The sequence below is a fragment of the Thalassospira sp. genome, assembly GCF_048059015.1.
Taxonomy (GTDB): domain Bacteria; phylum Pseudomonadota; class Alphaproteobacteria; order Rhodospirillales; family Thalassospiraceae; genus Thalassospira.
In genome coordinates this window covers 173,014-228,881 of the sequence record NZ_JBLLNT010000005.1, presented here as the reverse complement: position 1 = coordinate 228,881, position 55,868 = coordinate 173,014, and the positions used below count along the sequence as shown (strand labels likewise).

The 55,868-nt window shown below is 53.3% G+C and carries 58 protein-coding genes, 2 tRNA genes and 1 riboswitch (2 of these 61 only partly in view); of the genes, 25 read left to right on the top strand and 35 right to left on the bottom strand.

From position 1 onward, the window contains the following. The 3 genes from ACMZ66_RS09200 to ACMZ66_RS09190 all read right to left on the bottom strand — a co-directional run. Positions 1-480 carry the 5' portion of a sensor histidine kinase gene (locus ACMZ66_RS09200; protein ID WP_416936612.1) on the bottom strand. It extends 897 nt beyond the left edge of the window, so the window shows 480 of its 1,377 coding nt (coding positions 1-480); its start codon is at positions 478-480; the stop codon falls past the left edge of the window. A 145-nt stretch (positions 481-625) separates the two neighbouring features. Then, positions 626-1,993 (bottom strand): DNA polymerase IV, encoded by a 1,368-nt coding sequence (locus ACMZ66_RS09195; RefSeq protein ID WP_416936610.1) that lies wholly within the window; start codon positions 1,991-1,993, stop codon positions 626-628. A gap of 162 nt (positions 1,994-2,155) precedes the next feature. Further along, positions 2,156-3,409 carry an EAL domain-containing protein gene (locus tag ACMZ66_RS09190; RefSeq protein WP_416936608.1) on the bottom strand — a complete coding sequence of 418 codons (1,254 nt, stop codon included), beginning with the start codon at positions 3,407-3,409 and terminating at the stop codon, positions 2,156-2,158. A gap of 317 nt (positions 3,410-3,726) precedes the next feature. On the opposite strand from ACMZ66_RS09190, the gene ACMZ66_RS09185 reads away from it, so the two are divergent. The 3 genes from ACMZ66_RS09185 (at position 3,727) to ACMZ66_RS09175 (ending at position 6,898) form a co-directional block, all read left to right on the top strand. Further along, positions 3,727-5,139 carry a tetratricopeptide repeat protein gene (locus ACMZ66_RS09185; protein ID WP_416936606.1) on the top strand — a complete coding sequence of 471 codons (1,413 nt, stop codon included), beginning with the start codon at positions 3,727-3,729 and terminating at the stop codon, positions 5,137-5,139. 99 nt (positions 5,140-5,238) lie between these two features. Then, positions 5,239-5,964: an SAM hydrolase/SAM-dependent halogenase family protein gene (locus ACMZ66_RS09180; RefSeq protein WP_416936604.1), complete on the top strand. Its 726-nt coding sequence runs from the start codon at positions 5,239-5,241 to the stop codon at positions 5,962-5,964. A 109-nt stretch (positions 5,965-6,073) separates the two neighbouring features. After that, positions 6,074-6,898, top strand: coding sequence for an MBL fold metallo-hydrolase (locus ACMZ66_RS09175; RefSeq protein WP_416936602.1), 825 nt, complete (start codon positions 6,074-6,076; stop codon positions 6,896-6,898). Positions 6,899-6,956: 58 nt separating this feature from the next. Here ACMZ66_RS09175 and ACMZ66_RS09170 read toward each other — a convergent pair whose 3' ends face one another. The 5 genes from ACMZ66_RS09170 to ACMZ66_RS09150 all read right to left on the bottom strand — a co-directional run bounded on the left by ACMZ66_RS09170 (position 6,957) and on the right by ACMZ66_RS09150 (position 12,152). Then, positions 6,957-7,652: an OmpA/MotB family protein gene (locus tag ACMZ66_RS09170; RefSeq protein ID WP_416936600.1), complete on the bottom strand. Its 696-nt coding sequence runs from the start codon at positions 7,650-7,652 to the stop codon at positions 6,957-6,959. 11 nt (positions 7,653-7,663) lie between these two features. Continuing rightward, the gene (locus ACMZ66_RS09165; RefSeq protein ID WP_416936598.1) at positions 7,664-8,458 is read right to left on the bottom strand and encodes a motility protein A; all 795 of its coding nucleotides are present in this window, start codon (positions 8,456-8,458) and stop codon (positions 7,664-7,666) included. Positions 8,459-8,587: 129 nt separating this feature from the next. Beyond that, a complete protein-coding gene (locus ACMZ66_RS09160; RefSeq protein ID WP_416936596.1) occupies positions 8,588-9,394 on the bottom strand; it encodes a substrate-binding periplasmic protein in 807 nt (268 codons plus the stop codon). A gap of 112 nt (positions 9,395-9,506) precedes the next feature. Next, positions 9,507-10,337 carry a substrate-binding periplasmic protein gene (locus tag ACMZ66_RS09155; protein WP_416936594.1) on the bottom strand — a complete coding sequence of 277 codons (831 nt, stop codon included), beginning with the start codon at positions 10,335-10,337 and terminating at the stop codon, positions 9,507-9,509. Positions 10,338-10,439: 102 nt separating this feature from the next. Further along, a complete protein-coding gene (locus ACMZ66_RS09150; RefSeq protein ID WP_416936592.1) occupies positions 10,440-12,152 on the bottom strand; it encodes a methyl-accepting chemotaxis protein in 1,713 nt (570 codons plus the stop codon). Positions 12,153-12,389: 237 nt separating this feature from the next. On the opposite strand from ACMZ66_RS09150, the gene ACMZ66_RS09145 reads away from it, so the two are divergent. The 5 genes from ACMZ66_RS09145 to ACMZ66_RS09125 all read left to right on the top strand — a co-directional run bounded on the left by ACMZ66_RS09145 (position 12,390) and on the right by ACMZ66_RS09125 (position 15,125). Then, on the top strand, positions 12,390-12,656 hold the full coding sequence (locus tag ACMZ66_RS09145) for a hypothetical protein (protein WP_416936590.1): 267 nt from the start codon (positions 12,390-12,392) through the stop codon (positions 12,654-12,656). 342 nt (positions 12,657-12,998) lie between these two features. Further along, on the top strand, positions 12,999-13,232 hold the full coding sequence (locus ACMZ66_RS09140) for a hypothetical protein (protein WP_416936588.1): 234 nt from the start codon (positions 12,999-13,001) through the stop codon (positions 13,230-13,232). Positions 13,233-13,390: 158 nt separating this feature from the next. Beyond that, on the top strand, positions 13,391-13,918 hold the full coding sequence (locus ACMZ66_RS09135; RefSeq protein ID WP_416936586.1) for an adenine phosphoribosyltransferase: 528 nt from the start codon (positions 13,391-13,393) through the stop codon (positions 13,916-13,918). Between the two features lie 115 nt (positions 13,919-14,033). Further along, positions 14,034-14,480, top strand: a complete 447-nt coding sequence (locus tag ACMZ66_RS09130; RefSeq protein WP_416936584.1) for a hypothetical protein — start codon at positions 14,034-14,036, stop codon at positions 14,478-14,480. A 102-nt stretch (positions 14,481-14,582) separates the two neighbouring features. After that, the gene (locus ACMZ66_RS09125) at positions 14,583-15,125 is read left to right on the top strand and encodes a Panacea domain-containing protein (RefSeq protein WP_416936582.1); all 543 of its coding nucleotides are present in this window, start codon (positions 14,583-14,585) and stop codon (positions 15,123-15,125) included. 33 nt (positions 15,126-15,158) lie between these two features. Here the strand turns inward: ACMZ66_RS09125 and ACMZ66_RS09120 are convergent, their stop codons facing one another. Further along, positions 15,159-16,100: a ChaN family lipoprotein gene (locus ACMZ66_RS09120; protein ID WP_416936580.1), complete on the bottom strand. Its 942-nt coding sequence runs from the start codon at positions 16,098-16,100 to the stop codon at positions 15,159-15,161. 134 nt (positions 16,101-16,234) lie between these two features. Then, positions 16,235-17,389: a trans-sulfuration enzyme family protein gene (locus ACMZ66_RS09115; protein WP_416936578.1), complete on the bottom strand. Its 1,155-nt coding sequence runs from the start codon at positions 17,387-17,389 to the stop codon at positions 16,235-16,237. A 114-nt stretch (positions 17,390-17,503) separates the two neighbouring features. Between ACMZ66_RS09115 and ACMZ66_RS09110 the strand changes: the two genes are divergently transcribed. Next, complete coding sequence (locus ACMZ66_RS09110) at positions 17,504-18,817, top strand: NAD(P)/FAD-dependent oxidoreductase (RefSeq protein ID WP_416936576.1); 1,314 nt, start codon at positions 17,504-17,506, stop codon at positions 18,815-18,817. 250 nt (positions 18,818-19,067) lie between these two features. Here ACMZ66_RS09110 and ACMZ66_RS09105 read toward each other — a convergent pair whose 3' ends face one another. The 6 genes from ACMZ66_RS09105 to ACMZ66_RS09080 form a co-directional block, all read right to left on the bottom strand. Then, entirely contained in the window at positions 19,068-19,919 is an 852-nt protein-coding gene (locus ACMZ66_RS09105) for an EamA family transporter (RefSeq protein WP_416936574.1), read from the bottom strand. Positions 19,920-20,010: 91 nt separating this feature from the next. Further along, positions 20,011-21,063, bottom strand: a complete 1,053-nt coding sequence (locus tag ACMZ66_RS09100) for an MBL fold metallo-hydrolase (protein ID WP_416936572.1) — start codon at positions 21,061-21,063, stop codon at positions 20,011-20,013. A 211-nt stretch (positions 21,064-21,274) separates the two neighbouring features. After that, the gene (locus tag ACMZ66_RS09095) at positions 21,275-22,228 is read right to left on the bottom strand and encodes an ABC transporter substrate-binding protein (protein ID WP_416936570.1); all 954 of its coding nucleotides are present in this window, start codon (positions 22,226-22,228) and stop codon (positions 21,275-21,277) included. 80 nt (positions 22,229-22,308) lie between these two features. Next, positions 22,309-23,121, bottom strand: a complete 813-nt coding sequence (locus ACMZ66_RS09090) for an ABC transporter permease (RefSeq protein WP_416936568.1) — start codon at positions 23,119-23,121, stop codon at positions 22,309-22,311. Next, positions 23,118-23,900, bottom strand: coding sequence for an ABC transporter ATP-binding protein (locus ACMZ66_RS09085; RefSeq protein WP_416936566.1), 783 nt, complete (start codon positions 23,898-23,900; stop codon positions 23,118-23,120). The genes ACMZ66_RS09090 and ACMZ66_RS09085 overlap by 4 nt, the downstream gene beginning before the upstream one ends. Continuing rightward, a riboswitch (TPP riboswitch) is annotated at positions 23,891-24,002 on the bottom strand. It overlaps the preceding gene by 10 nt. Positions 24,003-24,071: 69 nt before the next feature. Further along, positions 24,072-25,427 (bottom strand): CoA transferase, encoded by a 1,356-nt coding sequence (locus ACMZ66_RS09080; RefSeq protein WP_416936564.1) that lies wholly within the window; start codon positions 25,425-25,427, stop codon positions 24,072-24,074. A 92-nt stretch (positions 25,428-25,519) separates the two neighbouring features. Between ACMZ66_RS09080 and ACMZ66_RS09075 the strand changes: the two genes are divergently transcribed. Beyond that, complete coding sequence (locus tag ACMZ66_RS09075) at positions 25,520-26,650, top strand: citrate/2-methylcitrate synthase (protein WP_416936562.1); 1,131 nt, start codon at positions 25,520-25,522, stop codon at positions 26,648-26,650. 89 nt (positions 26,651-26,739) lie between these two features. Next, positions 26,740-27,348 carry a GNAT family N-acetyltransferase gene (locus ACMZ66_RS09070; protein WP_416936560.1) on the top strand — a complete coding sequence of 203 codons (609 nt, stop codon included), beginning with the start codon at positions 26,740-26,742 and terminating at the stop codon, positions 27,346-27,348. Here the strand turns inward: ACMZ66_RS09070 and ACMZ66_RS09065 are convergent. The 5 genes from ACMZ66_RS09065 to ACMZ66_RS09045 form a co-directional block, all read right to left on the bottom strand. Beyond that, on the bottom strand, positions 27,330-30,293 hold the full coding sequence (locus ACMZ66_RS09065) for a PAS domain S-box protein (protein WP_416936558.1): 2,964 nt from the start codon (positions 30,291-30,293) through the stop codon (positions 27,330-27,332). The genes ACMZ66_RS09070 and ACMZ66_RS09065 overlap by 19 nt on opposite strands. 46 nt (positions 30,294-30,339) lie before the next feature. Next, on the bottom strand, positions 30,340-31,518 hold the full coding sequence (locus ACMZ66_RS09060; protein WP_416936557.1) for an EAL domain-containing protein: 1,179 nt from the start codon (positions 31,516-31,518) through the stop codon (positions 30,340-30,342). Between the two features lie 168 nt (positions 31,519-31,686). Beyond that, on the bottom strand, positions 31,687-32,754 hold the full coding sequence (locus tag ACMZ66_RS09055; RefSeq protein ID WP_416936555.1) for an alpha/beta hydrolase family protein: 1,068 nt from the start codon (positions 32,752-32,754) through the stop codon (positions 31,687-31,689). Positions 32,755-32,836: 82 nt separating this feature from the next. Continuing rightward, positions 32,837-32,971, bottom strand: coding sequence for a DUF6506 family protein (locus tag ACMZ66_RS09050; RefSeq protein WP_416936678.1), 135 nt, complete (start codon positions 32,969-32,971; stop codon positions 32,837-32,839). 3 nt (positions 32,972-32,974) lie between these two features. Beyond that, complete coding sequence (locus ACMZ66_RS09045; RefSeq protein ID WP_416936553.1) at positions 32,975-33,139, bottom strand: hypothetical protein; 165 nt, start codon at positions 33,137-33,139, stop codon at positions 32,975-32,977. A gap of 101 nt (positions 33,140-33,240) precedes the next feature. On the opposite strand from ACMZ66_RS09045, the gene ACMZ66_RS09040 reads away from it, so the two are divergent. The 5 genes from ACMZ66_RS09040 to ACMZ66_RS09020 all read left to right on the top strand — a co-directional run bounded on the left by ACMZ66_RS09040 (position 33,241) and on the right by ACMZ66_RS09020 (position 35,729). Beyond that, the gene (locus tag ACMZ66_RS09040) at positions 33,241-34,389 is read left to right on the top strand and encodes an acetoin utilization protein AcuC (protein WP_416936551.1); all 1,149 of its coding nucleotides are present in this window, start codon (positions 33,241-33,243) and stop codon (positions 34,387-34,389) included. Further along, the gene (locus ACMZ66_RS09035) at positions 34,386-34,832 is read left to right on the top strand and encodes a DUF192 domain-containing protein (RefSeq protein WP_416936549.1); all 447 of its coding nucleotides are present in this window, start codon (positions 34,386-34,388) and stop codon (positions 34,830-34,832) included. Before ACMZ66_RS09040 ends, ACMZ66_RS09035 begins: the two co-directional genes overlap by 4 nt. A 159-nt stretch (positions 34,833-34,991) precedes the next feature. Further along, a tRNA-Pro gene (locus ACMZ66_RS09030) sits at positions 34,992-35,068 on the top strand. A gap of 145 nt (positions 35,069-35,213) precedes the next feature. Further along, on the top strand, positions 35,214-35,507 hold the full coding sequence (locus ACMZ66_RS09025; RefSeq protein ID WP_416936547.1) for an ETC complex I subunit: 294 nt from the start codon (positions 35,214-35,216) through the stop codon (positions 35,505-35,507). Positions 35,508-35,652: 145 nt separating this feature from the next. After that, positions 35,653-35,729: transfer RNA gene (locus tag ACMZ66_RS09020), tRNA-Arg, on the top strand. 70 nt (positions 35,730-35,799) lie between these two features. On the opposite strand, the gene ACMZ66_RS09015 is transcribed toward ACMZ66_RS09020, so the two are convergent. The 5 genes from ACMZ66_RS09015 to hisI all read right to left on the bottom strand — a co-directional run bounded on the left by ACMZ66_RS09015 (position 35,800) and on the right by hisI (position 40,207). Beyond that, positions 35,800-36,558, bottom strand: a complete 759-nt coding sequence (locus ACMZ66_RS09015) for a hypothetical protein (RefSeq protein WP_416936545.1) — start codon at positions 36,556-36,558, stop codon at positions 35,800-35,802. Positions 36,559-36,620: 62 nt separating this feature from the next. After that, positions 36,621-37,277, bottom strand: a complete 657-nt coding sequence (locus ACMZ66_RS09010; RefSeq protein WP_416936543.1) for a YitT family protein — start codon at positions 37,275-37,277, stop codon at positions 36,621-36,623. 194 nt (positions 37,278-37,471) lie between these two features. Beyond that, the gene (locus tag ACMZ66_RS09005; protein WP_416936541.1) at positions 37,472-38,302 is read right to left on the bottom strand and encodes an aldo/keto reductase; all 831 of its coding nucleotides are present in this window, start codon (positions 38,300-38,302) and stop codon (positions 37,472-37,474) included. A gap of 335 nt (positions 38,303-38,637) precedes the next feature. Then, a complete protein-coding gene (locus tag ACMZ66_RS09000) occupies positions 38,638-39,777 on the bottom strand; it encodes a CobW family GTP-binding protein (protein ID WP_416936539.1) in 1,140 nt (379 codons plus the stop codon). 19 nt (positions 39,778-39,796) lie between these two features. After that, a complete protein-coding gene (gene hisI, locus ACMZ66_RS08995) occupies positions 39,797-40,207 on the bottom strand; it encodes a phosphoribosyl-AMP cyclohydrolase (RefSeq protein WP_416936537.1) in 411 nt (136 codons plus the stop codon). 152 nt (positions 40,208-40,359) lie between these two features. Here hisI and ACMZ66_RS08990 point away from each other — a divergent pair, with 152 nt between their 5' ends. Genes ACMZ66_RS08990 through ACMZ66_RS08980 form a run of 3 tightly spaced genes read left to right on the top strand, consistent with a single transcriptional unit; the run spans position 40,360 to position 42,477 of the window. Beyond that, positions 40,360-40,836 carry a Fur family transcriptional regulator gene (locus ACMZ66_RS08990; protein ID WP_416936535.1) on the top strand — a complete coding sequence of 159 codons (477 nt, stop codon included), beginning with the start codon at positions 40,360-40,362 and terminating at the stop codon, positions 40,834-40,836. After that, entirely contained in the window at positions 40,817-41,680 is an 864-nt protein-coding gene (gene znuC, locus ACMZ66_RS08985) for a zinc ABC transporter ATP-binding protein ZnuC (protein ID WP_416936533.1), read from the top strand. Before ACMZ66_RS08990 ends, znuC begins: the two co-directional genes overlap by 20 nt. Then, a complete protein-coding gene (locus tag ACMZ66_RS08980) occupies positions 41,677-42,477 on the top strand; it encodes a metal ABC transporter permease (protein WP_416936531.1) in 801 nt (266 codons plus the stop codon). The genes znuC and ACMZ66_RS08980 overlap by 4 nt, the downstream gene beginning before the upstream one ends. 15 nt (positions 42,478-42,492) lie before the next feature. Here ACMZ66_RS08980 and ACMZ66_RS08975 read toward each other — a convergent pair whose 3' ends face one another. Continuing rightward, the gene (locus ACMZ66_RS08975; protein ID WP_416936529.1) at positions 42,493-43,434 is read right to left on the bottom strand and encodes a LysR family transcriptional regulator; all 942 of its coding nucleotides are present in this window, start codon (positions 43,432-43,434) and stop codon (positions 42,493-42,495) included. A gap of 246 nt (positions 43,435-43,680) precedes the next feature. Here ACMZ66_RS08975 and ACMZ66_RS08970 point away from each other — a divergent pair, with 246 nt between their 5' ends. Both ACMZ66_RS08970 and ACMZ66_RS08965 read left to right on the top strand, forming a co-directional pair. Beyond that, positions 43,681-44,781, top strand: coding sequence for an alkene reductase (locus ACMZ66_RS08970; protein ID WP_416936527.1), 1,101 nt, complete (start codon positions 43,681-43,683; stop codon positions 44,779-44,781). Continuing rightward, the gene (locus tag ACMZ66_RS08965; RefSeq protein ID WP_416936525.1) at positions 44,759-45,151 is read left to right on the top strand and encodes a cupin domain-containing protein; all 393 of its coding nucleotides are present in this window, start codon (positions 44,759-44,761) and stop codon (positions 45,149-45,151) included. The genes ACMZ66_RS08970 and ACMZ66_RS08965 overlap by 23 nt, the downstream gene beginning before the upstream one ends. 49 nt (positions 45,152-45,200) lie before the next feature. On the opposite strand, the gene metC is transcribed toward ACMZ66_RS08965, so the two are convergent. Next, positions 45,201-46,385, bottom strand: a complete 1,185-nt coding sequence (metC, locus tag ACMZ66_RS08960) for a cystathionine beta-lyase (RefSeq protein WP_416936523.1) — start codon at positions 46,383-46,385, stop codon at positions 45,201-45,203. Positions 46,386-46,602: 217 nt separating this feature from the next. Here metC and ACMZ66_RS08955 point away from each other — a divergent pair, with 217 nt between their 5' ends. Beyond that, a complete protein-coding gene (locus ACMZ66_RS08955; protein ID WP_416936521.1) occupies positions 46,603-47,559 on the top strand; it encodes a threonine ammonia-lyase in 957 nt (318 codons plus the stop codon). Positions 47,560-47,785: 226 nt separating this feature from the next. Here ACMZ66_RS08955 and rpmF read toward each other — a convergent pair whose 3' ends face one another. The 5 genes from rpmF to ACMZ66_RS08930 all read right to left on the bottom strand — a co-directional run bounded on the left by rpmF (position 47,786) and on the right by ACMZ66_RS08930 (position 51,068). Further along, complete coding sequence (gene rpmF / locus ACMZ66_RS08950; RefSeq protein WP_007090029.1) at positions 47,786-47,965, bottom strand: 50S ribosomal protein L32; 180 nt, start codon at positions 47,963-47,965, stop codon at positions 47,786-47,788. A gap of 41 nt (positions 47,966-48,006) precedes the next feature. Next, the gene (locus ACMZ66_RS08945; RefSeq protein WP_416936518.1) at positions 48,007-48,693 is read right to left on the bottom strand and encodes a GNAT family N-acetyltransferase; all 687 of its coding nucleotides are present in this window, start codon (positions 48,691-48,693) and stop codon (positions 48,007-48,009) included. Continuing rightward, positions 48,690-49,220: a GNAT family N-acetyltransferase gene (locus ACMZ66_RS08940; RefSeq protein ID WP_416936516.1), complete on the bottom strand. Its 531-nt coding sequence runs from the start codon at positions 49,218-49,220 to the stop codon at positions 48,690-48,692. The genes ACMZ66_RS08945 and ACMZ66_RS08940 overlap by 4 nt, the downstream gene beginning before the upstream one ends. A gap of 30 nt (positions 49,221-49,250) precedes the next feature. After that, positions 49,251-50,108, bottom strand: a complete 858-nt coding sequence (locus ACMZ66_RS08935) for a sulfurtransferase (protein WP_416936514.1) — start codon at positions 50,106-50,108, stop codon at positions 49,251-49,253. A 249-nt stretch (positions 50,109-50,357) separates the two neighbouring features. Then, on the bottom strand, positions 50,358-51,068 hold the full coding sequence (locus ACMZ66_RS08930) for an alanyl-tRNA editing protein (protein ID WP_416936512.1): 711 nt from the start codon (positions 51,066-51,068) through the stop codon (positions 50,358-50,360). Positions 51,069-51,351: 283 nt separating this feature from the next. Here ACMZ66_RS08930 and ACMZ66_RS08925 point away from each other — a divergent pair, with 283 nt between their 5' ends. From ACMZ66_RS08925 to tyrS, 3 genes are all read left to right on the top strand, one after another. Next, entirely contained in the window at positions 51,352-52,023 is a 672-nt protein-coding gene (locus tag ACMZ66_RS08925) for a hypothetical protein (protein ID WP_416936510.1), read from the top strand. Positions 52,024-52,110: 87 nt separating this feature from the next. After that, positions 52,111-52,644: a hypothetical protein gene (locus ACMZ66_RS08920; protein WP_416936508.1), complete on the top strand. Its 534-nt coding sequence runs from the start codon at positions 52,111-52,113 to the stop codon at positions 52,642-52,644. Between the two features lie 399 nt (positions 52,645-53,043). Continuing rightward, positions 53,044-54,279 (top strand): tyrosine--tRNA ligase, encoded by a 1,236-nt coding sequence (gene tyrS / locus ACMZ66_RS08915; protein WP_416936676.1) that lies wholly within the window; start codon positions 53,044-53,046, stop codon positions 54,277-54,279. Positions 54,280-54,308: 29 nt separating this feature from the next. On the opposite strand, the gene ACMZ66_RS08910 is transcribed toward tyrS, so the two are convergent. Both ACMZ66_RS08910 and ACMZ66_RS08905 read right to left on the bottom strand, forming a co-directional pair. After that, positions 54,309-55,472 (bottom strand): PA0069 family radical SAM protein, encoded by a 1,164-nt coding sequence (locus ACMZ66_RS08910; protein ID WP_416936506.1) that lies wholly within the window; start codon positions 55,470-55,472, stop codon positions 54,309-54,311. Positions 55,473-55,543: 71 nt separating this feature from the next. Continuing rightward, on the bottom strand, positions 55,544-55,868 hold the 3' portion of the coding sequence (locus tag ACMZ66_RS08905; RefSeq protein ID WP_416936504.1) for an inverse autotransporter beta domain-containing protein. The gene runs 1,316 nt beyond the window's last position; 325 of the gene's 1,641 nt are visible here — the last part of the coding sequence; its start codon lies off the right edge, out of view; its stop codon occupies positions 55,544-55,546.

Here is a 55,868-nt window from a genome sequence, read left to right as displayed (position 1 = left end):
CGTGACCGCCATAATGGTTTCTGGTGCAGCACGACGCCCACGGCGCTGGAACCAAAGGGTATATGCGCTTGCCAGAGACAGGAAGGACAACGCAGCCGATAACACTACAATGCGTGTCGGCACGTGGTTGTTGACTTCTGTGTAGTAGATGAAGAACAGGACAAGGGTGCTGATCACTGTGCCGCTGATCCAGAAGCTTGGCTTGCGGCGGGTATATATCTCCAACCCCAACCAGTAAAATGCGTGTGAAGCTGTCAGAAGGGTATTGGCGATGATCACGGATGCGACGTCAGAAATTGCGCCGCGCAGGCCCAAAAGCACAAAGCCAATTGCCATCGAGACGCCGCCAACCGCCCAAAGTGTGGTGCCCAATCCGCGACGTGAAACCATCGACAGCGAAACAAAGGCAATAGCCTGCACAATCGCAGACAGCGTTGCGATAAACGCAAGCGTGCGGATATCCAATTCGACGCCGAACAATTCAGACTCCCATCTGAGTATAGTGCGCGCCGCTTGATTTGTTTTTGGGTGCGGGCGCGGTGGTGTTCTTTTGATTATCGATTAAACGATATGATGTAATATATAATCCTATCGTATAGGTTTGGGATAGGTTTTATGTGACTTCTCAGAAGGGAAATCGCTTTTGTGCAGGTTTCTTTTTGTGTTGCCTGTATCGCCGGGTCAGGCTTTCGCGAATTTGCTCAGCCGTTGGACGCGGCAGTTCGATGATTTTGCGCGGTAATACTGCTTCGTTCGTATCGATGTCTTGGCGGATGTCAGGCTCATTTGCTTGTGCCTCGGCAAATAAATCGACCGGATCGGCCTGGTCCGCAGCAAACAGATCAGCAACGCCTACACCCAGCAGTCGGTATTTCGTACCATCCACTTCCTTTTTCAGAAGTGTCAGTGCAGCCTCGCGGATGACGTCTTCGCGTAAGGTGGGATAGGTCAGACGCATATTGCGTGTGCGTATTTTGAAGTCAGACGATTTCAGTTTCAGAACTACGGTATGGCCTGCTGTTTCCTTGCGTGCAAGATCACTGGCAACCCTTGCAGTCAGGCGGGTTGCGATGTCAGACAGTTCTGAAAAGCTTGCAATATCCTCGTTAAAGGTCGTCTCGGATGACAGGCTTTTCCGTTCTGAGCTTTGCTCGACCCGGCGATTGTCCTGCCCGCGTGAGAAGTAATAGAACCGTTTGCCGATGCTGCCATAGCGCCCTTGAAGGGCATGGATGTCATATTCCTGCATTTGGCCGATGGTTGTGATGCCATCGGCATGAAGCTTCCGCTCCATCGCCGGGCCAACACCCCACATCATGCGCACGGGCTTGTCCGCAAGGAAGCCCACGGCCTCGGCCGCGCCAATCATTGAAAAGCCAAATGGCTTGTTAAGATCGGATGCAATCTTTGCCAGAAATTTGTTGTAAGACAGGCCAATCGATACGGTGATGCCGACTTCACGTCGGATATCGGCTTGAAGCTCAATCAGGCATTCAGCCGCAGACTTTCCACGGTGTTCAAAGGCGTTTGAAAGATCCATGAAGGCTTCGTCAATCGACAACGGTTCGATATCAGGTGTCAGGGCGCGCATCATGTCCCGCACGCGATAGCCTTCTTGCTGATACTTCTTCATGTCAGGCTTCAGAAACACAGCATCCGGGCATAGTTCACGGGCCTTGAATGCGGGCATGGCAGACCGCACTCCGAACTTACGCGCCACATAGCAACAGGTCGAAACCACACCGCGATGCCCGCCGCCAATGATCACAGGCTGATCCATTAGCTCCGGCCTGTCGCGTTTTTCAATTGAGGCATAAAAGGCATCGCAATCCAGATGCCCGATCGACAGATCTGGCAGTTCTGCGTGTGCTATGGCCCGTTTGCCGCTGCAGATCGGGCAGGGCACATATGAACCGGTACCGCTTTTGGGAAGCGGCCTGTCAATGTTCAGTCGCCACTTGTGATGGCAATCGGGGCACAGCGCATAGATCATGTCTATTTGTACTGTTTTTGTTCCTGTTCTGCCAAGGGGCGAAAATGTGATTGATGGGGCGGTCGACGCGACTGCTGTCAGTTTCTGTCAGGAGCTGACATGAAAAAAGGCCGACGCAATGGCCGACCTTTTCTGTTAATGCGGTGTCAGTGCTTGAATGACTTATTTCTTTTGCTGGGCAGCCCGTTTGGCGCGACGCTGACGGGCCATCATGTGGTCGATATAGCGTCCCTGGAACAAGGTGATGCCAAGCGACTGGCCAAACTTGATTGCGGTCGGGGTATCACAGCGACAGAGAATTACGCGTTCTCGGCCCGAGTTCTTCACCAGCGTATCCATCTCGGAATACTTTTTGCGGATGACGTTATCGGTCATCTCTTCGCGCCATGCGACCTTGATGAAGTCTGCCTTCAGGCTGTTGCGGTCGACAAATGAAAGCAACTCAACCGTGAGGTTGTCGATCAGAATGCGGTAACCACGTTTATGGAAATCGTCACGTACCTTGAGATAGGTCTCGAGGTTTGAAAACAGATCAACCTGATTAAGCTCAATGATCACGTTGCCAGGCCATTTACTGCGGACTGTTTCATCGAACTTGTCAAAGTCCCGCGAAGTCAAGGTGCCAAGATTGAGATTGATCGAAAACGAGCTCGCATGTGTCTTGAACGTTCGCTTGCACAAATAGTTCAGCATGCGTTTGTCGAGAACTTCGGTCATGTGCTGGAACAGCCAGCGGTTTGATGCAAGATCGATATTTGGCATCAACGCATTACGCAAATCAGCAATCGAGACAAAGAACTCATCAAAAACCGGATGGAGCTCCCTGGAGCTGCCATGCGCAAAAACACAAACCGGCTGCTGGCGGATATGTTCAGAGAGGTCTGCGGAGTGAATGGTTTCTTCCAGCTGAGCGAGGTTTTCTGCATCAATCGGACGAAGAGTTTCGTCTTTTTCTCGCTGAATTGCCGTACGCATATTGCTGCTTTGCTGCAACTTCTTTGCGCGCTCATCAAGGTGCTGGCACAGCAGAAGGAATTCCTGGAATTCAGTATTAAGGTTGTACCAGGTGCAGAAACCGGTTTCTTCGCTTTCATCCTGCGAGAGCGGATCATCGCGGAAAAGATAACGCAGCGTATCAACTGCGGGCTCAACGTCGGCGATCGATTTGTCTTTCCAGACAAAGATCAGGTCGTTGTTGGTCAGAACAAAAATACGCCCGACATAAAGCTTAACATAGCTTTCAAAGGTATTGGTCGCCACGCGAATGTGATAGTCGCGACGATGGAACGGCTTCATGCGTGACAGGTGAATATGCACAGCCCGGTGCCCGTATTTACGGGTTTCCAGTCGTTGTACATAATCCAGCAACAGATATTCCTGTAGGGCCTGTTGGCCATATTGCTGCGGTTCAATCACGCGCGACCCCTGAAAGAAAGTAGTGTTTTTTCGTATTTATCGGCTCGTTCATTACACTGAACGGCGGAGCCTTATCAAATCATAATGTTCTGAAGGTCAGGTTAATATCCTATCCGCTCTTCTTTATATGAATGATCTGTAAGCTAGGACAAGTGCGCCATCAAATTGACAGATGTTTTTGTTTTAACGAATTGTTGGCAAGCAGAGTGCAAAATCAATGCGGTATGGGGGAAACTGGTGTCGAGTTGCATAAGCTATCGGGACAGCAGCACGATCGGGTTTCCAAAACAGATGTAAGAGAATAGGGGATTGGCGCCATGCAGGTATCCGCAAAGCGGACCGGAAACTGGCTGAAGATCGGCAAGGGGATTGCTGTGATCGGTATGGTTTCATGGGTGTCGGCCTGTGCGCCGCTGCTGGATCAGGACTTCTGGGACGAAGCGACTTCCTTCGCAGATGATAACTACACTGCTTTGGGTCTGCAGCAGTTGGCGACCGGTGACTATGCCTCAGCCGAAAAGCTTTTTGACGAAGCCCTTCGCAAGAATCCGCAAGACGGTCATGCGATGCTCTGGCGCTCGGTTCTATATCAAAACACCAACCGCCCGGATCGCGCGCGCGATGGTTACGACACGCTTATTGCGATGAACCCGGCTGGGACTGTATTGATGTCGACGGCATCTGGTACACAGCCACGGCCGCTGCGTGATGCTGCAGAATTTAATCTGATGCGCCTTCAGCGCGGCTTGCCGGGTTCTCTTAGTATCAATGATCAGATTGTAACGGGACCATCGGGGCTCGGAAATGCAGGCCCTGCATCTTCCGCAGGAATGAGCCAGCCAGCTGCTTCGCCAATGATGACAAGCAGCGCCACAAAGTCGATGGATATTCCGGCTGGTGCGGCGCTCAACGCAAGTGATGAGGCGATTGCCAAACGTTTTGCGATCCTGCGCAACCTTCAGGCCAATGGCCTTGTGACACCAGAAGAATATTCCGCACGTCGCTCTGCAAACCTTGGTGCGCTTCTGCCAATGAGCCAGCCTGCACCTTCGGCGTTTCTAAATAACCCGCCGCCAGAAGGATCGCAGGTCGAACAACGTTTGAACCAGTTGAACCGCAATCTGCAAATTGGTGCGATCACCGTGCAGGAACATGTTGCGGAACGCACTGCCATCCTTGATGCGCTTTTGCCAGCGCAACCGCGTCAGCGCGCAACGCCGCTTCCAGCACCACAGGGCTTGATGGACGCAGCACGCCAGATTGCACGTATTGAAGATCTGCAACAGATGAAGCTGGTCACAGCAGACGAGTTTAAACGTGAACGTGATGCGATTGAGGCAGCGATTGTTGAGCCAGCACAAGGCAACGTCATGACGCTCAATGCCGGTGAGCCGGTCCGCCGTGTTGCAACGGGTGAAAGTCGCCCGGTTCAGTCGGCCGATGAAATGGCAAAGCCGGATACAATGGCATCTGCAAGTTCTGCAATGTCATCGGGTGGGCGTTCTGTTCACCTTGCATCATATCGTAACGAAGGTCAGGCAGAGCGCGGTTGGCAGATACTGAAAGGTCGCTACACCCAATTATCACCACTTCAGCATAGTGTTACCCGTGCGGCCATTCCCGGTAAAGGGACCTATTACCGACTGATGGCAACCGGGCTGAGCGACAGTGCTGCTCAGTCACTTTGTGCTGATCTGAAACGTCGTGGACAGTTCTGCGAAGTGAAATAGAACTTCTGATCTGACGACCCATATAAACGCCGGTGGGGATCACATTTCCACCGGCGTTTTTGTCTCCGCGACAAGCAACCATCAAAGGACATGCGACAGATGATCTTTATCTTCAGCGATTTTGGCGTGAATGGGCCCTATAGCGGGACGATGCGTTCTGTTGTGATGCGCAATGCGCCAGATGTTGCTGTTTGTGAGTTGATGCTTGATGCGCCGGATCGAAACCCGAAAGCGTCGAGTTATCTTCTCGCCGCATTGACCCGCGAATTTACAAAGGGTGACGTGGTTCTTGCGGTCGTTGATCCCGGCGTCGGCAGTGTGCGAAAGGGTCTGGTGGTGCGGGCTGATGGGGTTACATATGTCGGCCCGGACAACGGGTTGTTTGAAATCATCATTCGTCGATCGTCGGATATTTCGATCCAGGAAATTGTTTGGTCACCCAATGAGACATCGGCCAGTTTTCATGGGCGCGACATTTTTGCGCCGGTGGCAGCAATGCTTGCGACCAAGCGGACGTTTGCGGCCAAGGATCTTGCCATTACCGATCGTTGTGCAGAGCCCCAGTCATGGCCTGATCAGCTGTCAGAGGTGATCTATATCGATACCTATGGCAACCTCATGACCGGGATGATGGCGCGAGAAGGCGAAGAAAAACTGATGATTGGTGATCATCTGATATCAAAGGCCCGTACATTTTCTGATGTCCGCCCGGGGGAGGGTTTCCATTACTGTAATTCGATTGGCCTTTGTGAAGTCGCAGTTAATTGCGGACGGGCTGATCAGGTGTTTGGTGCGCGTATCGGAACGCCGGTAAACGCGCGCTAACTTCATTGACGCAATCCTTGGTTGGTTTGTGACGATAAAATGTTATCTTTCAATGACGTTGCAGCAGTGATCCGTATCGAACTGTTAATCCTTGGACGGGACCTATTGAATGGCGATTGAGGTTAAATTCTGGGGGGTGCGTGGCAGCATCGCATGCCCGTCACCTGATCACGTTGTTTATGGCGGGAATACCAGCTGCCTTGAAATGCGGATCGGGGATGAGGTGTTGATCTTTGATGCGGGAACCGGCATTCGCAACCTTGGTAAGGATTTAATCCGCCGTAAGGTCACCAGCGCGACGATCTTTCTGACCCATACCCATTGGGACCATATCAACGGGTTTCCGTTCTTTGTCCCGGCTTATAACCCCAATGCGTCCTTCCATGTGATGGCAGGGCATCTGACCGATCAAGGCGGGGTCGAAAGCGTCTTTTCCGCCCAGATGGCCAATCCGACATTTCCAGTACCGCTGTCAGCGATGCAATCAAAGCTGACCTTTGAAGATTTTAAGGTCGGCGCTGTTTTGCGCCCGGCGGATGGCATTGAGATCAAGACAGCCCCCTTGCGTCATCCCAACGGTGCGACGGCATTCAGGGTCGAGCATGATGGCAATGCGGTGTGTTATGTCACCGATACAGAGCATGAACCTGGCAAGCCCGACGAGGTCATTCTTGATTTCATTCAGAATGCCGATCTGGTGATTTACGACAGCACATATACCGACGAAGAATTCCCGCAAAAAGTCGGATGGGGGCATTCAACCTGGCAAGAAGGCATTCGTCTGTGCCGGGCGGCGAATGCCAAGAAACTTGCACTGTTCCATCATGACCCGGACCACAATGATGCTGCCATGACCGTGATTGAGCAAAAGGCCCGATCAACCTGGTCTGGCGCCTTTGCCGCACGTGATGAGATGGTTCTGCATGTTGAGTAAATGGTAAGCGATCGAACTAAAAAAGGGAGCCGCAAGGCTCCCTTTTTTATGACGTCGATCAGAAGACCCGCGAATATTTGGGGAAGACCCTGATTTCAATGCGTCGGTTTGCTTCGCGGTTTTCCGGGATCGGATTGCCAAAATCATCGCGGTTCGGAAGTTTTGGTTTGGTGTCACCATAAGAAATCGCACGCATGCGTTTGCCATCCGGGTCTACACCCAGTGCGTGGAAGAACCTGACAACCGCAATCGCGCGGCCAGCAGCAAGTTCCCAGTTTGACGGAAAACGTGGCGAACTGATCGGGCTGTCATCTGTATGGCCAGTTACCTCAATCTGGAAGCCAAGATATCTTGGTTCCTGTAACAGATCGCCAATATCCTTAAGGAACAGAACAGCATCGTTGGTCAGATTGGCTGAGCCCGGCTGAAAGAATGATCCACTGCCCATCTCCATCAGGATGCCTTCGTCATCGGTCGAAACCGACACAGCACTGTCCATCGCCATGTTAAAGACAACGTCCTTGAGATCGGTCTCAAGCACCTGTGTCGGGCGCACAACATCGCGTTTACCGATTTCTTCTGCGATACCAGCCTGAACCTTCTCAAAGATCGGAATTTCGATTTTTGAAAAGCTTACCAGCATCACGAAGAACGCCATCAGAAGCGTAATGGCATCGGCATAGGTGGCAAGCCAGTCTTCGTTGACTTCCTCTTCTTCGACCGGTTGCATGCGTGATTTGCTGCGGCGTGCCATTGCGATACCCCTTATTTCGACGATTTGTCGATATTGAAGTGGATGGCAGGATCAAGGAACGAGTTCATTCTGTCCTGAATGGCGCGCGGACCCTTGCGGTCGGCCAACATGATCAGGCCTTCTGCGATCAGATAGTTGCGAAACCGCATGATTTCTTCGCGCTGCTGGATCTTGCTGGCAGCTGGCATAAAGAAAAAGCGCGCAGCAACAATGCCATACAACGTCGTGATCAGTGCAATTGCCAGACCTGCGCCAAGTGACGTTGGATCATCCGCCATTTTATCAAGCATGATGACGAGACCAACCAGTGTCCCGATCATGCCAAATGCCGGTGCAGCAGCAGCCATGCTTTTAAGGATCGCAACAGGCACAAGGTTACGGTTAAACGAGTTATCAATCGCGTTATGGAGCATTTCGGCGGTTTCTTCACCGTCATAGCCGGTGATGATCACTTCCATGGCCCAGCCCAGAAAAGGCTCATCCTTGCCAACACGTTCTGCTTCCTGCTCAAGGGCGTTGATGCCCTTTTTCTGAAGCAGATAGCCCCATTTGACAACACGGCCAACTTCCCCTGTCAGTTGGCCACGTCCCATCTGTGGGGCACGAAAAATTTTGAATATCAGTTTCAAGGCAAGCAGCACATAGCGCGCTTCATAGGCGATAAAGGTCGCCGCAAGCGTTCCGCCAATCACCATCAGTGCGCTCGAAAGGCTGACAAAGACCAAGTAATTATCGGTCGAGATCAATATCGATCCGATAAATAGTCCAAGGCCAACCATGATGCCTAAAATTGTCGTAAACGACATTATTCCCCCAATCCCCCGGGTCGTCTAATTGGGATTCCAATCAATGAAATGGCCCAAATTGATCATCAGTCTATAATTTTTTTCGTAAGAATAGGCCCGTAAATCATTTCTGTCCGGTTAATTTGGTCACTAATAGCCTGTCAGTGCAGCGTGTTTTGCCATCAAACCAGTTACCGTTCCGTCGGCAATCCGCCGTTCAATTTCGGCATTGATTGCTGGTATCCACTTTGTGCAGGGCGATGTTCGTGCGAATGCCATACACATCTTTGCTGAACTGATCGGAACATCCGTGATCCAAAGTTTACTTCGCGGTGATGTTCTTTTCTGCGCTTCCTTAAGCGAATAAAGCCCCTGTAATCCGTAGTCGGCACGCTTCTGATCAAGCATGTTGATGATCTGATCTGCACTATTGACCGTCATCATATTCAGGGAGTTTGCCATAAAGGCATCAAACTCTTCACCCCGACTTTCGCCGCGTGTCGTAACGCCGACAAGTCCGATCAGGTCATTGCGTTCATGATGTGAAGGTGGAGTATCGCCAACAGTAAACACAACAATCGGATCTTCGACATAGGGTCGAGTATAGGCCAGATCGCCCATCCGTTCAGGTACGAGATACACCGTTGTGAGCAGGTCAATGCCACCGTGGCGCAAAGTCGTGATGGCACGCATCCAAGGACCGATGTTTTGCACATCGATTTTTACCCCGATGTCCTTGCCGATCAGCTGAATAAGTTCAATCGCAGCCCCCTGAAAAACATCATCCTTCAGGTAGCTATAGGGCGGGTAGTTGCTATGGCTTGAAACAGTGATGGTGTCGCATGCTGCTTCCTGTGCAGATGCGCTCAAGGGCAGGGTGCCAAATCCAAGTGCTGCGGCAAAAAGGCCCGCCGCGGCAAAACGCCGCAAAGACCGTGGGGCAAAATGTTCAAACATAATCTGTATCTTTGTCGAACCCGCAGCAATTGCAAGATTGAAGGCAAGTACAAGTCAGCGGGTTTTAGTCAGGCAAAACGAACGAGCTTGTTGGTCAAAATCTGGAACCATTCTAAGACCCGTCTGGCCGGACGTAAATCGCAACCAGCTTATCAATGGTGCCAGCGTCCTTGTGACGGGCGATTTCCTGATTGATTTGGTCAATCAGAGTGCGACAGGGCGACTTGCGCGATATGGCCATATACATGTTCTCGGACTTGATCGGCGTGCTTGATATGCTGATGTCATTGGCAAAGTCGATCCGCCGTTTGGAACGTTCCAGCGTGTAAAGCCCCTGTACGCCATAATTGGCGCGGTCCTGGGCGATCATGTCGATCATTTGATCGGTCGTATTGACCCGCATCATGGTTAGGTATTGTTCTATAAACCGGTCAAAATCCGATCCCCAACTGTCGCCACGCGTGGTGACGCCAACTTTCCCAACAAGATCGTACCAGTCGTTAAAGGGGAACTCCGTTTTCGCCATGGTAAACATGACAATCGGGTCTTCGGCATATGGATCGCTATAGACGTAATCTTCTTCGCGTTCAGGCGTGTGATAGATCGCAACCAAAAGATCGATATCACCGTCAGTCAGGTTTTTGACAGCACGGATCCACGGGCCGACATTGCGGATTTCAACATGGATGCCAATGTCGCGGGCAATCATCCGAATAAGATCAATAGCGGCACCACGAAAAACGCCATTATCGGTGAAGTTAAAGGGCGGGTAGCCGGTGTGCCCCGAAACAATAAGCTGATCGCAGCTTGTACGGGCATCTTCAGATTGCGCGTGCAAAGGCGTTGGATGGATAAGCGTGATCAGTGTTGCAATCAGAACCGTGATTGCAAGGCCTGTGATCTGTCGCGAAATGCGGGCATATGAAAAAGCAACATACTGCATCTTTCATCATTTTTGCCTGCCTTGGGGCAAATACAAGTCCGGCGACAAAACAACCATCCAGGTTGTGATGTCGCCGGCAAAAAAGGCTATTTGATTGAGTGCTTAGGCCCTTCGAATATCAGCAAGGAAGTTATCAACCTGCTTGCGCAAATCGTTCGATAGCGCACCAAGTTCTTCTGCAACATCCAACACAAGATGGGCGGCCTGATCGGTATCGGCCACGGTATTGCTTACCCGTTCGATATTACTGCTGACTTCCTGCGTGCCAATTGCTGCCTGTTCGACATTCTGGGCGATTTCGTTGGTTGCTTCGGACTGCTCACCAACCGCAGTTGAGATGGTATTGGCCATATCCGTGATCCGTGAAATCACGGCTGAAATGTCACCGATGGATGTCACCGTCTTGCCGGTTTCTTCCTGAATGGCTGCAATCTGATCTGAAATCTCGCTGGTTGCGCGCGCTGTCTGGTTGGCAAGGTTTTTGACCTCTGCCGCGACCACGGCAAAGCCTTTGCCAGCTTCGCCTGCGCGTGCGGCTTCAATCGTTGCGTTAAGGGCCAGAAGGTTTGTTTGACCGGCAATGTCACTGATCAGCTCGACAATCTCGCCAATGCGATTGGCGACCTCAGACAGGCCTTCGACCGTTTCCGAAGACTGGGCTGCTTCGCGTGATGCTTCTGCGGCAATCTGGGTGGATTGTTGTGCTTGCTCGCCGATCTGGGAAATTGATGCTGACAAGTGATCTGCTGCATCGGCAACGGTTCTGACATTAACCGTTGCCTGTTCGGATGCGGCGGCAACGGTGGTTGCACTTTTGCTTGCGCGGTCTGCTGAGTCCACCAATCCACGTGCCGTGCTCTGCATGCGATCTGCCGATCCGGAAACGGCGGTCACGATCTTGGCGATCACGCCTTCAAACCCGTCAATGTGACGTTCAAGGTTTTGCATGCGTTCTTCGCGGCGGCGGCTTTCGGCCTGTTGCTCGGCTTCCATGCGCTTTTTGGCAATCGCATTGGTGCGGAAGACATCAACCGATTTCGCCATCTCGCCAATTTCATCACGGCGCGACAGGGCATTGATGTCAAAATCCGTATTCCCGTCGGCAAGGGCCGTCATATCCCGGCCAAGATCGGTCAGCGGACCGGTGACAATCCGCGACAACAGCACGCGCATGCCAATGATGGTGGCAATCGCAATCGCCAGCCCCCCGATCAGAATGCCAAGAAGAATGCGATTGGTTTTGGCCTGTTCCGGTGCAACCGAAAGGCTTGAGGACAGAACGGCAATCACGTCGCCTTTTTGGGCGTTCATCGCGCCATGGCAGCTAAAGCAAACTTCCGCTTCTGCGCCCTTGGTTTCGCCCAAGACAATCGGCATCGACAGGCGATAGGTGCCGTTTTCCGTATAACGGCCAATCATCTGTCCGGTTTCAATCGCTTCGAGATCGATATCGTCACGCGGGGTCTTGATCGGCTTGTCACCATATTCCTTCATATAGGCGGTGGTGGTAGGGCCCCATACAGACCAAAGCTCGCCCGGGTAGTCGGCATTGCGGCTGTCAAACCAGTTATTGAACACATTGATGCCGATATCATCGACATCATCGGGCCGGGCTGCCATCACATTAACGATCAGGGCATGCAAGGATGTCAGTTCGTTTTCACTAAGCTGATGGAGCTTCGCATCCATTGCTTTCTCTTCAACGAAGGTCATCATCAAAAGGGCGATGATCACGGTCGATGAAACGCCAAACGCGGACGCCCACATAAAACGTTTGCGAATGCTCATGGCGTTGAAGGCAGACAGAATACCCATTTTTGTTCCCCGGTCGCCGATTGAAGCCCGCATGCCCGGGCCGATCAGTGTTGTCACGAATAGGACACCATGCCTGATCGAAATATCGCTGCCTTGATATGGCTCAAGCGACACGGGAACATTGGTATAGGGAACGGCGCAATCCCGGCTAGGACTTGTCAGTAATGCCGCAAACAGGCATAACCGCGCCAGAAATTGTATTCGCCAGAAAAAACAGTTGAACGACAGGACGGTCAGATGACGCTTTCCTATAGCGACACGCGCAAGAAACTTGATCAGATCACCGCTGAGATGCTGGGCTTGATCCGCAAGTATGATCTTGATGCCGCCAGCCCGTTTGAAGTGATCGAGGTTGCCCGCCGCAAAATCACCGATCCGACCGACTATGTTCGCTTTCTCGAACTCTCGCTCGAAGGGCGGATTTACGGCGAGTACGGCGATGCGCTGCAAAAGCAGATCGACGAAGAAGCCAAACAGGCGGAAGCTGCCAAGAAGCTGAATTGATCCCCGGTTGATATAGGCAAAATCGCTGCAAATTCAGCGCGCTGTTTCCGAACACAGAAATAAGATCGAGGCCTGCTTTCCAAATCGGAGGGCAGGCCGTTTTCTATTGGGAACGCCGCAAAACTTGGCAGAAATCTTCTAATGTCAGCAGAGGCTAATTCTCTGGCATCAGGCGAATTGGGCAATCTGTCACAAAATCTTCCCGATCTTGTCACCGTGCTGCAGTTGAGAGGCCATGAAGTTCGGACTATATGGCTGCTGTGAACGACGCGTCGACAAAATGGTGTGGCGCACTTCGGCGGAAAAGCTGCCGAAAATCATACGAGCAACAGGATGGCTGACATGAAAAAGAGTTATGTCCAAACTCTAATGGAAGTCGAAAAAGTATTCGGTCAGATCAATGACCATGATTATCGCCTGTACCGCGCTGTCTGGGGTAACCGACAGGCAGCCCAAACAGGCCTGTCGCGTGGTACGCGCGCCGAAATCAGCAAGAAGCTGGCAAATGATTTCGTTGCCACGTCCAAACCGGCACCACAGGCCATCGTTCGCGGCACCACGTTGCACGCGGCCTGACCTCAAAACGATATCAGACGACAGGGCAGGTTTTCGTGATCTGCCTTGCCATTCCGGACGGTTTCAGGCATCAAGTGTCGCCGTACGTGACCAAACCGTGATGTTTGCGGATATTGGTACGTGCGCGTTCTGAACCTGACATCTGGCCGGAGTATCCCATGTCGATTAAGTCGTTGATCCGTACCATTCCCGACTACCCGAAAAAGGGTATCATGTTCCGGGATATCACGACCCTGTTCGAGGATGCCGAAGGCCTTCGCGAAGTGATCGACGCCTTTGCTGCCGAGTTTCAGGACAAGAAAATCGATATGATCGCCGGGATCGAAGCCCGTGGCTTTATCATCGGCCCGGCTGTCGCACTTGCGCTTGGTGTTGGTTTTGTCACCATCCGCAAACAGGGCAAGTTGCCTGCCGAGACCATCGGCGTGGAATATGAGCTTGAATACGGCTCGGACGTGATTGAAATTCACAAGGATGCAGTCAAACCGGGCAGCCGCGTTCTGATCATGGATGATCTGATTGCAACGGGCGGTACGGCATTGGCCGCAATTGATCTGATTGAAAAGGTCGGTGCAGAGGTCGCTGGTTGCGCCTTTATCATTGATCTTCCAGATCTGGGCGGAGCCAGGAAAATTCGCGATCGTGGCGTGGATGAGTTCCATTTGGTCGAGTTCGAAGGCGACTAATCGCTGCGATCCCTGCGATTTTGCGATTTTCTTGCCATTTTCCGCAATATTAATGTATAATGCATGAGTTGAATTAGGTTTCATCGATTGCCGCATTCCGGCAAGGCAGAGGAAAATGATCACACCGGTCCAAACCACTCAGACAGTTTCACAGGTCAGCCAGTATGGCCGGCTTGCGGCTGCGGGTGCGCGCGGTGTGGCGACGGTTGACCGCAACAACCAGGTCGAAGCTTCCTCGCAGCATTACACATATGATCCTGACGATGACGGCATTCTGTTTAATGCCTATATCGATGGCAAAAATCAGCGCCAGTCTGGAAATGGCAATCCCGGCGAACAAAAAGATCAGCGTACCGAACAACGCAACCTGTCGGCCGCGCGCCGATCAAGTGATCGCGAAGGTGCGGTTGAGGTTCAGGGCGACGGCGAATTTGCCAAGATGCTTGATCCTTCAATCCCGTTTGATCTTTCAAGCAACAGCGGAACGTCGTTTTACGCGGTAGTCAATGCCGTCGCACATGGCTTTGGCATCCGCGGCACGCAGCTTGACGCGACGGTCTAATATCTCCACATTTCGTGAAATCCTTAGTGCCGATGCTTGTTGTCATCGGGCTGAGCCCGTATGATTACGGATCGCTAAAATATCAGACCATCGGACCCAGCAATGAAGAACAAGCCGGTTCTACACACGGTATTCGAAGCCGCATTCAGGATGATCGACCTTGCCCTGAATGATAACGAATATCTACAGCCGCAAAAGCTGCACCGCTTGTTGTATCTGGCGCAGGCATATTACGGTGCCAATTATCACGGTAATATGCTGATGCCCGCCATCTTCGTTGCCGAGGAATTCGGGCCGGTTGAACCAAACCTTTATGCGGTGATGGAAGAATGCCGTCCTGACGTCCGCCTAAAACCGATTGATCCAAAGACCGCCCATTTCCTTGAAAGCATCTGGTCGCAGTTTGGCCATCACACGGTCGAGCATCTCAGCATGACCGTGCGCAACCATCCGCCATTTACCAAGGCCTATAAGGAAGGTATCGGGACGATCATTCCGTTCACCGAACTGGTCGAGTTTTATGCGTCTGTCCGCAAAAGTGCGACAACACCAGAAGCCAAGGAAGTTGTCCGCCCGCGCGTCATGCGCTCGCACAAGGGCAAGCCGGTTGCGACCACCGACTGGCTGCCACGCCGCATCAAGTAAGCCCGCCATTTTCAAGGGGTTGGATAGTCGGGCTTATTGTCCGAAAGTCAAATCCGTGCAGGGATCGCCACGTGCGATGTCGTTGGTAAACCACATGAAGTCAATATCATCGCGGTTGCCATATCGGTTGGCGTAATCATCAACGCTTGGCGGGTTATCGCTTGGGTCATCGGCTTCGATCATGCTGACAACGGCAATGTCTTCTGCATTCAACGCGGCATCAAAGCGGCGCAAATGCCACGGCACGGCGATGGTCGTGCGTACATGCATGTTGCCGGCAATCAGAAACGCGCCATCATTATCGTTGCCGTCAGCAGCTTCGGTCATGGCACTGGCCAATGACGCATCGCGGGCAAACTGCACCATGGAAAAGGCAGGCAACATGCTTTGCGGCAGCATGTTGCAGTGACCTTCGGCAATCTCAACATTGAACTGATCAAGCATGTCTTGCGGAATGTCCGGCAGGGCCAACTGTTGCGCCAGATCATCAGGAAGGGCAGCGACGCCATTCGAAATCAGGGGGCGCAACAAATCATCGGGCAAGTTGCCTGCAATCATCAAAAGATCATTGTCCTTGGCGGCCTGCGCAATCGGGGCATAGTCATGCCAAGACGGCCAGCCGCGATCTTCCCATGCCAATGCCGGTCCAAGATCGGATAGGGGAACATCAATCCAGTTTTGATCAAGGGTGACTTGCTGGTCGCGGGTAAACATTTCCCACACAACGGCACGATTGCGACCGTCCCGATTGGTCAGCGCATCAACAAGTTGGGCCTGATGGTGATGATGGATGGGATTGTCGTGCTTTTCACCGATCAGAACATATTTCCGATCCGCAAGCCTTCTGACCATTTCATCAAACATGATGTATTCACCCGCCCGAAGATCAAAAATCAGACCAGGTGCCGGGGGCAGGGTGTTCACATCCAAAACGGGTTTGATGGTCGTGCCGGTGTCTTGTGCCGATGACGGCATCGGAAGGTTTGCTGTAAAAACAGTCGATGCCAAAGCCAGAACACAGGTGCGCAATGATGTGCTGCGCGAAGAGAACCTATGAAATGGATGCTTTGGCATCGATCGTCAAATTCCGGGTTGAAAGTAATCCTATGTTACTTGCTTAACCGCAGTGCTGTTTCCAGGTCGTTAACGAGATCATTGGCGTCTTCGATCCCGACGGATAGGCGCAGCAAATCACCCGGTACCGGGCTTGTCGGACCTTCAACAGATGATCGATGTTCGATCAGGCTTTCTACACCGCCAAGGGATGTTGCGCGCTTGAACAATTTGCACTGGTTGTGGAAATCGACCGCGCGCTTTTCACCGCCTTTGACGCGAAGCGACAGCATCCCGCCAAAGCCACCCTGCATCTGCTTTTTGGCAATCTCGTGACCCGCATGGCTTTCAAGGCCGGGATACTGGACCTGTTCGATTTCCGGGTGGTTCTCGAAATGTTTGGCAATGGCCATGGCATTGGCACTTGCACGCTCAACCCGGATCGAAAGGGTACGCATCCCGCGCAGCAAAAGCCATGTTTCAAACACACCCAGCACAGCACCACCTGATGCGTGCTGTTTGCAAACGCGCTGCCAGAACTCGCTATCCTTTGCAGTGGTCAGCGAACCCGCCAAAACGTCGCTATGGCCGTTCAGATATTTGGTAGCCGAATGCATGACGATATCCGCACCCAGTTCAATCGGGCGGGTCAGGAGCGGGGTTGCAACCGTGTTATCAACCACGACCTGCGCGCCAGCCGCACGCGCGATTTCAGCAACGGCCGCGATATCGGTAATCTGCCAATCCGGGTTGGCCGGGGTTTCAAGCCAGACCATCTTGGTTTTGCCCGGAATGATGTGTTTTTCCCACTCGGCAATGTCGGCATTGTCGACGAAATCAAAGCTAAGACCTGCACGCACACCGCTATCAAGCATGAAGCTGCGAAGCGCCCAATACATAACTTTTGGCGCGACGACATGATCACCGGGGCTGAGCGCATGGATGACGGCAACGGCTGCTGCCATGCCTGATGCGAACAGACGGGTTTCGCTGCCGCCTTCAAGGGTGCTGAGAACCTCGCACGCCTGATCATAGGTCGGGTTATCAGCGCGCGTGTAGCAACGCCCGTCGTGATAGCTCAGATCCGTATTACGTTCGAACGTGGTTGACGGATAAAGCGGCGGGGTGACCGATTTGGTTGCCTCATCAACCCAGCCAAGGGCCTGTGCGGTGATGGTGGCAGGGGATTGTTTCTTTGCGTGATCAGACATGGTGGCTACCTGATTTTGTTGTGATTTGTTGCCGCGCACCATAACTTGGTTGGTGCCACACACCAAACTGAAATCCGTATAAGCACCTGAATGCCCGGAATACAAGGTCCCCACATGACGAATTACCCCAAAATCACCCTGCCAAAGGAATGCGACGTCGTTGTTATCGGCGGCGGCATTCATGGTGCCTCAAGCGCCTATTACCTGACCAAGGCCGGAATGAAGGTCGTCCTTTTGGAAAAGGACACCATTGCATCACACCAATCAGGGCGTGCTTGGGGCTTTGTGCGTCAACAGGGACGCGATCCTGTTGAACTGCCTTTGATGATTGAATGCAATCGCATCTGGCAGGGGCTGGAAAAGGAACTGAACGCTGATCTTGAATGGCGGCAGGGCGGGGTCTTGTTTGTTGCGCGTGATGATCAGGAAATGTCGGAATTCGAACAATGGATCGATGACGCCAAGGGCTTTGACATCGAAACGCAGGTTCTTGATCCCAAGGGTGTGGAACGTCTGACACCGGGCATCACAACACCGGGTGTCGGTGGTATTTACACCCCATCAGACGGGCAGGCCGAACCAAAAAAAGCAGCCCCTGCCATTGCCAAGCGCGCGTCGGAACTGGGCGCTGTCATTGCCGAAGGCTGCGGTGCGCTTTCAATTGAAACGACCGGCGGTGCCATCAGCTCGGTCGTGTCGGAACAGGGCGAGATCAAATGCAAATACGTGATCTGTGCGGCGGGTGCCGCCACCCATAAATTCGTTGCCAAATTTGGCCGCCGTCTGCCGCAACAAACCACGCGCGGCACCGTGATCCGCACATCACCGGTCCCGGATGTTTCTGCCGCCGGGACGCTTGCCGCGGGTCTTGCATTTCGTCAGAGAAAAGACGGTTCGATGAACATTGCTGACGAATTCATGACCGATATCGACCTGACCTTGGGCCGGTTTAAATATGCCAGCGATTTTGGTCCCGGACTGTTTGATAACTGGGCGACCTTCAAGTTCCACTTTAACAAGCGGTTCATTGATGATCTGGTCGATCGCATGCCCGGATCGGATGCCGCCAAGAACCCCATGATCGGACGGCGCACCAATCAGGCGCAGCCTTATGATGTGCGGGTCAGTAATGCGATGCGGAACCTGCAAAAAGTCCTGCCACAGATCAAAAATGTCAGCGTGGTGGATCGTTGGGCAGGCGATATTGATGTCACCCCGGATGCGGTTCCGGTGATTGATCAGTTTGATAATCCCAAACACTTCTTTGTCGCCACCGGCTTTTCCGGGCATGGCTTTGCAATGGGGCCGGTTGTTGGAAAGGTGCTGGCAGACTGGATCACGACCGGCCAGCCATCCGTTACCTTGGCAGGGATGGAACTTTCACGCTTTGAAGATGGTACACGCCGCCGACCACGCACCCGCGTTTAGAACATCGGGCAATCATCAAAACCATCAACCGGATGTCGGGGCAGGGCTTTGGCATCCGTCGTGCATTTTTCGGTTGCTAATAAGATGTAATGTTATAACATTGCTAAATCGTCAGTCGGATAGGCGTTTTCCGATTGGCACTTAGGGTTCTTGATCCCCGGTCTCCCAACTTGGGATCACAGAGCTTGAAGAGCCGGCAGCATTTATTTGCTGTCGGCTCTTTCATTTTGGGATCGGCCGAGGTGAGCGCTCAGATATGGCGACTTAGACGCAGGATGATGGCACCGCCCAGCGTCATCATGGTCGATGAAACCTTCACAAGGTTCAGCTTCTCGCCCATGAAAAACACACCAATCAGAAGGGCAAAGACAATCCCGGTTTCACGCAGGGCGACAACAAGCGGGATCGGTGCCTGGGTAAAGGCCCACATCACGGTCGCGTAGGCGACAAAGGATGCGGTGCCACCAATGAAGAAGACCTTTTTTGCGCGCTTGGCGATGGCAACAACAATGCCAGGGCGCATGAAGCTTGCGATGATCCCAAAGATCGCCACATCACCGATGGTCTGATAGGTATAGTAATCAAGCGCGTTGCCAGCCAACCGCGCGCCCGTGCCATCGACTAGCGAGTAACTGCTGATAAAGCACCCGGTCACGATGGCGGCAATCGCCGCATTGCGGTTTCGCATGCCATCGGCTTGGCGGACAATGCACATGCTTAAAATGCCAAGTCCGATGACAACAATCGCAAGCCATTCGCTGACATGGAGTGTCACGCCGAGAACAAGGACGGATACTGCTGCCACGATCAGCGGCGATGACCCGCGCGCAATCGGATAAACCTGACTTAGATCCCCAAGCCGATAGGCCAGGATCAAAAACAACTGATAGCCGATATGAAGTCCGATGGAGCCGATCAGATACAGCCAGCTTTCCTTGGCTGGAATATCGACAAACGGAAGCAAGATCAAAACAATCGGAATATGACCCAGCACAATCGCCGTCATATTCACAAGCTTGTCAGCACCACCCTTGACCAATGCATTCCAAACGGCATGCATCAGGGCAGCACCCATAACGGCAAGAAAAACAGTCAGACTCATGGCGGGGCAACCAATGTTACGATTTTATGACGCAATCACTGATGCTTATCACGGGCTGATCAATTTCACCAAACCGCTCTGATAGGGGCTGCTATGCCGGGGACGCTGTGGGCTCGACCTTTTGCGAAGTTGTCTGTGTCTCGGTCAGTTGACGATCAAAGAACCGGGTTGCGCCGATGGGTGGGGCGATGAAATCATCCTCGCCAAGTCCGGCATCCTTGCGGGCTGCTGCCAAACGCACGGGCGGTTCATCAACCGGCTCGGCCGTTAAGACAAACGTGCCCCAGTGAATGGCAAGTGCCTGTTTGACACCCATCACCTGCATGATTTGAACCGCTTCTTCGGGATTGCAGTGCGAATTTTTCATAAAATCGCGCGGGTCATAGGCCCCGATCGGGATCAGGCCAAAATCAATCCCGCCATGATTGGCACCAAGCTCGGTAAACAGCGCCTCGTTCCAGCCGGTGTCACCAACGAAATAGAACCGATAGCCATCTCCAAATTCCAGGATGTATCCACCCCAAAGCATTTCCTTGCGGTCCTTGGTGGTGCGGCTGGACCAATGGTTGGATGGCACATGGGTAATCGACAAATCCCCATGCATCAGGGTGTCATCCCAATCCATTTCTTCATAGCGATCGGCACTGATCCCGGCCTTTTCCAAAAGCGATCCGTTTTTAAGCGGGATGATATAGCGCGGTACATTGCCAAGGACGGCAAGGCTTTCCAGATCGAAATGGTCGTAGTGATTATGGGACAGCAACACCAGATCAAGTTTCGGCAATTGATCCATCGAAATGCCCGGCTGGCTATAACGTTTCGGGCCGATATGTTTGAACGGCGATACGCGCTGGGAAAAGACCGGATCGGTCAGGATATTAAGCCCACCATATTGCACCAGAACCGTGGCATGGCCGACCCATGTAACTTGCAAGCGTTTTGGGTCAGGGTTCTGGATTGCGTCATGATCGGGCGTTTCGGTCGGGATTTTGCCGATCTGATGTTTTGCCTTTGGCCAGTTATCCTGCCCAAAGAAACGACGGCGCAGAAAACGCCAGAACGACCGCTTGACCGGATCGGGCAACGGATGACGGTTTTCAAATCCGGTTTCGGTGTGATGTGCGGGCGTAGCTTTGATCTGCACGTGGTTGTCCTGACGCAAAAATGGAACGACACATTATCACTGACTCATGTGCGGGTGACCATAAGGTAAGCGCCAGTTGCAGATACGCAAGTGAAAGGCCGGAACGAGGGGCGCACGTTCCGGCCTTCCGGGTGGTCTGTGCATGCGGATACACAGACCATACTTCCGCATCCACCGGGAACGCGTTGCGGAAGCAGGGGGGGGCTGTTAATTATTCAATCACGGTCGCATAGGTCTCAAGTGCCGGGCTTTCTTCAATCAGGCCCTGCTTGACCATGTAATCGGCAAAGCGATTGTAGCGTGCCTTATCAAGGGCCGCCGGACGCAGGGCAAAGCGCGGCAGGGTGTCTGCCCATGCCTTGATGTTCAGTTCATCATCAAGGTTCGGATACGCACCGATAAAGGCCTGCCAGCTGTCATCGGGATGGTTGATCAGGTACTGAACACCTTCTTCAAGGGCAAGAAGCATGCGCGCAAAGCGCGGATCGTCGGTTTTGTCATTGCGGACCGTCATGATCAGCTCGTCATAAGGCGGAACGCCTTCTTCCTCGACATAAAATGCCTTACCCGGTTTACCTTCGATTTCCATCTGGTTGAGCTCGAAGTTACGGTAACCGCCGATGATCGCATCGACCTGACCGGAATAAAGCGACGGCGAGAGCGAGAAGTTCACATTGATCAGCTCGACATCATCCATCGACACACCGTGATTGCCCAGCATCGTGCCCAGAAGCGCATCTTCGAAACCAGCCAGCGAATAGCCGATTTTTTTGCCCTTAAGATCAGCGATCTCCTTGATCGGACCGTCTTTAAGGACAATCAGGCTGTTAAGCGGGGTGGCAACCAGGGTGCCAATACGCGTCAGCGGAAGGCCTTCTGCTGCCTGAACGTGAAGCTGCGGCTGATAGTTTACGGCAACGTCACCCTGACCCGCAGCGACAAGACGCGGCGGTGCGGACGGATCAGACGGTTCGATCAGCTCGACATCAAGATCATGCTTGGCAAAGAAGCCCTTTTCCTTGGCAACGATCAGCGGCGCGTGGTCGGGGTTTACAAACCAGTCCAGAAGAATAACCAGTTTGTCTGCGGCAAAGGCCGAAGTGGAAGTGCCAAGAACCGCAGCACCAAGTGTGGCTGCTGTGATCATGGATTTAAGGCGTGACATGGAAGAACCTCCGTATTTAAGCGCCAATTTTATAAGTATGAGGATTGCGGGCGCAGCCAATCGGGCTGCAGCAATTTGTATTACGATACCGGTTTCAGGCTATCTGGTTGCCAGGGCAGGGCCGCGCGTAGTACCCGGTCGACAATGAAATATTGCGTGATCGAAAACGCACACAGGATCAGAAGGCAGGCAAAAACCATGTCAATCTGAACGCGCGCATTGGCATGCAGCATCAAATAGCCAAGCCCGTGACTTGACCCGACCCATTCACCAATCACCGCCCCGATCGGGGCCACAGCGGTGGCAACACGAAAACCCGATGCAAAGGCCGGAAGGGCCGCCGGCAAACGAATATGGGTCAAAAGCCGCCAACGGCTTGCCCCCATGGTACGCGCCAGATCAAGCCAGCCGGTTTCGGTCCGTGCCAACCCGTCAAAGAAGGCCACGGTTACCGGGAAGAAAATGATCAATGCCGCCATGGCGATTTTGGATGCCAGACCAAAGCCCAGCCACAACACCAAAAGCGGGGCCAAGGCAAAGAACGGAATGGCTTGCGACACCAAAAGGATCGGCATCAACCAGAAGCGAACCGGGGTAAAGAGCGCCATCGGGATCGCGGCAAGCGTGCCAAGGGCTGCACCGGCAAAAAGCCCGATTACGGTTTCCGCAATCGTATATTGCGCATGATCAAGCAACACCGCGTGGCGCGCGATCAAGGTTTTCCAGACATCGGCCGGTGTTGGCAGCATATATTTCGGCGCACCGGTGATCATGACCAGCAATTGCCATGTGATGATCAGCGCCGCGACGATGATCAGTGGCCGGGCAAGTTTCAGCCAGCGCCGTTCGGAAAGCGGTTTGCGTTTCGCTGGGTTTAGGGTCGGCTGGCTCATAGCGCACCCTCCGACATGTCCGCGCCCAATTGGCGAAGCAGTTCTGCCTGCTGGGCGAGGATTTCCGGATCGGTAATATTGCGCGGGCTTGGCCCCATGGGCGTTACCGCATCACGAAGGTTTGCCGGTGCGCCTGAAAGCACATAGACATGATCACCCAGACGAAGTGCTTCGAGCGGATCATGGGTCACCAGCAACACGGTCTTGCCGCGCAGGACTTTTGCTGCGAGTTCCTGAAGCCGCAGCCGATTGACCGGATCAAGGGCCGAAAACGGTTCATCCATCAAGACGACCGGGCGGTCTTCCATCAATGTGCGGGCAAGGGCTGCGCGTTGCTTCATGCCGCCTGATAGTTCAGCCGGGCGCAAATGCGCAGCATCGGTCAGACCGACTTCGGCGATCAGGCGTTCCGATTTCTCATGATCTGGACGTTCGCCACGAAGGGCAGCACCAAGTTCGACATTTTCCCGAACACTCCGCCAGGGCAGTAGCAAATCCTGCTGCGCCATGTAAGCGATCCGGCCGTCAAGGGGGTTGTCATCCGAACAGGTGATATTGCCGCTGACATCGCCTTCCACCAGACCGGCGAGATAGCGCAAAAGTGTGCTTTTGCCGACACCACTTGGCCCCAGCAAGCAGGTGAAACTTCCTGCGCGCAGTGTCAGGTCAAGGTCATGGAAAATATCCGCACCACCAAATGCCACGCGGGCAGAGCGCAGATAAATATCAAATCGGGTTGGATTTTGCCCCAGCTGGGACGCGTGTTCTGTGTCGCGCATTCGATCCTTCCTACGCCGGTCTTAACCGGTTCAGGTTCAAAGGGTCGTTCGGCAACACCGAACCTCTCAGCCAATTCACGATTGGCCCCCCCGGAGATGACGGGACTATGCGCAGACAAATCGCTCCCGTCAAGTTTTGTAACAATTCTTGTACTTGATCGGGATCACACCTCACCAGCACGGATCATGCCGATGAAGCGTCCCGGCCGGGTGATCCCAATGATGCGAAACGCCTTCAATCGCGACCGGGAAGGCGATGCGACGCGCAGGGCCCCAGCTTGTTTCCTCGATATGTGGATCGATGTCTGCAAGATGCTCTGCCGCGATCTCGCCAACCAGATCCGGTGTTGCGGTCTGGCAGAGCATATGTGCGGTTCTGGCCAATGAATGGCGCGCGCTGGTGACTTCGCCAATGGTCTGGCGCAGGATCAAAGCACGCACGGCACTGGCCGCCATCAGGTATCCCGTTGCGTGATCCAGTGCTTGAACTGGTAACGGCACGGGGTTGCTCGCCTTTGCATGCTGCATCCCCCAATCGGCAATCCCGCAGCTCATCTGAACAAGACTGTCAAAGCCGCGCCGTTTTGCCCATGGACCGGTCCAGCCATATGCCGACAGTGTCACATCAATCGGGGCGGGGTTGATCGCGCGGAGCGTTTTGGCATCATACCCGAGATCGGGCAGGGCATCGGGGCGATAGCCATGCAAAAGGATATCGGTACTGGCGACCAGATCCTCAAACACTTTCCGGTCTTCTGTTGCCCGCAAATCCAATCCAGCACAGCGTTTGCCAAGCGTGACTTCGGGAATAACCGCACCTTCATCCCAACCCGGCGGGTCAATGCGCAACACATCCGCGCCATAAGCCGCCAAAAACCGTCCGGCAACGGGACCAGCCAACACGCGCGTCAGGTCAAGGACGCGAATGCCGCGCAGCGGTCTTGTCGGATCAATCTGCTTTGGCGTGACGGATGTCTTTGCGTGCCGCTGCCAAGCAATCAATGGTTCTGCCGCGATGCTTTTGCCTTGCGGATGATTTTGCCAGTCCGTGATGCTGCGCATGGCAGCTGCACATCCGTTGGCGCTGACAATCGAGCTTTCCAGGTCATCCGCGTTACAGTCCCGCACGGCCATGGCAAGGTCATCACGTGTTTCGTAGTCGCCGAGGACGGACAGAGCGGCTTTACGGTGATGCGGGGCGTTGGTATGCAAACGGATCCAGCCATCGCGGGTTTGATAATCACCGGCCAATGGATCCCAAATGCTGGGCAGGTCCCAGCCTTGTGGGCGAATGGTCATATCAAACCATTTCGATGCCAGTCTTTGATCAATGTTGATCTGTCCGCCAGTACCAGTCTCAAGCGGGCGCCATTTGGCAATCATGGATGCCGCCATTTCGATTGAGGCGGATGCAAGTTCGGATACGGCAAAATAGGACGGAAGGCTCTCAGCTCCGATCACCTGAATGTCAGGTGCTTCTGACAAACCAAGGGCGGTGGCGATCTGAGGGATAAAGCGGTTTTGCATGATGACGTTTCCTATTCATGGGGCGGAGCGACTAAGGCCCAAAGCATCATGCGGGACTGGACAAATGGTCAATCTTGATCAAGATAATCAATATGAAAAAAATCGATGACGGATCATTTTGTACTTTGTCGGCGGCGGACGTTTGCACGCAGGTCGGCATATCGCGCGACACGTTATATGCCTATGTCAGCCGCGGCATTGTGCGCGCTATTGCCCATCCAAGCGATGCGCGCAAAAGCCTGTATGATCGGCGCGATGTCGCCAAGCTGCATGATCGCAAACAGCGCGGGCGCTCCCGCCAGTCAGTGGCGGCATCGACCATTGATTGGGGCGAGCCGATCCTGGTGTCGAACCTCACCCGGATTGCAGACGGGCAGTTTTACTATCGCGGTCAAAATGCGGTCGATCTTGCCGCGACGATGACACTCGAAGATGTGGCGGGGCACTTGGCCGGGTTGCGATGTGATCCGGCGTTGAACGCAGCGATCGATTTCATTCCGACCGATCATGCCATGCCATTCGAACGCATGGTAATGATGATGGCAGACCTTGTGACCGGTTCTGTGCGCGGGGATGGTCGTCCGTTTGCCGCCAAGATTGTGCGGCTGGGTGCGCTGGCGGCGGCTGGCCTTTGTGATGACGGGGAAAGTCCCATGCATCTATTGCTCGCCAATGCTTGGTCCAGCCATGAAAACGCACCCGATATCTTGCGGCGTGCACTGGTACTGTGTGCCGATCACGAATTGAATGCATCGGCCTATGCAGTGCGTGTCGCGGCATCGGCCGGGGCGACGATCCCGGCATCCTTGATGGCCGGTCTTTCGACACTTTCCGGCACGCGCCATGGCGGATTGACGCCCAAATGCCGGGTGTGGATGGACGAGGTGGAAAAGGCAGGGGGTGACTTTGATTCTGATCTGGTTCCGCCCGGCTTTGGTCATCCACTTTACCCTGATGGGGATCCCAGAACGCGGGCATTGATGGCGGCGTGTGGTCAAACCGGTGAAGCGTTTTGGTCAAGCGTTGCCAAGAAAGTCACAGAGCAAACCGGGCTTCATCCCAGCCTTGATTTCGGGTTGGCGTTGGTGGAACGCGAACTTGGTCTACCAAAGGGGGCGGGGCTTGGCATTTTTGCCGTGGGGCGCATGACCGGTTGGATCGCGCATCTGTTTGAGCAGCGCAAAAGCGGCAAGATCATCCGCCCACGGGCCAGTTCTGGCTAATCGCCTTGGTGAATTAAATCACATCTATTGCTTGTGATTTTTGATGTTTTCTCTATCTGTAATCTGGGATCTTAAAGCGGAATACAGATATGAACCATCAGGGATTTACCATTCGCCCGGGATTGGCGGCGGGTCATATTGATCAGGCCTGCGACCTGTTCTGGGAAGCCTTTCGTCAGAAACTGACCATCCTTTTGAAACCCGAAGACAAGGCATTGGCGTTTGTTAAAAGTGCCATCGGCCCTGATCACGCGATCAGTGCGATTGCCGATGATGGCAGTTTGCTGGGCGTTGCCGGGTTCAAGACCAAACAGGGTGCCTTTGTTGGCGGTGACCTTGATGACTTGCGCGCGATCTATGGATCATGGGGTGGGTTTTGGCGCGGTCTTTTATTGGCGATGCTTGATCGTGAACTGACCAATGACATTCTTTTGATGGATGGCATCTTTGTCGATCCCAAGGCACGCGGGCAGGGTGTTGGTACCGCACTTTTGGACGCGGTGGCGCACACGGCACATCAACGCGGGCTGTCAAAAGTTCGGCTGGATGTCATTGATATCAATCCGCGTGCCCGCGCGCTTTATGAGCGATGCGGTTTTCGCGCGATTGAAACCAATGACATTGGCCCATTCAAGCACCTGTTCGGATTCCAATCCTCAACGACAATGCATCTTGATCTTCAGGACTCAGCCGCCTGATCAAGTGTTGTTCGGATGGCATTGGCAAGTTCCCGGTTGTTATAGGGCTTACTGATCATGGGATAGATCGGTTTATCTTCACCGCGTTCATGCAAGATGCCCGCAGTAAAGCCCGAGCATGTTAAAATTGCGATTTCGGGGCGCAATTCACGGGCCTGATCGCCAAGCTCCATGCCGTTCATGCCACCGGGCATAACAATATCGGTAAACACCATATCGATTTCGGGATGGTCTTTAAGAACCTCCAGGCCTTCGATCCCGCTATGGGCGACCAGGGTTGTGTAGCCGTATTCTTCCAAAACAGACGATGCGACTTCGGCCAATTGTTGTTCGTCATCGACAATCAAAATGGTTTCATCGCCCGATTTCGGTTCGGCAGCGGTATCAAAGCTGCTGTTCGAGGCGGTTTGCATAACAGTTGGCGCAATCGGCAAATAAATCCGGAACGTCGTGCCAAGGCCCAGTTCGGAATAAACCGAAATATAGCCACCTGATCGCTTCACAAAGCCATAAACCATGGCAAGACCTAGTCCCGTTCCCTTGCCCTGATCCTTGGTCGTAAAGAACGGCTGGAATATTTGATCGGTCAAATCGGCATTCATGCCAACGCCATCGTCACTGATGATCAGTTCGACATAGTCGCCGCTGGGGACACGTTGAATGGCGGGGGGCGGTAAATCGTCGATATGGGTGACGCGGGTCTCAATGATCAACTGACCGCCATCGGGCATGGCATCACGGGCATTGAGCGCAAGATTGATAACCGCATCCTCGAAATCTCCTTGATTAAGTTGAACGGTCGGAATTGCTTCTTCAAGGACCAGCTCGAACGAGATTTTGGATGTGATGGATTTGCCAATCAGATCGCGCAAATCGCGCAGAACATGATTGATGATGATCGGTGCGTTTTCTTCTGGGGCTTGGCGGGAAAAGTTCAACAAACGTCTGGTCAAAGTCGCGCCACGTTCGGCCGCGGTCATGGCCTTGCCGACAAACTTTGCAACCGGAGAATCGCCTTCGAGGCGACGACGTGCAAGATCAAGATTGCCGACAATAATGCCCAGCAAGTTATTGAAATCATGCGCAACACCACCGGTCAGCTGGCCAATCGCCTCCATTTTCTGGGAGCGGCGTAGTTGATGTTCAAGCGCATGTTCGACCGTCAAATCCGTGATGGAAGCGATGAAGTGCCGGCGCCCCTGAACATTCATTTCCGCGATGCCAAGGTTCATCGGAAAGACGGTGCCGTCCTTGTTGAGGCCTTTGACCTCACGCCCTTTGCCGATGATCTGTGCTGGGCCGCCGCCAAGATAATTGTTCATGTAGCTATGATGGCGTTCCCGATCCGGGTTGGGCATAAGCGTTGAGACATTGCGGCCAAGGACCTCATCGGCGTGATAGCCAAAAATGCGCTCTGCTTCGGGATTGAACCCTTCGATAACGCCACGTTCATCGGCAAAGATAATACCGACCGTGACACTTTCAAACGCGACACGGAAACGCTCGCGGCTTTCGATGATATCAGTAAGGTCACGACCGGTGCCCCGATAGCCGCAGAATTGGCCATCGTCGTCATAGATCGGAACCCCCGAAATCGAGATGGTTCTTACCCGATCCTTATCGAGAGCGATTTGATATTGGAAATCCCGGAATGGCAGCCGAGCTTCGAGCGTTTCATTGTGCTTGCGCCATTTGAAATTGTCGGTTTCCTCGGCTGCGAATTCACTGCGGCGTTTCCCAAGTATGCTATTGAGATCAAAACTTGGGACTTCGTCGGTTCGAATGCTTGTTCGTTTGATCCGATGTTCCGGGTCGGTTTCCCAGACCCAGTCTGATGCCGTCAGGGTAAAGTCACGGAACCGCTTTTCACTTTCACGCAGTTCACGTTCCTTGTTCTTAAGTTCGGTGATGTCGGTTCGTACACCGACCGTGCCGCCATCTTCGGTGCGATGTTCCGAAATCAAGAGCCAGCGGTCGCCGACCTGTTGTTCAATCTTGCTGCGCGTTTTTTTGTGTTCGCGCAGTCGGTCCGCCAACCAGATTTCTTCCACACCAATCGCATCGGGAAACGCACCACGCGAAAGGCCGGTGCGCAGAATATCCTCAAACCGGTTGCCGGGTTTGATGGCATCGCTGTGGGATTTGTAGATGTCGCGATAAACATCATTGCACGCAACCAGCCGGTCTTCCGCGTCAAACAAGGCAAAGCCTTCACCCGTCGATTTAAGGGCATGCTCAAGGGTTCGTTGCGCTTCTTCTGCCTTTTCAAGTGCTTCAATGCTTTGCTTGCGGTCAAACAAGGCATTTTCAACAACCCGAACCGTTTGGGAATAAGTAAAGGATGCGGCAACCGCAATGGCCGCGATACCGATTGTCACCAGCATCACGGCAGTGGAAATAAACGGGGCAAGAAGTTCATCACGGTGAACTTCAATCATCACTGCAACCCCCATCGCCGGGGCAGGTGCGTAAGCAATCAGGACTTCGCGGTCATGGGAATCCTTCGTCCAAGTGGTTCCGCTGCGACCGGCGAGTGCTTCAAGCATCGGTTGGGCGTAGCCGTCGGAAATGTGAAGATGGGCTGGATGATCTTCGCCCAAATGGCGGGTATTCTGATGGATCAGAATGTCAATTTTGTCGCCACTGCGGCGAACGATCAGAAGTTCACCCGCCGCATCAAGAGTTGTAAGCGTACCAAACGCATTGCGGAGCTGGGACAAGGTGGCCGTAAACGCGGCGCCATCACCTTTTTCAAGCGTGTGTGTTTGATCATATTCGGCAACTGCATTGATCAGTTCGGCGTTGGTCGCCGCCAGCCGCAAAAGTGACGCACGCCGTTCTTCAATCAATTCCTTATATAGAACATGCAACCCACCAATGCCGATGATCAGGGCGACCAGCACAAAGGGCGCAAGAATTTTTGTGACCAGCAGTGGCTTGTTCATGGTTGGGCACTCGCACTTTCACTTGCAGAATTAGGGATTTGCACGATCAGGAAAGGAAGCGCATTTCCAATTCTTCGGCGGAAATCGGACGTGACATCAAGAAACCCTGACCCAATTCGCAGCCAAGTTCTTTCAGCCAGTCATAGGTTTCCTGATCTTCAATACCCTCGGCGACAACCTTCATATTCAGGCCATGCGCCAGTGAAATCGACATCTGCGCCACAGCCCGGCATTCCGCGTCATTCATCACCTGACGGATAAAGGACTGATCGACCTTAAGCTCGTTAAACGGCACGCGTACAAGCTGCTGCATGGATGAATAGCCCGTGCCGAAGTCATCAATCGACAGATTGAAGTTCTTCATCCGAAGACGGGTCAGGATATCCATATAAAGACCGACATTTTCCATCAGCGCCGTTTCGGTCAGTTCGATCACGATTTTGTGGGGATCAATGTCATGTGCCTTGGTCAGTGCATCAAGACGTTCAGGCATATCAAGATCAACAACCGTGGTTGGCGATACGTTGATCGACATCGTGATGTCGTGTGCTTGCCAACGTTTTAGCTGGCTCATTGCTTCTTCAAGAACAAACTCGGTCAGCTTGTTGATCAGTCCACTTTCCTCGGCCAGCGGGATAAAGAGTGCAGGGTGGATCAAGCCGCGTGTCGGATGTTGCCAGCGCACCAATGCCTCAACACCCGATACCTTGCCGGTCTTAAGGTCAAATTGCGGCTGATAGACCAAAAAGAATTCGCGATTGGCGATGCCGCGACGCATGCCTTCAACCGTGGGCGCGGCCGAGATTGATCCTTGCTCATCATTGGGTACGCGTTTGCGGACCGTGAATTTGCCCAGAATGACTTCCAGCTGATCAATGGTGAAGGGTTTTTCCAGAACGCCCAAGACCTCGATATTGCGCTCGGCTGCCAGCTCGGATGCGGAATGCAGGATCGATTTGTCCTTGCCGCTCATCAAAATGATCGAAGCCCCGGATCGATTTTCATGAAGGAAACGGATGATCTCGATGCCATCCAATTTTGGCATGAACAGATCAAGGATGATCACGTCAAACGCGGTGGAGTAGGCACGAACGAATTCGTCCGCATCCGATACGGAAATCGCGGTATAGCCAAGCGCAGAAGCAGCATCGGCAACGAATTCGCTCATATCGGCTTCGTCATCAATGATCAGGACATTTACCTGCCCCGGTTTGGAAAAGTGCAATGCTCTGGTCTCTCATCAATACAGGCCGATCAGATTGACCGGCCAAGGCCACAGGTTGTTATGGCCCGTATTAGCTGATCGTATAGTTTCGACCATCCGCATTTGGGGATGTTGATTCCAGATTTTGACCCTTGCACCGCAATATTATGTTTTTATGTGGCGGCTCGGTCACTCAGCGCGGTTGATCCAATCGGAAATGTGATCAAGGGCGCCTGATGCATAGGCATATTGCCCCATCGTCAAAAACAGGATCTGGCGATCAAGCGGCATCTGATGGGCGAGTTGATAATTGAACAATCCTGCGCGCAGCAATCCGTGGGTGGCATCCGCGATCAATGTGACTTCATTTTGCGGATGTCGGCCTTCCAGCAGATCGCGATAGATCGCGGCATCATTGCGGGCATCGACATTAAGATCATCAGCTCCGAAAATAGCCAGTGTTGGCGCGCGCAGGCGTTTTAGATCGGCTGTTGCGTCGCTATTGATATTGCGTTTCACAAAGCCAAACCGGTCTTCTGACATCGGGTGCGGGTCATTGGTTGCTGCGATGTAAGATTGGTAATCTGCATCAGATGCGAATGTCATCTCATCGCGCTTCAGGCTTTCTGCGATATGTTCAGATATCTCCGTGTCATTTAACCCCTCAGCCAGAAGGCGTTGTCGGGTGTAAAACGCACCCTGATCCTGCCAATTGATAGCGCCCCCAATGATGACGTTAAACGCATTGTTGGTAATCATTGGTGATGCCTTCGGGATCACCCAGCCAGCTTGTGAGAAGCCAAGCAAGCCGATCTTGCCTTGTTGGGTTGGGCGTTTGGCCGAAACCATGTCAAAGGCTGCCTTGGTCTCAACCGCCCGGTCTGTCATGGACTGATCAAGCCAGTTGCCCGTGCTGTGACCGATACCGGCCTTATCCCAGCTATAGATACCAATACCGCGTTCCAGAAGCGCATTGATCAGCGGCAAATAGGCATCAGACGAAAAGCGATCCTGCGGCCCATCGCCATGCACCATAATGGCAATTGGTCCATCATGGTTTGCATCGGGCAGGACAAGCGTGCCTGATAAGCTGTTGCCAGCACTTTCAAATGTCAGGTTCTCGATATATCGGCCAGACAGATCAAAGTCGGTCAACCCGCGCAAGGCCAGGCTTGCTGCAATGGCAACGAGGACGACAAATGTAACGACAGCCGCCGTCAGGCGCGCGCGAAATCGGGAAGGACGGGGCGGAGGCACTGGATGTCCTTTGTAATGATGTAGTGTGGTGGCAGCGAATTATGATGTGGCAATCACAGATTGCGCCAAGGCACCTGATCGGTCAATCGGCGATCAACTGGCCCAGCAGCAATTTATTGGTTTCGTCAAAATGCATCTGACCAAGGGCGACGCGCCCGCCAATCGCATCGGACAAGGCCGCAAAATCATCCGGGCCAAATCCGCCGCATGTTTCTATCAGTTAAATGCCATCTTCGATCAGCGTGTTGGCGACATTGATCAGGGTATTGATATCGGACGCGGCAAAGATATGCGTGGTGAAACCATCCCCGGGAAGTGTCATGGCTTGCCCGGATGCGGGATATCCATCGGCCTTGATCAGAAAGGCATAATTTGAAAGCGACATTTCAAAGCTCCGTCCCGTTGCAATAAAAACAGAACTTGAAAGAGCAGGGGGAAACGGTCAATCCTCTTTGCCATGCATGCAACCCCTTCCAGCTTGATATCGTGACGATTACCAATAGCCTTCCTGACCATCGCCAAAGCGCGATCACCCCGCGCATGATTGCGGCCGAGATTTACCGTGGTTCAAGCTACGGCCCCAAACACCCCTTGGCGATCCCGAGGGTGTCGCTGGTGGTTGATATGGTTCATGCACTGGGCTGGGTGGACGAAAACACCTATTTGACCGGACCGGTCGCAACACCCGATCAGCTTTCACGCTTCCACGATCCCGATTATGTCGATGCGGTGATGCAGGCCGAACGCGATCAGGCCCTGCCAGAAGACATGATGGTCAGGTTCGGTCTGGGTAAAAACGGCAACCCGATCTATCCGGAAATTTTCCGGCGTCCGGCGACTGCGGCCGGATCATCCATCATGGCGGCAAAGCTAATTGCCGATGGCGGCATCATCCATCATCCGGCGGGGGGCACCCATCATGGATTGCGCGACCGTGCATCGGGCTTTTGCTACTTCAATGACCCGGCTTTGGGGATATATGCGCTTCTCGATTTGGGGCTGGATCGGGTGCTTTATGTCGATATTGATGCCCATCATGGCGATGGCGTGCAATATGCCTTTGCCGATGATGACCGGGTTTTGACCGTCTCGATGCATCAGGAAGATTTATGGCCAAAGACCGGATTAATCGAGGATGTGGCGGGCGGCATGGCGCGCAATCTACCGATGCCAGGCGAGATGCATGACGATGAAATGCGCTTTGTTCTGCATGAATATTTGATTCCTCTTGCATTAAGTTATGCGCCACAAGCTATTGTTTTGCAATGTGGATGTGATACGCTTGCCGAAGATCCACTCTCAAGACAGCTTTTGGGCAATCAGTCGATCTGGGAAGTCGTGGGGGCGATGACCCGTTTGGCACCAAGGGCTCTTGTTTTGGGTGGCGGAGGATATAGTCCATATGGGGTCGCACGCTGTTGGTCCGGTGTCTGGGCAACCATTAACGGGATCGAAATACCATCTGTGTTACCCATCACAGCGGAAAATATCCTGCGTGTCATAAAATGGTCGCATAGCCGTGGCAGACAGCCAGCATCAGAGATGTTTACAACTCTTGCTGATCCATGGCGGGGTGGCGCAATTCGCGATGAGGTTCGCGAACGCGTCAGAAGACTAAGAGGATATGGGGTATGAAGTCGTTCTTTCAGATGGCTTTGGTGGTGTGCTTTATCAGCGCGGCGGTCGTTGCCGGGCTGAACGCAAAGGCAACCGGGTTTGAACGATCACGCATTCTGGTCGATGGCGAAGTCTTTAATGTCGAGATGGCCATCACACCCGAAGAACGTTCGCGTGGTTTGATGTTCCGAACAGAAATGGCTGATGATGCGGGGATGCTGTTTGATTTCGGCGGCGCGCATAACATTTCGATGTGGATGAAGAACACCTTCATTTCGCTCGATATGTTGTTCATTGATGCCAATGGCACGATTGTCGGCATTGAAAAACGCACCGTGCCGCAATCAGAAACCATCATTCCGTCGCCAAAGCCTGTGCGCTTTGTGCTGGAGCTGAATGGTGGTGCGTCTGACAGGATGGGTTTTGAGGTCGGCGAGAAAGTCGAAGGCCTGCCGCGCTAGGCCTTTGCAAGACAGTGCCGCACAGCACAAAAGATCAATCAGCAATAGCAAGGCCGCAGAGGATATCTGCGGCCTTTGGTTTTTGTGCATTTTTTTCGACAAAATCGTGTAATGCGGTCTTGCCCACCCAGCAAGATGGTGCTAAATCCACATCCGCGTCGGGGAGTAGCGCAGTCTGGTAGCGTACCTGCTTTGGGAGCAGGGGGTCGCGAGTTCGAATCTCGCCTTCCCGACCATTTCCCCCTTTGTTGCAGTATCTGATCCCACACGGGATTTTCAATTTGCGGCAAAGGGTGTAAAAGATGATGTGATAGCAGGGGTTAGAGAGACCCGCTTAACTGCCATCACCATCTTATCCCGACGGTCAAGACGAGGGTCCCGATGAAGGTCCGTGTTTACAAACCTGCCAAGAACGCCATGCAGTCCGGTCAGGCTGCGACCAAGCACTGGGTCATGGAATTTGAACCGGGTGCGAAAAAAGTCGCTGATCAGCTGATGGGCTGGATCGGTTCGACCGATACCCGTGGCCAGGTCCGCATGTATTTCGAAACCCTCGAAGAAGCTCAGGCCTTCGCAGCTAAACACAAGCTGATCGCTGATATCGAACAGCCCAAGCCGCGCAAGGTCCAGATCAAATCCTACGCTGACAACTTCGCTTTCAAACGCGTCGTCTGATCGCGGTCTGATCTGTAAGCCAAGACCAAATCATCGGGGCGGGTATCCGCCCCGTTTCGTCTGACAGGGGACGTTAAATCCTGAAATCATATCGGGCAGGCGCCCAATGCCATGCCCCGGGGAAAAGCAAACCACCCCACCCAGCGGTCCCTTAGCTCAACTGGATAGAGCAACAGACTTCTAATCTGTAGGTTGCAGGTTCGAGTCCTGCAGGGATCGCCATTTTCTTCCAGTACCTTGCTTTCGCAATTGAACGGCGGTGCATGAATTTCTTCGCGAAGTAGGAATTCTTTCAGTTAATGCTGTATATCCGTTCAGCGTACTCATGTGCGTCGTTGTAATCTGTGCCATTCAAATAGTTACATGACACTGTGAGTGCACCTTGAACCTCACGAATTGTTAAATCGTCGTACAAACTCTTCTGTATGACGCCGACATCTGAGTATTTATGCAGTGCGTTGCATCTTGCGCGAATCTCTAGTGCCGTCATGATCCAACTTCTTCGGTCAAGTCGGTTAAGTTGTTTCTTGCTTTCCACGAAGTATTTACATCTGGATTCATGAACTTGTATCGTTCGTAATAAGCGATGGATTTTTACTGCCCATACATTAGGGCAATACTCGATACAGTTTTCTAGTTTGGTGATAGTATTTTGGTTTATTTTCGGAAGTTGGAAATTTGGCGCAAAGCTGTAAGTAGGGTTAGGTAGACTGTTAATAAGGTGAGTGTGGTTGGTCAGAGAAAATAAGTGCGACTCTGTATAGTGTGCAATTTCGCTCAATAGGTTCGGCATAGTAGCCTTTGCCTTTTCCTCTGCAGATGCCCTAATTCTCTCATTTAGTTCGGCATTCGAGCGGATTTGAGCGTAGATCAAGTATGCGGAGGCACCGCCGACTAGGACGGAAGCAAAAGTGGAAACCAGCGTTTGCCACTTTTCTATTTCATTCAGAAATGTTTTGGCTTCCAGTCCTTGCGCAATAATTCCGCCAGTCAAACAGCCTACGATGAAAAAGACGATCATCAAGCTCAGAATGATAAAATGTGGTGGCATGCTGTTTCCTACTATCTTGAGATAGCAGTATTTACGCCGACGCTACGAATTCAAATGATATTTTATCTCGCAGCTAAATATCGCCCCGGACGATGGTTCAATGCGATGATCAGGTTCAGCACAACCGCGCCGAGGATCGAGAGTAGGACCTTGTCTAACGGTAGTGTTAGGAACGCGCAGACGAGGATGACGAGGTCGACGGCGAGTTGGAAATATCCTGCGCGGATGCCGAAATGTTCCTGTAGGTAAAGGGCGAGGATATTGATCCCGCCAAGGCCTGCACGGTGGCGGAACAGCATCAGAAGGCCGATCCCCATCAGCGCACCACCGGCAATTGCGGCATAGACCGGATTGAGCATTTGAAAGTCGATCATCATCGGCGTCAGTTTGGAGAAGCCCGAGACAAGACCAACCGCGATGAAGGTTTTGACCGTAAAGGCCGTGCCCATGCGCTTAAAAGCCAGCCAGTAAAAGGGCAGGTTGATCACAAAGAAGATCAGGCCAAATGACAAGCCCGTCGCATGTTCGACCAAAAGCGCCGCACCGGCCGTGCTGCCGGTGACCAGAACGCTTTCGCTATAAAGCGTCACACCAAGGGAGACCACCATAGTGCCAAGCAAAAGAGCCAGAACATCCTCGTAAAGGCGATGTGAAATATCGTCTTTTTTGGGGGTGTTGGCGGTTGCTTGTTCTGTGGTGTTGGCGTTGGTCTGGGTCATTTCGCGCGACAGTCTTTTGTCTGATGAATGTGATCAGATTACGCTTTTCGCATGTGCGAAACAAGTTGGTGGCATGTGCGGGCGTTAATTCGCCCGTTTTTGATACGGGCCTGTTTGCCAACGCAAAAGACCGGCGCGAATGCAGCCGGTCTTGGTGATTTTATGCGTTGATAAGTTGCTTGGTGGTGCGAGGATCAGGCAGCTTCGTCCCATTTCGGGGCGAAGGATGGATCGATCAATCGGCCTTCCGGATTGGTGAGATCATGGATCGCTGCCATATCGTTTTCAGACAATTCGAAATCAAAGATGTCGAAATTGGCCGCCGCATTCTTGGGCGAGCCCGATTTCGGGATTGCCATCACGCCATCTTGCTGCATCAACCAGCGCAGGGTTACCTGGGCCGCTGACTTGTCATATTTTTCGCCAATCGCTTTTAGGATCGGATCTTTCATCACCGTGCCGCGTGCAATCGGGCAATAGGCGGTCAGAAGCATGTCATGCGCGCGCAGGCTTTCAATCACCTTCGATTGGTCAAGATAGGGGTGGTATTCCACTTGATTGACCGTGAGCGGAAGGTTGCTGTGCGCAACGGCCTTGTCAATCAGGGCCGTCGGGAAGTTTGAAATCCCGATCAGGCGCGTCATGCCAAGGTTTTTGACCTCGTTCAAAGCGGCCAGCGTTTCTTCAAGCGGGATTTCATCGGTTGGCCAATGCAAAAGCAGAAGGTCAACATGGTCAAGATCAAGCTTGCGAAGGGATTCAACGACTGATGTTTGCAAATCGCCGCTTTGGAATTTGTCGTACCAGACCTTGGTGGTCAGGAAATAGTCGTCACGCGCAAGGCCTGATGCCTTAAGTCCGCGGCCGACGCCTTCTTCGTTGTGATACATCTGGGCCGTATCGAAATGGCGATAGCCGATTTTGGCGGCCTCAAGGACCATTGCGGCCGCTTCGTCATTGTTAAGCTCGTAGGTCCCAAATCCGAGAGCCGGAATTTCCGTACCCTGCCAGTTTCGGTAAATCATGATGGTTTACCCCCTGTGTTTGATTGTTGTCATTTTGGATGCTGTCACTGTCATGATCAAATGACGATAAGGTTTCAGTTTGCCCAACATGTGCCTGATTTAATCCGTCGTCATCGCGCTGCAACCTGTACTCTTGGATGGTTGCTGCTGTTCAATGGGGAAGGACGCTGGACAGAAGTCTTTGTGTCAAAAGAGTTTTGGACAAAGAAAAGGGGCGACCGGGTATGTTGGGCCGCCCTGAGTTCAGGACTTAGAGTGAGGCTGTATCAAGCCAAGTACGAGATTGCCCCAAGCCGGGTCGCATATCCTTGATGTGGCTCAAATCGATCGGCTTTTTACGCAGTCGGTCCGTTTTCACTGGTTTCGCTGACCGCCGCATTCAGATGATACAGGGAGTCCCGAATGACCTGTGGGCCCAGATCTTTGGTGATGAAAACGATCTTTGATCGATGGTCATCACTTGGCCAGGCGGGCAGGGATGCCGGCGGGTGGAAGATATGCTGAACCGCGTGAATGGCCACCGGCGCGTCTTCGCCGACAAGGTTAAGGATGCCTTTGACGCGCAGAAGGCTTTCGCCGCGCATCTGGGTGAAAATCTCCGCCCAGGTGACGAATGCATCCCAATGCAGCGGTTCCTCAAAAGTAATGCAGAACGACCGGATATGGTCATCGTGACGGTTTACGTCGTGATGGTGGTGGTCATGCGCTTGGTCATGGCTGTGGCCATGATCGTCGGAGTGGTCGTGATGATGCGCATGATCATTATGATGCTCATCGCCATGCTGTTCATAGGCTTCATCACGCAGCCATTTCTGCACATCCATGCTTTTGGTGCTTGGGTCATACAGCCCGGCATTAAACAGCTTGGCAACCACGATATCGCCATTCACCACCGGATAGATTGGTGCTGCGGGGTTAAGCGCACGCAGGCGGGCTTCAAGGTTTGTGCGTGTTTCATCATCGACCAGATCGGACTTGGTCATCAGGATGCGATCAGCAACGGCGGCCTGTTTGACGCTTTCTGGATGGTGATCAAGCTGCCCCGCGCCATGGATCGCATCGACCGTGGTGACAACACTATCAAGTCGGAACTTGGTGGTGAGTAACGGGTCGGTCATCAGCGTATGAAGGATCGGTGCCGGATCGGCAAGGCCGGTGGTTTCAATGATCACCCGATCAAATTCGGGGATTTCGCCGCGCGTGCGTTTGATAAACAAATCGCGCAGGCCCGAAATCAAATCACCGCGCACCGAACAGCAAATACAGCCGGAATTGAGCAACACCACATCTTCGGACACTTCGCGCACCAACAGATGATCAAGCCCGATTTCGCCAAACTCGTTGATCAGAACGGCAGTTTTATCCATGCCATCCTGGGTCAGAAGGGCATTGAGAAGCGTGGTCTTGCCACTGCCCAAAAAGCCGGTAATGACCGTGGTTGCGATGCGTTCGAACTGTTCGTCTGAAAGGGCCATGGTGTTCGCGTCTTATCCGTTATTTTTTGCCATAAAGCTCATCAACCGAGACTTCCGGTTCGGAAATCACGATTTCAGCACCATCACGTGCGGCAAAGTAAAAGCAGTTGCGACGCCCGGTGTGGCAGGCAACGCCAAGCTGATCTACCTGCACCAGAATGGTGTCCTGATCGCAGTCATAGCAAAAATCGACAAGGTTCTGGACCTGACCGCTGCTTTCGCCCTTGCGCCAAAGCTTTCCGCGCGAACGTGAGAAATAGCAAACCCGCCCGGTCGACAGGGTTTCAAGCACCGCATCACGGTTCATCCAGGCCATCATCAGAACTTCGCCTGTGTCATGTTGCTGGGCGATTGCCGGGATCAGGCCGTTTTCATTGAATTTCAGTTTATCGGCAATCTGGTCATTGCTTGTGATCTGCGCGGCCGTCATGGGATGCTCCGGTCGATGATGGTTGACTTTTTACGTTCGGCACGTCAGAAAATGATATATTATAACACTTCATCAGATGCCATGGCTTTTTAGGGCAAATTGACTTTGACCCTGAGCGCCGCTAGCTCGCCGTTGATATGAGATATTCAAGTATGAGCGATCTTTTCCCGAAAAAGGGCCACGATCACGACAGATGTGTGAATAGCGCACTTGTGCAGGCAGAGAAAGTCTGTGAGGCCGAAAATGCGCGCTTTACCGATATGCGCCGCAAGGTGTTCACGCTGATCTGGCAATCGCACAAGGCGGTCACGGCCTATGAGCTGCTTGATGCGCTAACCGCCGAAGGACAGCGCGTGCAGCCGCCAACGGTCTATCGCGCACTTGAGTTCCTGACCGAGCTTGGCTTGGTGCATCGTATTGAATCACTGAATGCCTATTTCGGCTGTGACCGACCTGACTGCGAACATCTGGGCCAGTATTTCATTTGCACGAAATGTGGCCGTGTGGCCGAGGCCGTGAATGAAGATATGAGCAATGCGGTGCGCAAGGCCGCCAGTGGCGTCGGTTTCACGATTGAGGCAACCACAGTCGAGATCAAGGGGCTTTGCCATGACTGCGCCGCTCATTGAGGGGCGGGAGCTGACCCTGTCATTTGGCAATGAACGTGTGCTTGATCAGGTGTCGCTTTCCATCCATCCCGGTGAAATCATTACGCTGATCGGCCCGAACGGGGCGGGTAAATCGACGCTGGTTAAAACCCTTTTGGGCTTGCAGCAGGCTGATAGCGGCGACGTCGTGCGCAAGCGCGGGCTCAAGATCGGCTATGTGCCGCAAAAACTTGCCATTGATCAGGTTTTGCCAATGACGGTGAAGCGTTTCCTGACGCTGACCCGCTCCGCCAGTTGGACCGAATGTGAAAAGGTGCTTGAGCAGGTTGGCGCCGGGCACGTCATTGATGCGCAGATGAGCCGCCTTTCAGGGGGCGAGACACAGCGCGTCATGCTGGCGCGCACATTGTTGTTGCGGCCTGAATTGTTGGTGCTTGATGAACCGACACAAGGCGTTGATGTCAGCGGGCAGGCGGAGCTTTATCGCCTGATCGATGATATCCGCAAGGAGCTGAACTGCGCGGTTTTGATGATCTCGCATGATTTGCATCTGGTGATGGCGAAGACCGATCAGGTGGTGTGCTTTAACCGTCATGTTTGTTGTTCGGGCATTCCCGAAACTGTGCGGCAGCACCCTGAATATCGATCATTGTTTGGTGTGCGTGAAGCAGATGCGATTGGCATTTATCACCACGAACATGATCACGAACATGATCTTTCGGGGCATGTTGTTGGCGGTTGCGGGCATGATCACAGCCATGATCACACGCATGACCATCATCACCACCATGATGATGGTCATCAGCACAATCACGATCATAACCACGACCATGCCGTCAAAGAAGGGGCAGGAACCAGCAAATGATGGATGATTTCCTGTTCCGTGCCGTATTGGGCGGTGTTTTGCTGGCAATGGTTTGCGGGCCGTTCGGTGCTTTCATCGTATGGCGTCGCATGGCGTTTTTTGGCGACATGCTCGCCCATACCGCGTTGCTCGGTGTAGCGCTTGGTCTTCTGATTGGCGTTGATGTCCGTATCGGCATGATTGCGACCTGTCTGGCCGCCGCCCTGATCCTTGCTTATGGTCAACGGCAATCACGGATTGGCAATGACACTGTCCTTGGCATGCTGGCCCATTCAACGCTTGCGCTTGGTATGGTGGCACTGGCCTTTGTGCAGGGGGTGGCTGTTGATCTGATGGCTTATCTGTTTGGCGATATCTTGGCGGTCAATGTTGCTGATATCTGGCTTCTGGCTCTTGGCGGGGCGTTTGCGCTTTCCATGCTGGCCTGGATGTGGCGGCCGCTTCTGGCTTTGACTGTTAGTCCGGAAATTGCAGCAGCCGAAAGCATCCCGGTCGAACGGCTGCGTTTGATCTTTATGCTTCTGATGGCGCTTGTGATCGGTATGGCGATCAAGATTGTCGGTGTTCTTCTGATTACAGCGCTTTTGATCGTGCCAGCGGCCAGCGCGCGCTTCTTTGCCAGAACGCCGGAGCAAATGGCAATCGGTGCGGCATTGTTTGGTGCGGCTGCTGTAATGGCTGGCATCGCGCTTTCATGGCATGTCGATACGCCCGCCGGACCCAGCATCGTTATCTCAGCCGCCGCGATCTTTATCGTTTCTGCTGGTCTTTCCCCACTGATGCGCAAAGCCGCCTGATAAGGTGTGCGCAGGCTAACTGTTGTTTTGGCTGATGGCGAAGTGGTCAAGCGGTTCCCGGGATACTTTGGAATCCGCGAAATAGGCTGAAATTGCATCCATCAGGCACCGCACGCGTTTGGGCATGCTGCGTCCGGCGGCATAGACCAGTTGCAGGTCATTGGTTGGCGGGGCGAAATCGGTCAGGATCGGAACAAGACGACCGGCTTTGACATCTTCTTCAAGGTCCCAGTGCGATTTCATGCAGATGCCATATCCCTCTGCCGCCCATTGCCGGATCAATGCGCCTTCGTTCGTCGTGCGGTTGCCACGCACCTGAACCATCTGTTTCTTGCCATCGATCGTGAATGGCCATTCTTGTTCGGGCTGATCACCAAAGCGCATGACAAGGCAATTATGATCAACAAGGTCTGCGGGCGTTTGCGGTTCGCCGTGTTTGGCAATGTAGCTTGGCGCCGTACAGGCAAAGCGATGGATATCACCCAGTTTGCGGCGTTTCAGGCTACTGTCGGAAAGCTTGCCATAACGCACGGCAAGATCAATGCCCTGTCCGACAAGATCGACATATCCGTCCGATAACAGGAAATCAATCTCGATATCAGGATGCTGTTCGATGAAGGCATTGATGATCGGGTCAATCCGATGCCGCCCCAGATCAAAAGTCGCACTGATGCGGATACGCCCCGATAAATGATCCGCGCCATGGCGGACCTGTGATCTAAGATCTGTGGCTTCGCTTACCAGTTGGCGTGCACCATCAAGCAATGTGCGTCCTTCGTCCGTCAGGCTGATTGCCCGCGTGGTGCGGGTTAAAAGACGGGCGCCATAATGATCTTCAAGAGCACTGACCCGTTCGGAAACAGACGCCGGGGAAAAGCCGAAATCGCGCCCGGCGGCGGCAAGGCCACCTTTTTCGACAATCCGGATAAACAGCGAAAGGTTGGTCAATAGGTCCATTGTTCGGAATTCCCAAAAAGATAATGTCTGAATTTAGGAATTATTCTGAATTTCCGCAATGATAGGGTGATCTCAATGACCCCAACGCTCCGGTCATGAGCGTGCAACCTGGTGTATGTGATTGAACCAACAGTATTTCCCAAGTCGGTTTACTGTTCGCCAAACCCCTCCGCGCCATTGCATATGCCAAACGAATGCATGTCATCGTGACCGGGGCCTCCTTGTTTGAATGACAGGATGAATGCGATGACCAACCCACTTTTCACCTCTTATGACCTGCGTGGTCTCGATCTGCCAAACCGGATGGTGATGGCTCCGATGACCCGCTGCCGCACCGATCAGCCGGGCGACATTCCCAACGAGATGATGGGAACCTATTACGCACAGCGCGCAACCACCGGCCTGATCATTTCCGAAGCGACCCAGATCTCTAAGCAGGGGCGGGGATATTCCTTTACGCCGGGCATCTATAGCGATGCGCAAATTGATGGCTGGCGCAAGGTGACCAAGGCTGTTCACGATGCAGGCGGTCGAATTTTCCTGCAGCTTTGGCATGTCGGGCGCATGAGCCACGAAAGCTTCCACGCAGACGGCACGCCCGTTGCGCCTTCGGCTCTTTCACCCGATGCGCAGGTTTGGGTGGTGGACCCCAAAACCGGGCAAGGTGGCATGGTTGATTGTACTCCGCCACGTGCACTGACCCGCGAAGACATTCAGGACATCATCGAAGACTTCCGCAAAGGTGCGGCCAATGCGATCGCGGCTGGCTTTGATGGTGTCGAAATTCACGGTGCCAACGGCTATCTGGTGGATCAGTTCCTTCGGACGACCTCAAACCAGCGCGACGATGACTATGGCGGATCGCAGGAAAACCGCATTCGCTTCCTGCGCGAGGTTTGCGAAGCGGTTGCTGGTGAAGTTGGTGCCGGTCGCACCGGCATTCGACTGGCTCCGTTCATCACGCAGCGCAACATGAATGACCCGACCATTATTGATACGATCATCAAGGCCGCTGCAGAAATTGATCGTATCGGACTGGCCTATATCCATTTGTCAGAAGCTGATTGGGACGATGCTCCGGAGATTCCCGAACAGTTCCGCAAAGACCTGCGCGCGGCATATTCCGGTTCTATCATCGTAGCGGGCAAGTACACCAAAGAACGCGGTGAAGCTATCCTGAAGGCCGGTTATGCCGATCTTGTCGCCTATGGCCGCCCGTTCATCGCCAACCCGGATCTGGTGTCGCGGTTCGAGAATGATGTCGCACTGGATGAGCTTGATGGTGCGACGCTGTTTGGTGGCGATGATAAGGGTTATACTGATTATGTCCCGGCCAAAGCAGCCTGATGGCTTAACCGTCCTTGGTGACATTCCGCCCGAATTGCGGGCGGAATTTGCCGCGGGTTTTAATAATCACGCGATCGGAACCCGCATGGTGCATCAAACAGGCACGATGACTGTCTGGCACATGCATCTGGCACCTGGCGATCGCATTGCTGCCCACTGCCATGACAAACCATATTTCTGGACCGTTATGACAGATGGTTTTGGTCGATCACGCTACGCTGATGGCAGCATCGTCGATATCGAATACAAGGCAGGTGACACCAAGTCCTTTGATCTCGCGCCCGAAACGGGTTTTGTCCATGATCTGGAAAATACCGGCGAGACGGAGCTGGTGTTTGTCACGGTCGAGTTTGAGATCACAGCTAAATGAAAAACGGCGCGGGATATCCGCGCCGTTTTTGTTTGCCTTGCCGCTTTGATCAGGCGGTTTTCAACCGCTCAAATCCGGCTTCCAGATCAGCAATCAGATCATCCGGATCTTCCAAGCCGATATGCAGACGGATTAACTGACCGTCTTCGTCCCACTTTGTCGCGGAGCGGATGTTTTTCGGATCGGACGGCAGGATCAGGCTTTCAAAGCCGCCCCAGCTAAAGCCCATGCCAAACAGTTCCATGTTATCGACCATATTGGCGAGTTGGGATTTCTCAACTGGCTGCATCACAAATGAAAACAGGCCGCTGGCACCGCTGAAATCACGTTTCCAGATCGCATGACCCGGATCATCGGGCAGGGCAGGATGGAGGACGCGTTTGACTTCCGAGCGGGTTTTTAACCATTCGGCGATCTTAAGGCCGTTTTCGTGATGTTGGCGCATGCGCACGGCAAGTGTACGCAACCCGCGTTGCGCCAAATAACAATCATCCGGGCCAACCGCATCGCCAGAGATAATGATTTGCTTTTTAATGGTCAGGAGGTCTTCGGGTGTTGCGGTGGTAATCGTGCCGAGCATCACGTCTGAATGACCGACAATATATTTCGTCCCGGCCTGAACCGAGATGTCGACGCTAAGCTCGAACGGGCGGCACAGGATTGGCGATGCCCAAGTAGAATCAAGCAAGACCTTAACATCACGTGCATGGGCAGCTTTGGCGATCGCCGGGATATCCTGCATTTCAAAGGTCAGCGATCCCGGGCTTTCACACCACACCAGAACCGTGTTATCGCGGATCAGGCCCGCAATATCACCGCCGATGGTGGGATCGTAATATTCGGTCTCCACACCAAACTTCTTGAGGAAGCTGTTGCACAGGTGGCGAGTTGGGTAATAGGCGCTGTCTGTCACCAGGATATGATCGCCGGGCTTTACGAATGCCAGGATCGAGTTGGTGATCGCTGAAACACCTGACGACACGCAATGCGTGCCATAGCCGCCTTCAAGTTCTGCAACGGCTTCTTCAAGCAGGAAGCGGGTCGGGGTGCCGTGCCTGCCATAAGTCACCTTGCCCGATGCAGGGGAGCCTTCTTTTTCCAGCTGTTCGAGACTGTCAAACAAGATGGTCGAGGCGTGTAGGACCGGCGGATTGACCACGCCGTGATACTGGCTCGAACGGCGGCCGGCATGAACCAGCTGGGTTGCAGGTTTTTTGGGGCTTTTGGCAGACATGGGTGGTGCTACTCCTTGATGGGCGATCTTATATTCGGGCCGGGGCGTGTGCCCGTTATTTGTCGAACTAAGACAAATCATCTTGGCCGCTCAGCTTCAAGGCTTTTTGCGCAAAAGCCATTGTGAAATCAGTGATCCGGGTTATTTCTGTGAGACTGCCCGTCGGCGCGCCACCAGAACCGATGGGCCAAATGACAGATAACGTTAAGGGGGCCCCGTGATCGAACTTCAGGATTTCCGTGCTGCGCGTCGCGCCATTTCCAGCCATATGCGTCTAACACCCGTGATGAAGGCTGATAGTTTCACCGACATGTCGGGGTTTACGGCCCTTAAGACCATTCCGGAAATGTTCCTAAAGCTTGAAAATATGCAGGTCACCGGATCGTTCAAGGCACGCGGTGCGATGAATGCGGCACTGGCCCTTGATGATGACAAACGATCTCAGGGGCTGTGCACCGCATCGGGCGGTAATCATGGCATGGGGGTTATCCATGCTGCCCGCACACTTGGTGTGCCGGTTAAAATATTCCTCCCAACCAACACCCCAAAGCCCAAGGTAGAGAGGCTGCGTGCACAGGGCGTTGATGTCGCCCTGATCGGGGCTGTGTGGGATGACGCCAACCGTGCGGCCATGGATCATGCGCGCGAAACCGGCATGGCCTATATCCACCCCTTTGCCGATCCCAAGGTCATCGCAGGCCAGGGCACCATCGCGCTGGAACTTTTGGAGCAACAACCAGACCTTGATACCCTTGTGGTGGCGATCGGTGGAGGTGGGCTTATTTCTGGTGTCGCCACGGCAGCACGGCTTTTGCGCCCGTCGATCCGCATCATCGGCGTTGAGCCAACCGGGGCTGCGACATTGTTTGAAAGCCTTAAGGCCAATGAGGTCGTGACTTTGCCAAGTGTCAATACGGCAGCAACAAGCCTGGCCCCGCGTCAGTCATCCGCACTTAATGTCGATCTGATTGGCAAGAACGTCGATCGCATCGCCCTTGTCACGGACGAGGAAATGCAAAAGGCGGCAAGCTGGCTTTGGAAGGAGCTTGGTCTGTCCGTCGAGCTGTCAGCGGCAGCAGGCATTGCCGCGATCATGACGGATCGTCTGGGCGTTTCTGATCCGGGTCGGGTTGGTGTGATTGTGTGTGGTACGGGGACCGATGGGATCAAGTAGGATCGCTTAAAACCGGACGGCACATATATGCGGGCGGGCAGGGAACTGTGCCGCCCGTTTCGTTTGTAGTTTGCCAAACCCACGAACGCTTAGCATTCAGACAAATAAAAAGGGATGAAGCCGTTGGGCTTCATCCCTTTTTAAACCAGACGCCATCTGAAATCAGATTGCGTGGAATTTTGTAGCGTCGCAAACCGCCAAAGAGCAAGAGCTCTCCGGGACGGAATTACATCTTCGGCTCGACCACCTGACGACCACGGTACATACCGGTGTTCGGGTCAATGTGGTGCGGGCGATGCAGTTCGCCGGTCTCTTTGTCTTCGCGGTACGAGCCCTTGGCGAGCTTGTCATGCGAGCGACGCATGCCCTGACGGGACTTGGTCACTTTTTTCTTTGGCACTGCCATGGGTCATCATCCTCTGGCTTGGGTAAACTCAGGCGCGCTTGTTACCGTGCGCGGTCGGGAAAGTCAACGATCAAAGTGCCAGAATCTGCATTATTTGCATTTTCCTTTGCACTTTCGCTATCCGGCGCGTCACCACGGTTATGACCCGCATGATCAACATGATGGTCAATATGCGGGATCAGCCCGATATCGCGCGGATCATCAACAATGTCCGTTCGCTGGTCGTATACAACAAAGCCTGCCTTTTGGTAAGCCCCCAATGCACTTGGATGATCCAAAGTGCAGGTATTTACCGTAACCCGGGCCGGCTTTAGGCTCCAGGCGGTATCAATCGCCCAGTTTAGAAGGTATTTGCCAAAGCCTTTGCCGATGAAATCGGGGATCAAACCTATGTAATGCAGGTCAATAACGCGCTCTGTCTCAAGTGCGGTCAGATCAAGCTCGGCATAGCCTGCGGGCACGCCTGCGACATAAAGCACATAAACATGTGTTTCCTGCTGCGCGATCAGTGGTGCTAGTTCCTCGTCGCTCATCAGGCGGCGTTGCCACCAAAGCCACGGCTCGCCGACTGTATTATATAAGTAGCGATAAAAGGACAGGGTCGGGTTTTCTGCCCGGATGATGGCAACCTTGCCCGGCGGGACGACGGCCGGTGCGCGGTCGGGCGGATTGTGCATTTCAAGGAAGCTGACAACAACTTCGAGCTTGCGCGGATTAGATGGGGTCATTGGGTTAGGCTCTTGCGCATAATGATGTTTTGATTTGCTTCAGGCGCTGCCTGTGGTGTGGCGCTTTCCACCAAGTCATAGCCTAATTTGGCGTAAAAATCACCCGCTGCGGGGTTCTCGATGGTCACACGGACTTCTGAAAGGCCCGAAATACGCAAGATATCCTCGGCCAGTGTTACCAGCTCACGCCCGATGCCAAGGCTTTGGGCCGATGCGTCAATCGCCAGATAATGGATCCAGCCATAGATATCATCATGGCCGGTCATCATGGTGGCGATGATCGATTGATCCGCAGGGTGGCGGGCGATGATGAGGCTGCCGTGATCGGCATTGATGCAGTTTTCGATATCCTGTCTGGCATCGCGGATGGCCGGGATCAGGCCGGTGGATATCCAAAGCCGTGTGATGGCAGCGATATCGATATCTGTCGGGGATTTAAGCTGTTCAAGTAAAATGCCCGCCTCGTCACCGGTTCGATCTTGACTGTTATCAGCAAGGTTCTGGCCATAAGGGGACGATGCGGGCATTTATGTCTCAGTCTATATCTGAAAGTCTGTTTATGCCGGGCCGGTATCAACCGGGCTGTCTTCGGTGGTGGCCCATTGTGCCCATGATCCATCAAAGACGGCGACCTGTTTGTGGCCAGCGATATAAGCACCCATGGCCAGAACGCATGCTGTCACGCCAGACCCGCAGGTGGTGACGACCGACTTATCCAGATCAACACCCGCTGTTTCAAACTCGGCCTTGATCGCGGTTGCATCCTTAAAGGTGCCATCCGCATTCAAAAGCATGTTGAAAGGCAGGTTGTAGGAGCCCGGAACGTGGCCCGATTTGCCCCATGGATCATCAACCTCACCGCGGAAACGTTCGCCAGCGCGGGCATCAACAAGCTGTTCGCGCTTGGTCTTGACGTTTGACATGACCTGATCGATTTCACGCAGCAAGAAGCTGTTGGCGCGCGCGGTGAAATGGCGTTCGCGCGGCGGGGTCGGGGTGTCGGTCACCGGGCGGTTTTCCGCAAGCCACTTGGGCAGGCCACCATCAAGCACAACAACATCGTGATGACCAAAATGGCGCAGCATCCACCATGCGCGGCACGCCGCAAGTGCTGATCCGGTCTGGCCGTAGACAACAATGCGCACGCCATCACCAAGGCCAAGCTTGCGGACCTTGGCAGAAAACTTGATTGCATCTGGCATCATGTGTGGCAGAGGCGCGCTATCGTCGGCTGCGATGTCATCGATATCAAAGAAGACGGCACCCGGAATATGCTGCGCATCATGGATCTCGCGGGCATTTTTGTTGTCGGCTGGCATGTACCAGCTTGCATCAACGACGCGCACATCCGGTGCGTCGAGGTGATCCGCCAGCCACTGGGTGGAAACCAGTGCATCGGAAAGTGGGTTGGTCATGGACAAGCTCCGGTTGGCAATGGTGGGTATTGCATGATCCAGGTTGGGGTCCTGAATGCGTTATTGTGTCGATCTTTTTGTGGTGGCGTCCGGTTTATGTAATGTCCGGTTCTTCAAATTTGTAACGGTCCTGAACTGAACTGGCAACCAGCAGACCGTGTATGGGCATGCTTTTGCAAACAAAATGCGCAGCAGATTTTCGTCCGCTACGCATTTGATTGGATATTGGTGCTTTATGTGATGGGGCGGTCAGTCGGCAAAAACGATATTGATGCGGCGATTCTGACGACCTTTCTTTTCAATCTTGGCGACGGATACCTTGCCGATTTCCCCGGTTTTGCGGACATGGGTGCCGCCGCACGGCTGAAAATCGATCCCTTCGATCGTCACGGTTCGGATTGAATTGCCATCCATTGGCGGTTGAACCGACATGGTGCGCACCAGTTCCGGATTGGCTTTGAGTTCTGCGACGCTGATTTCACCGTCATAAACCTCTGCATTGCGCGCGATCAGCTCATTCAGCTTTTCAGTGATCTCGTCCTTATCAAGACTGAGCTCCGGCAGGTTGAAGTCAAGCCGTGCCTTGTGGGCGGCAATGTTGCCGCCGGTCACATCGCCTTCGATCACAGCGCACAGCAAATGCAGGCAGGTGTGAAAGCGCATCAGTTTATGGCGATTATCCCAATCAAGTTCAGCCGTCACTGTATCGCCAATCTGGGGCAGGGGGTGATCATCAGCAATGATGTGCAAGATGCGACCGGTTTCTCGATCCTTCACCGTGGTTGCGATGGGGATACTTGCGCCTGATGCGGTCTTCAATGTTCCAATGTCGCCGGCCTGTCCGCCTGCTGTTGCGTAAAAGACGGTCTGATCAAGTTCGATACCGCGATCAGAAATGCTTTTTACAACCGCGTCACAGCTTTTGGCATAGGCGTCTTCACGAAACAAAAGGCGTGTCATTCATCTTGTCCTTCCCTGTTGGTGGCATCGGCCTGCTGATTTCCGGGCGTTGGGGGCGGGTAGCAGGGCGCTTTGATCTTGATTTTGGGTCGGGCACGGGTCGGCTGCCCGTACCTTATTTGTTGCATTCATGGTGTGGTCTGCGTGGCCCGATTGTCGAGGGCAAAATTGTCTGCGTACAAAACATAAAATGTATTGATTGATACATGTTTGGAAAAATAGTGTTGTATATTATACAAAATGTATGTTACTGCGGTTGTGTAAATCAGGAGTGGTAGCAACCTTGGCAGCAATAATTCACGTCAAACTGACGGGCGAGGGGGATTTCGGGCCGGTGGATCTCGAATGCGCGATCCCGCCTGCACGCCTGCCTGTTGTGATGGCGGCTTTGTTTGGTCAGCCGTTGCAGATGCAGGCAGGGCAAATGCCGTCAAATATCACTACTGGTTCTGAGCGTTCTGCTGCGCAAAATACAGGTTCTGTGCATTCATTGTGTGGGCAGGATGCTGGTGCGATGGCTTCTGATGAGTCCCTGATACGCGCGGAAAGTGACGGGCAGGGCGCTGCCCGTTCGGTTGACTTCGTGCAGGGACAGGCTGTTGGTGGCGCTGCTTATTCGGCCGATCCCGGCGTTGGCATTGATCCAGGTGCTTTCATCACAAGCTTCATGGGATCGCTTGGCGATCTGATCGGGCGTTTGCAGCCGCGTGGCTTTGCTGAAACGATCCTGATTGCGGCGATCTGGCTGCATTATCGTGATGGGCGGGGCTTTGTGAGCCGTGATGATATTCGTCGAATCCTGCGCCGTCAGGATCACTTGCGCATGCCTAAAAACTTCAGCCGTGATTTCCATGTGGCGGTGACGCGCGGTTATCTCGATCCAATTGAAAACGAAGACGGATTCGCTGTTTCCCCCGCTGGATATCAATGGTTTCGTTCTGAGTGTACTAAATGATACAAAATGTCGAAAAATATGTTGACGTGATGTATGGTTGATGTATCGTTTCACCCAGGGACAAATAAAAACGGGTGGGACAAACAGATGCGAGAATGGGAAGTCAGAACAAGTTGTCGCGTATGGCGTGGGCGATATGTGATCCGTGGGGACGTTGATCGTATTGCCAATGACATTGTCGAGCTTCAGCAAAACCGTTTTCCGGGACTGGAAACGGACAAGGTTTCGCTAAAGGTCGTCACCATGGCTGTTATGGCCGTTCTTGCCGATGAATGCTGCGAAGACGGTGTTACCGCAGCTGAACTTTCCTTCCTTCTGACCACCTGCCTTGGCATGCCGATTTCGCCGACCCGCATTGAAAAGGAAATGGCGGGCCTTTCTGGTCTTGTCTGGACCGGGGAATGGGGTGGTGAAACGCTGTATGTCATGGAGAAGCGTGGCCTTCGTTTCTTTGAAACGGCACGCGATCTGGCGCTTAGCGAAACTGGCAATATCAGCAGCGATGACCGCGCGAAGGTCAAGGCATCAGAGAATGCCGACGAGGTCGCAGGCAAGCCAATGATCAGTGCCACCATGATGAACAATCCGGCACTTCACGCGCGTTACCGCGTTGTCAGCTAAGCCGACTTAAAACATCGATCCTTTAGGCACCCGTTGGCATTCCAGCGGGTGTTTTCGTTTGATGGTGGCTTTGGCACGGGAGCATTACCGGAATTCCAGGGGTTAAATCAAAGTGGCTTGACCGCGGGAAATTTTCGCCATATGCCTTTGGGTATGGAAAACGTAATTGCACATCACAACGCCTATTATCCGCTGCACACATAAGTGCGGCGCGTTTTGATATGTAAAAATCAAGGATCGGCCGCCACGGGGCGGCCTTTTGTTTTTCCATAACCCGGTCTCCCGGTGGTGGTCCGCTTAAAAGGACCAACCGAAATGAAGATCGAAAATACCATCGAAGAAATCCGAACGCCGCAAAACGCCAGTGAAGTCGCGGCGACAAGCTTTGAATCTGAAGCGATGCGAAGCCTCCACGCGCGTGGCTTTGTGCATCAATGCACCTCGTTTAATGGCCTTGATGCCGTACTTGCCAAATCCGAGGCCGTTCCGGTTTACATCGGTTTTGATGCAACCGCTGACAGCCTTCATGTCGGGCATTTACTGCCAATTATGACGTTGCGCTGGCTTCAGCGCCATGGCCACAAGCCGATTGTGCTGGTGGGTGGCGGGACCACGCGCATTGGCGATCCAAGCTTCCGTTCGGACGCCCGGCCGATCCTGAACGATGGACAGATCGCAACCAACATTGCAGGTATCCGCCAGGTGTTTGACCGGTTCTTGAAGTTTGGCAACGGCCCGACCGATGCCGTGCTGGTCAATAATGCCGAATGGCTCGATCAGTTGGGATATGTTGATCTTTTGCGTGACGTCGGACGCCATTTTTCCGTGAACCGGATGCTGTCATTTGATTCTGTTCGCACGCGTCTTGAGCGTCAGGAAAGCCTGAGTTTCCTTGAGTTCAACTACATGATCCTGCAGGCGTTTGATTTTCTTGAGCTCTCGCGTCGCTTTGGCTGCCGTGCGCAGATGGGCGGTGGTGATCAGTGGGCCAATATCATCAATGGCGTTGATCTGGTTCGGCGCGTCGATGGCAATGAGGTGTTTGGCATGACTGCACCGCTTCTGACCACGTCATCAGGCGTGAAGATGGGAAAAACAGCAGCAGGTGCTGTTTGGTTGAATGCAGACCGGCTGAGTGCATTTGATTACTGGCAGTTCTGGCGCAATTGCGAGGATGGCGATGTTGGCCGGTTCCTGAGACTGTTCACGGATCTGCCGCTTTTGGATGTTGAGCAGCTTGAAAACCTGTCGGGTGCAGGTCTGAACGAAGCCAAAATCGTTTTGGCCGACGAAGCCACAAGGCTTGCGCATGGCGACGATGCCGTCGATGCGGTCAAATCGGCGGTCGATGGTGTGTTTGGTGCAAACGGAAACCTCAAAGGTCTTCCGACCATCGAGTTCACCGCAGATGCACTTAAAGACGGTTTGGGGGTCTTAGCCCTGATCGTGATGGCCGGGTTTGCCAAATCCAACAGCGAAGCCAGAAGGCTTGTTTTGGCTGGTGCTGTGCGGATTGAAGACAAGCAAGTCGATGATCCAGAACATCACGTTCTTAGCTACGCCTTTGACGATGGCGAGTTGCTGAGACTTTCGGTTGGCAAAAAGCGCCATGCCGCAATCAAACGGGTCGGGTGATTGATATGGGTTATCGCATGGGGCAGGTGTCAGAACAGTGACATCTGCCCATCGGCGCTGGGCCGTTTAAACCCGCTGCAATCAAGGTTCAATGATCGTCCGGTCAGATTATGTTTCTTGCGCGCCGCATTAAAGCGATGAGTAATCAGATCGGCGATTGGGCCGGTACCACGCATGCGTTTGCCAAATTCTGATTGATATATTTCCCCGTCGCGCATTTGCCGGATCAGTGACATGATCTTTGCCTTGCGATCCGGGTAATGCGCTTCAAGCCATTCCTCAAACAGCCCGCCAATTTCAAGCGGCAGGCGTAACACAATATGGCTGACCGATTGCGCGCCAGCATCCTTGCAGGCGGCCACCAGCTTTTCGATTTCCATATCATTCAAACCGGGAATGATTGGCGCGCAAAGAACGGTTACCGGAATGCAGGCCTCAGACAATTTCCGGATCGCATCCAGTCTGCGATGCGGGGCGGATGCACGTGGTTCCAAAAGGTTTGAAAGACGATGATCAAGGCTTGTGACCGATACTGCAACCGATGCGCGGTTTCTTGCGGCCATCGGTGCGATCAAATCAATGTCACGGGTGACCAGCGCGCTTTTCGTGATCAGGGAAAACGGGTGCTGGCAATCGGCCAGGACTTCAATGATCGACCGGGTTAATTTCTTGTCGCGATCAACCGGCTGATAGGGATCAGTACTGGTGCCGATCACAATCGGTTCGGGCTGATAGCTTTTCGATGACAGTTGCTTGCGCAGCAGACTGGCGGCTTCCGGTTTCCAGAACAGTTTGGTTTCAAAATCCAGCCCCGGTGACAGACCGAGATAGGCGTGCGTTGGTCGGGCAAAACAGTACACACAGCCATGCTCGCAGCCGCGATAGGGGTTGATCGAGCGATCAAATGGAACATCCGGACTTTGGTTCTTTGTAATGACAGACCGTGCACCATCGATACCAAGGGTGGTTTTGGTATGTGGGGCATCCTGAACTTCCACCAATGTGCCCAGCCATCCATCATCAACCCCCTGATGGATGTGCCGCTCAAATCGCCCGTCAATATTGGACACCGCACCGCGCCCCTTTTGTCCTCGGGCGGGCAATATGTTCGGATCACATCCCGCGTTTGACCATCCATCATCAAAAATGGCGGTAGGGGTTGGATCGGGCGTCTGTTCGATACTGTTCTTCATGCAGACACAATAAAGAACAAAAGCAGAACATTCAAGTGAAAGGCGATGGCATAAATTTGCGAAGTATCAGCTCAGGGGCAATTGGTGCCGCTTGTCGTGATTGTTCCTGTAACGGTGCCAAGGCTGCCACCGATGTAACACGTTGTGATGTTGGACGTATTACCTGTACCAGACAGGTTGGATATATTTACGCTTCCAGCGAGCAAAATGTAACGTTTGGTGGCGGCCGTCCCTGTTGTGGAAATCTTGTTGTCGTTGACGCTGATGTTTGAGTTGGCGCCACGGATCGCCAGGAAGTGAGAAGTGCTGCCATTGGCAATTATGGATATGTCATTATTTTCAATTGTAATATTTTGACCGTCTTCGATATCAAAAGTGGATGCAGTTGACCCGCTG

Excerpts from the sequence above, each read along its gene's own strand:
- ACMZ66_RS09195 (WP_416936610.1), bottom strand. The coding sequence starts at position 1,993 with ATGATCTATGCGCTGTGCCCCGATTGCCATCACAAGTGGCGACTGAAC.
- ACMZ66_RS09185 (WP_416936606.1), top strand. The coding sequence starts at position 3,727 with ATGCAGGTATCCGCAAAGCGGACCGGAAACTGGCTGAAGATCGGCAAG.
- ACMZ66_RS09180 (WP_416936604.1), top strand. The coding sequence starts at position 5,239 with ATGATCTTTATCTTCAGCGATTTTGGCGTGAATGGGCCCTATAGCGGG.
- ACMZ66_RS09175 (WP_416936602.1), top strand. The coding sequence starts at position 6,074 with ATGGCGATTGAGGTTAAATTCTGGGGGGTGCGTGGCAGCATCGCATGC.
- ACMZ66_RS09170 (WP_416936600.1), bottom strand. The coding sequence starts at position 7,652 with ATGGCACGCCGCAGCAAATCACGCATGCAACCGGTCGAAGAAGAGGAA.
- ACMZ66_RS09165 (WP_416936598.1), bottom strand. The coding sequence starts at position 8,458 with ATGTCGTTTACGACAATTTTAGGCATCATGGTTGGCCTTGGACTATTT.
- ACMZ66_RS09160 (WP_416936596.1), bottom strand. The coding sequence starts at position 9,394 with ATGTTTGAACATTTTGCCCCACGGTCTTTGCGGCGTTTTGCCGCGGCG.
- ACMZ66_RS09155 (WP_416936594.1), bottom strand. The coding sequence starts at position 10,337 with ATGCAGTATGTTGCTTTTTCATATGCCCGCATTTCGCGACAGATCACA.
- ACMZ66_RS09150 (WP_416936592.1), bottom strand. The coding sequence starts at position 12,152 with ATGGGTATTCTGTCTGCCTTCAACGCCATGAGCATTCGCAAACGTTTT.
- ACMZ66_RS09145 (WP_416936590.1), top strand. The coding sequence starts at position 12,390 with ATGACGCTTTCCTATAGCGACACGCGCAAGAAACTTGATCAGATCACC.
- ACMZ66_RS09140 (WP_416936588.1), top strand. The coding sequence starts at position 12,999 with ATGAAAAAGAGTTATGTCCAAACTCTAATGGAAGTCGAAAAAGTATTC.
- ACMZ66_RS09135 (WP_416936586.1), top strand. The coding sequence starts at position 13,391 with ATGTCGATTAAGTCGTTGATCCGTACCATTCCCGACTACCCGAAAAAG.
- ACMZ66_RS09130 (WP_416936584.1), top strand. The coding sequence starts at position 14,034 with ATGATCACACCGGTCCAAACCACTCAGACAGTTTCACAGGTCAGCCAG.
- ACMZ66_RS09125 (WP_416936582.1), top strand. The coding sequence starts at position 14,583 with ATGAAGAACAAGCCGGTTCTACACACGGTATTCGAAGCCGCATTCAGG.
- ACMZ66_RS09120 (WP_416936580.1), bottom strand. The coding sequence starts at position 16,100 with ATGCCGTCATCGGCACAAGACACCGGCACGACCATCAAACCCGTTTTG.
- ACMZ66_RS09115 (WP_416936578.1), bottom strand. The coding sequence starts at position 17,389 with ATGTCTGATCACGCAAAGAAACAATCCCCTGCCACCATCACCGCACAG.
- ACMZ66_RS09110 (WP_416936576.1), top strand. The coding sequence starts at position 17,504 with ATGACGAATTACCCCAAAATCACCCTGCCAAAGGAATGCGACGTCGTT.
- ACMZ66_RS09105 (WP_416936574.1), bottom strand. The coding sequence starts at position 19,919 with ATGAGTCTGACTGTTTTTCTTGCCGTTATGGGTGCTGCCCTGATGCAT.
- ACMZ66_RS09095 (WP_416936570.1), bottom strand. The coding sequence starts at position 22,228 with ATGTCACGCCTTAAATCCATGATCACAGCAGCCACACTTGGTGCTGCG.
- ACMZ66_RS09090 (WP_416936568.1), bottom strand. The coding sequence starts at position 23,121 with ATGAGCCAGCCGACCCTAAACCCAGCGAAACGCAAACCGCTTTCCGAA.
- ACMZ66_RS09085 (WP_416936566.1), bottom strand. The coding sequence starts at position 23,900 with ATGCGCGACACAGAACACGCGTCCCAGCTGGGGCAAAATCCAACCCGA.
- ACMZ66_RS09080 (WP_416936564.1), bottom strand. The coding sequence starts at position 25,427 with ATGCAAAACCGCTTTATCCCTCAGATCGCCACCGCCCTTGGTTTGTCA.
- ACMZ66_RS09075 (WP_416936562.1), top strand. The coding sequence starts at position 25,520 with ATGAAAAAAATCGATGACGGATCATTTTGTACTTTGTCGGCGGCGGAC.
- ACMZ66_RS09070 (WP_416936560.1), top strand. The coding sequence starts at position 26,740 with ATGAACCATCAGGGATTTACCATTCGCCCGGGATTGGCGGCGGGTCAT.
- ACMZ66_RS09065 (WP_416936558.1), bottom strand. The coding sequence starts at position 30,293 with ATGAACAAGCCACTGCTGGTCACAAAAATTCTTGCGCCCTTTGTGCTG.
- ACMZ66_RS09045 (WP_416936553.1), bottom strand. The coding sequence starts at position 33,139 with ATGTCGCTTTCAAATTATGCCTTTCTGATCAAGGCCGATGGATATCCC.
- ACMZ66_RS09035 (WP_416936549.1), top strand. The coding sequence starts at position 34,386 with ATGAAGTCGTTCTTTCAGATGGCTTTGGTGGTGTGCTTTATCAGCGCG.
- ACMZ66_RS09025 (WP_416936547.1), top strand. The coding sequence starts at position 35,214 with ATGAAGGTCCGTGTTTACAAACCTGCCAAGAACGCCATGCAGTCCGGT.
- ACMZ66_RS09015 (WP_416936545.1), bottom strand. The coding sequence starts at position 36,558 with ATGCCACCACATTTTATCATTCTGAGCTTGATGATCGTCTTTTTCATC.
- ACMZ66_RS09010 (WP_416936543.1), bottom strand. The coding sequence starts at position 37,277 with ATGACCCAGACCAACGCCAACACCACAGAACAAGCAACCGCCAACACC.
- ACMZ66_RS09005 (WP_416936541.1), bottom strand. The coding sequence starts at position 38,302 with ATGATTTACCGAAACTGGCAGGGTACGGAAATTCCGGCTCTCGGATTT.
- ACMZ66_RS09000 (WP_416936539.1), bottom strand. The coding sequence starts at position 39,777 with ATGGCCCTTTCAGACGAACAGTTCGAACGCATCGCAACCACGGTCATT.
- hisI (WP_416936537.1), bottom strand. The coding sequence starts at position 40,207 with ATGACGGCCGCGCAGATCACAAGCAATGACCAGATTGCCGATAAACTG.
- ACMZ66_RS08990 (WP_416936535.1), top strand. The coding sequence starts at position 40,360 with ATGAGCGATCTTTTCCCGAAAAAGGGCCACGATCACGACAGATGTGTG.
- znuC (WP_416936533.1), top strand. The coding sequence starts at position 40,817 with ATGACTGCGCCGCTCATTGAGGGGCGGGAGCTGACCCTGTCATTTGGC.
- ACMZ66_RS08980 (WP_416936531.1), top strand. The coding sequence starts at position 41,677 with ATGATGGATGATTTCCTGTTCCGTGCCGTATTGGGCGGTGTTTTGCTG.
- ACMZ66_RS08975 (WP_416936529.1), bottom strand. The coding sequence starts at position 43,434 with ATGGACCTATTGACCAACCTTTCGCTGTTTATCCGGATTGTCGAAAAA.
- ACMZ66_RS08970 (WP_416936527.1), top strand. The coding sequence starts at position 43,681 with ATGACCAACCCACTTTTCACCTCTTATGACCTGCGTGGTCTCGATCTG.
- ACMZ66_RS08965 (WP_416936525.1), top strand. The coding sequence starts at position 44,759 with ATGTCCCGGCCAAAGCAGCCTGATGGCTTAACCGTCCTTGGTGACATT.
- metC (WP_416936523.1), bottom strand. The coding sequence starts at position 46,385 with ATGTCTGCCAAAAGCCCCAAAAAACCTGCAACCCAGCTGGTTCATGCC.
- rpmF (WP_007090029.1), bottom strand. The coding sequence starts at position 47,965 with ATGGCAGTGCCAAAGAAAAAAGTGACCAAGTCCCGTCAGGGCATGCGT.
- ACMZ66_RS08945 (WP_416936518.1), bottom strand. The coding sequence starts at position 48,693 with ATGACCCCATCTAATCCGCGCAAGCTCGAAGTTGTTGTCAGCTTCCTT.
- ACMZ66_RS08940 (WP_416936516.1), bottom strand. The coding sequence starts at position 49,220 with ATGCCCGCATCGTCCCCTTATGGCCAGAACCTTGCTGATAACAGTCAA.
- ACMZ66_RS08935 (WP_416936514.1), bottom strand. The coding sequence starts at position 50,108 with ATGACCAACCCACTTTCCGATGCACTGGTTTCCACCCAGTGGCTGGCG.
- ACMZ66_RS08930 (WP_416936512.1), bottom strand. The coding sequence starts at position 51,068 with ATGACACGCCTTTTGTTTCGTGAAGACGCCTATGCCAAAAGCTGTGAC.
- ACMZ66_RS08920 (WP_416936508.1), top strand. The coding sequence starts at position 52,111 with ATGCGAGAATGGGAAGTCAGAACAAGTTGTCGCGTATGGCGTGGGCGA.
- tyrS (WP_416936676.1), top strand. The coding sequence starts at position 53,044 with ATGCGAAGCCTCCACGCGCGTGGCTTTGTGCATCAATGCACCTCGTTT.
- ACMZ66_RS08910 (WP_416936506.1), bottom strand. The coding sequence starts at position 55,472 with ATGAAGAACAGTATCGAACAGACGCCCGATCCAACCCCTACCGCCATT.